Origin of the sequence: Amycolatopsis sp. NPDC047767, from assembly GCF_040704195.1 — a bacterium.
Lineage (GTDB): Bacteria > Actinomycetota > Actinomycetes > Mycobacteriales > Pseudonocardiaceae > Amycolatopsis.
Window position 1 is genome coordinate 1 of the sequence record NZ_JBEYSJ010000051.1, and the last position, 57,671, is coordinate 57,671.

At 70.2% G+C, this 57,671-nt stretch carries 48 protein-coding genes (1 of these 48 running past the window's edge); 38 read left to right on the plus strand and 10 right to left on the minus strand.

The window, feature by feature from the left end:
- Nucleotides 1–161: 161 nt before the first annotated feature.
- The 4 genes from AB0878_RS45970 to AB0878_RS45985 are packed head-to-tail and all read right to left on the minus strand — an operon-like array spanning nucleotide 162 to nucleotide 3,340.
- On the minus strand, nucleotides 162–1,031 hold the full coding sequence (locus AB0878_RS45970) for a 1,4-dihydroxy-2-naphthoate polyprenyltransferase (protein WP_366589122.1): 870 nt from the start codon (nucleotides 1,029–1,031) through the stop codon (nucleotides 162–164).
- A 34-nt stretch (nucleotides 1,032–1,065) separates the two neighbouring features.
- On the minus strand, nucleotides 1,066–1,197 hold the full coding sequence (locus tag AB0878_RS45975) for a hypothetical protein (protein ID WP_366589125.1): 132 nt from the start codon (nucleotides 1,195–1,197) through the stop codon (nucleotides 1,066–1,068).
- A 51-nt stretch (nucleotides 1,198–1,248) separates the two neighbouring features.
- Nucleotides 1,249–2,400, minus strand: coding sequence for an o-succinylbenzoate--CoA ligase (menE, locus tag AB0878_RS45980; RefSeq protein ID WP_366589127.1), 1,152 nt, complete (start codon nucleotides 2,398–2,400; stop codon nucleotides 1,249–1,251).
- 16 nt (nucleotides 2,401–2,416) lie between these two features.
- Nucleotides 2,417–3,340: a 1,4-dihydroxy-2-naphthoyl-CoA synthase gene (locus AB0878_RS45985; RefSeq protein ID WP_220245968.1), complete on the minus strand. Its 924-nt coding sequence runs from the start codon at nucleotides 3,338–3,340 to the stop codon at nucleotides 2,417–2,419.
- A 96-nt stretch (nucleotides 3,341–3,436) separates the two neighbouring features.
- Between AB0878_RS45985 and menD the strand changes: the two genes are divergently transcribed.
- Nucleotides 3,437–5,113, plus strand: a complete 1,677-nt coding sequence (gene menD / locus AB0878_RS45990) for a 2-succinyl-5-enolpyruvyl-6-hydroxy-3-cyclohexene-1-carboxylic-acid synthase (protein ID WP_366589129.1) — start codon at nucleotides 3,437–3,439, stop codon at nucleotides 5,111–5,113.
- Nucleotides 5,114–5,116: 3 nt separating this feature from the next.
- Here menD and AB0878_RS45995 read toward each other — a convergent pair whose 3' ends face one another.
- Entirely contained in the window at nucleotides 5,117–5,842 is a 726-nt protein-coding gene (locus tag AB0878_RS45995; RefSeq protein WP_366589209.1) for a phosphotransferase, read from the minus strand.
- A gap of 139 nt (nucleotides 5,843–5,981) precedes the next feature.
- On the opposite strand from AB0878_RS45995, the gene AB0878_RS46000 reads away from it, so the two are divergent.
- Both AB0878_RS46000 and AB0878_RS46005 read left to right on the plus strand, forming a co-directional pair.
- Nucleotides 5,982–7,499 carry a M1 family metallopeptidase gene (locus tag AB0878_RS46000; protein WP_366589131.1) on the plus strand — a complete coding sequence of 506 codons (1,518 nt, stop codon included), beginning with the start codon at nucleotides 5,982–5,984 and terminating at the stop codon, nucleotides 7,497–7,499.
- A 119-nt stretch (nucleotides 7,500–7,618) separates the two neighbouring features.
- Nucleotides 7,619–8,092, plus strand: coding sequence for a DUF3592 domain-containing protein (locus AB0878_RS46005; RefSeq protein WP_366589133.1), 474 nt, complete (start codon nucleotides 7,619–7,621; stop codon nucleotides 8,090–8,092).
- 165 nt (nucleotides 8,093–8,257) lie between these two features.
- Here the strand turns inward: AB0878_RS46005 and AB0878_RS46010 are convergent, their stop codons facing one another.
- Nucleotides 8,258–9,100 (minus strand): inositol monophosphatase, encoded by an 843-nt coding sequence (locus tag AB0878_RS46010; RefSeq protein WP_220245973.1) that lies wholly within the window; start codon nucleotides 9,098–9,100, stop codon nucleotides 8,258–8,260.
- 176 nt (nucleotides 9,101–9,276) lie between these two features.
- Here AB0878_RS46010 and AB0878_RS46015 point away from each other — a divergent pair, with 176 nt between their 5' ends.
- The 20 genes from AB0878_RS46015 (at nucleotide 9,277) to AB0878_RS46110 (ending at nucleotide 32,852) form a co-directional block, all read left to right on the plus strand.
- Nucleotides 9,277–10,395, plus strand: coding sequence for a glycosyltransferase family 1 protein (locus AB0878_RS46015; RefSeq protein ID WP_366589135.1), 1,119 nt, complete (start codon nucleotides 9,277–9,279; stop codon nucleotides 10,393–10,395).
- A 3-nt stretch (nucleotides 10,396–10,398) separates the two neighbouring features.
- A complete protein-coding gene (locus tag AB0878_RS46020) occupies nucleotides 10,399–11,502 on the plus strand; it encodes a glycosyltransferase family 1 protein (protein WP_366589137.1) in 1,104 nt (367 codons plus the stop codon).
- 1,068 nt (nucleotides 11,503–12,570) lie between these two features.
- Nucleotides 12,571–13,269, plus strand: coding sequence for a demethylmenaquinone methyltransferase (locus tag AB0878_RS46025; protein ID WP_366589139.1), 699 nt, complete (start codon nucleotides 12,571–12,573; stop codon nucleotides 13,267–13,269).
- 1 nt (nucleotide 13,270) lies between these two features.
- Nucleotides 13,271–14,563 (plus strand): geranylgeranyl reductase family protein, encoded by a 1,293-nt coding sequence (locus AB0878_RS46030; protein WP_366589141.1) that lies wholly within the window; start codon nucleotides 13,271–13,273, stop codon nucleotides 14,561–14,563.
- Between the two features lie 493 nt (nucleotides 14,564–15,056).
- A complete protein-coding gene (locus AB0878_RS46035) occupies nucleotides 15,057–15,473 on the plus strand; it encodes an NADH-quinone oxidoreductase subunit A (RefSeq protein WP_360597848.1) in 417 nt (138 codons plus the stop codon).
- Nucleotides 15,474–15,477: 4 nt separating this feature from the next.
- Nucleotides 15,478–16,026: an NADH-quinone oxidoreductase subunit B family protein gene (locus tag AB0878_RS46040; RefSeq protein WP_204091789.1), complete on the plus strand. Its 549-nt coding sequence runs from the start codon at nucleotides 15,478–15,480 to the stop codon at nucleotides 16,024–16,026.
- Nucleotides 16,023–16,808 carry an NADH-quinone oxidoreductase subunit C gene (locus AB0878_RS46045; RefSeq protein ID WP_366589144.1) on the plus strand — a complete coding sequence of 262 codons (786 nt, stop codon included), beginning with the start codon at nucleotides 16,023–16,025 and terminating at the stop codon, nucleotides 16,806–16,808. The genes AB0878_RS46040 and AB0878_RS46045 overlap by 4 nt, the downstream gene beginning before the upstream one ends.
- Before the next feature lie 14 nt (nucleotides 16,809–16,822).
- Nucleotides 16,823–18,160, plus strand: a complete 1,338-nt coding sequence (locus tag AB0878_RS46050; RefSeq protein ID WP_366589211.1) for an NADH-quinone oxidoreductase subunit D — start codon at nucleotides 16,823–16,825, stop codon at nucleotides 18,158–18,160.
- Nucleotides 18,157–19,020 carry an NADH-quinone oxidoreductase subunit NuoE gene (gene nuoE / locus AB0878_RS46055; protein ID WP_366589147.1) on the plus strand — a complete coding sequence of 288 codons (864 nt, stop codon included), beginning with the start codon at nucleotides 18,157–18,159 and terminating at the stop codon, nucleotides 19,018–19,020. The genes AB0878_RS46050 and nuoE overlap by 4 nt, the downstream gene beginning before the upstream one ends.
- Nucleotides 19,020–20,309: an NADH-quinone oxidoreductase subunit NuoF gene (gene nuoF, locus AB0878_RS46060; protein ID WP_366589149.1), complete on the plus strand. Its 1,290-nt coding sequence runs from the start codon at nucleotides 19,020–19,022 to the stop codon at nucleotides 20,307–20,309. Before nuoE ends, nuoF begins: the two co-directional genes overlap by 1 nt.
- Nucleotides 20,306–22,771, plus strand: a complete 2,466-nt coding sequence (locus AB0878_RS46065) for an NADH-quinone oxidoreductase subunit G (RefSeq protein ID WP_366589151.1) — start codon at nucleotides 20,306–20,308, stop codon at nucleotides 22,769–22,771. Before nuoF ends, AB0878_RS46065 begins: the two co-directional genes overlap by 4 nt.
- Nucleotides 22,772–22,782: 11 nt before the next feature.
- On the plus strand, nucleotides 22,783–24,111 hold the full coding sequence (gene nuoH / locus AB0878_RS46070; protein WP_366589213.1) for an NADH-quinone oxidoreductase subunit NuoH: 1,329 nt from the start codon (nucleotides 22,783–22,785) through the stop codon (nucleotides 24,109–24,111).
- Nucleotides 24,098–24,679, plus strand: coding sequence for an NADH-quinone oxidoreductase subunit NuoI (gene nuoI, locus AB0878_RS46075; protein ID WP_366589154.1), 582 nt, complete (start codon nucleotides 24,098–24,100; stop codon nucleotides 24,677–24,679). Before nuoH ends, nuoI begins: the two co-directional genes overlap by 14 nt.
- Complete coding sequence (locus AB0878_RS46080; RefSeq protein ID WP_366589157.1) at nucleotides 24,676–25,551, plus strand: NADH-quinone oxidoreductase subunit J; 876 nt, start codon at nucleotides 24,676–24,678, stop codon at nucleotides 25,549–25,551. The genes nuoI and AB0878_RS46080 overlap by 4 nt, the downstream gene beginning before the upstream one ends.
- The gene (gene nuoK, locus AB0878_RS46085) at nucleotides 25,548–25,847 is read left to right on the plus strand and encodes an NADH-quinone oxidoreductase subunit NuoK (protein ID WP_360597685.1); all 300 of its coding nucleotides are present in this window, start codon (nucleotides 25,548–25,550) and stop codon (nucleotides 25,845–25,847) included. Before AB0878_RS46080 ends, nuoK begins: the two co-directional genes overlap by 4 nt.
- Before the next feature lie 10 nt (nucleotides 25,848–25,857).
- Nucleotides 25,858–27,765 carry an NADH-quinone oxidoreductase subunit L gene (nuoL, locus tag AB0878_RS46090; RefSeq protein ID WP_364045043.1) on the plus strand — a complete coding sequence of 636 codons (1,908 nt, stop codon included), beginning with the start codon at nucleotides 25,858–25,860 and terminating at the stop codon, nucleotides 27,763–27,765.
- 1 nt (nucleotide 27,766) lies between these two features.
- Nucleotides 27,767–29,317 carry an NADH-quinone oxidoreductase subunit M gene (locus AB0878_RS46095; RefSeq protein WP_366589160.1) on the plus strand — a complete coding sequence of 517 codons (1,551 nt, stop codon included), beginning with the start codon at nucleotides 27,767–27,769 and terminating at the stop codon, nucleotides 29,315–29,317.
- 18 nt (nucleotides 29,318–29,335) lie between these two features.
- On the plus strand, nucleotides 29,336–30,910 hold the full coding sequence (gene nuoN, locus AB0878_RS46100; protein WP_366589215.1) for an NADH-quinone oxidoreductase subunit NuoN: 1,575 nt from the start codon (nucleotides 29,336–29,338) through the stop codon (nucleotides 30,908–30,910).
- Nucleotides 30,911–31,065: 155 nt separating this feature from the next.
- A complete protein-coding gene (locus tag AB0878_RS46105; protein WP_366589162.1) occupies nucleotides 31,066–32,145 on the plus strand; it encodes an AAA family ATPase in 1,080 nt (359 codons plus the stop codon).
- A complete protein-coding gene (locus tag AB0878_RS46110) occupies nucleotides 32,142–32,852 on the plus strand; it encodes an HNH endonuclease (protein WP_366589165.1) in 711 nt (236 codons plus the stop codon). The genes AB0878_RS46105 and AB0878_RS46110 overlap by 4 nt, the downstream gene beginning before the upstream one ends.
- Before the next feature lie 21 nt (nucleotides 32,853–32,873).
- Here the strand turns inward: AB0878_RS46110 and AB0878_RS46115 are convergent, their stop codons facing one another.
- Nucleotides 32,874–33,524 carry a hypothetical protein gene (locus AB0878_RS46115; RefSeq protein ID WP_366589167.1) on the minus strand — a complete coding sequence of 217 codons (651 nt, stop codon included), beginning with the start codon at nucleotides 33,522–33,524 and terminating at the stop codon, nucleotides 32,874–32,876.
- Nucleotides 33,525–33,814: 290 nt separating this feature from the next.
- Between AB0878_RS46115 and AB0878_RS46120 the strand changes: the two genes are divergently transcribed.
- Nucleotides 33,815–34,864: a polyprenyl synthetase family protein gene (locus tag AB0878_RS46120; RefSeq protein WP_366589217.1), complete on the plus strand. Its 1,050-nt coding sequence runs from the start codon at nucleotides 33,815–33,817 to the stop codon at nucleotides 34,862–34,864.
- Between the two features lie 14 nt (nucleotides 34,865–34,878).
- Nucleotides 34,879–36,168, plus strand: coding sequence for a hypothetical protein (locus AB0878_RS46125; protein WP_366589169.1), 1,290 nt, complete (start codon nucleotides 34,879–34,881; stop codon nucleotides 36,166–36,168).
- Nucleotides 36,169–36,241: 73 nt separating this feature from the next.
- Here the strand turns inward: AB0878_RS46125 and AB0878_RS46130 are convergent, their stop codons facing one another.
- From AB0878_RS46130 to AB0878_RS46140, 3 genes are all read right to left on the minus strand, one after another.
- Nucleotides 36,242–37,306: a 2-oxoacid:ferredoxin oxidoreductase subunit beta gene (locus AB0878_RS46130; RefSeq protein ID WP_366589171.1), complete on the minus strand. Its 1,065-nt coding sequence runs from the start codon at nucleotides 37,304–37,306 to the stop codon at nucleotides 36,242–36,244.
- Nucleotides 37,303–39,252, minus strand: coding sequence for a 2-oxoacid:acceptor oxidoreductase subunit alpha (locus AB0878_RS46135; RefSeq protein ID WP_366589174.1), 1,950 nt, complete (start codon nucleotides 39,250–39,252; stop codon nucleotides 37,303–37,305). Before AB0878_RS46135 ends, AB0878_RS46130 begins: the two co-directional genes overlap by 4 nt.
- 393 nt (nucleotides 39,253–39,645) lie before the next feature.
- Complete coding sequence (locus tag AB0878_RS46140; RefSeq protein ID WP_220245995.1) at nucleotides 39,646–40,092, minus strand: Lrp/AsnC family transcriptional regulator; 447 nt, start codon at nucleotides 40,090–40,092, stop codon at nucleotides 39,646–39,648.
- A 74-nt stretch (nucleotides 40,093–40,166) separates the two neighbouring features.
- On the opposite strand from AB0878_RS46140, the gene ddaH reads away from it, so the two are divergent.
- From ddaH to AB0878_RS46205, 13 genes are all read left to right on the plus strand, one after another.
- Nucleotides 40,167–41,009 (plus strand): dimethylargininase, encoded by an 843-nt coding sequence (gene ddaH / locus AB0878_RS46145; RefSeq protein ID WP_366589178.1) that lies wholly within the window; start codon nucleotides 40,167–40,169, stop codon nucleotides 41,007–41,009.
- An 87-nt stretch (nucleotides 41,010–41,096) separates the two neighbouring features.
- Complete coding sequence (locus AB0878_RS46150) at nucleotides 41,097–41,744, plus strand: polysaccharide deacetylase family protein (protein ID WP_366589180.1); 648 nt, start codon at nucleotides 41,097–41,099, stop codon at nucleotides 41,742–41,744.
- Between the two features lie 438 nt (nucleotides 41,745–42,182).
- Nucleotides 42,183–42,893 carry a glycoside hydrolase family 75 protein gene (locus AB0878_RS46155; protein WP_366589182.1) on the plus strand — a complete coding sequence of 237 codons (711 nt, stop codon included), beginning with the start codon at nucleotides 42,183–42,185 and terminating at the stop codon, nucleotides 42,891–42,893.
- A gap of 247 nt (nucleotides 42,894–43,140) precedes the next feature.
- Complete coding sequence (locus AB0878_RS46160; RefSeq protein WP_366589185.1) at nucleotides 43,141–44,472, plus strand: nucleotide sugar dehydrogenase; 1,332 nt, start codon at nucleotides 43,141–43,143, stop codon at nucleotides 44,470–44,472.
- Nucleotides 44,462–45,649: a glycosyltransferase family 4 protein gene (locus AB0878_RS46165; protein WP_366589187.1), complete on the plus strand. Its 1,188-nt coding sequence runs from the start codon at nucleotides 44,462–44,464 to the stop codon at nucleotides 45,647–45,649. Before AB0878_RS46160 ends, AB0878_RS46165 begins: the two co-directional genes overlap by 11 nt.
- A 143-nt stretch (nucleotides 45,650–45,792) precedes the next feature.
- Nucleotides 45,793–47,142: an exopolysaccharide biosynthesis protein gene (locus tag AB0878_RS46170; RefSeq protein ID WP_366589189.1), complete on the plus strand. Its 1,350-nt coding sequence runs from the start codon at nucleotides 45,793–45,795 to the stop codon at nucleotides 47,140–47,142.
- Nucleotides 47,139–48,848 (plus strand): Wzz/FepE/Etk N-terminal domain-containing protein, encoded by a 1,710-nt coding sequence (locus AB0878_RS46175; RefSeq protein ID WP_366589192.1) that lies wholly within the window; start codon nucleotides 47,139–47,141, stop codon nucleotides 48,846–48,848. The genes AB0878_RS46170 and AB0878_RS46175 overlap by 4 nt, the downstream gene beginning before the upstream one ends.
- 14 nt (nucleotides 48,849–48,862) lie before the next feature.
- Nucleotides 48,863–50,776: an asparagine synthase (glutamine-hydrolyzing) gene (gene asnB / locus AB0878_RS46180; protein WP_366589194.1), complete on the plus strand. Its 1,914-nt coding sequence runs from the start codon at nucleotides 48,863–48,865 to the stop codon at nucleotides 50,774–50,776.
- A gap of 7 nt (nucleotides 50,777–50,783) precedes the next feature.
- A complete protein-coding gene (locus AB0878_RS46185; RefSeq protein WP_366589197.1) occupies nucleotides 50,784–52,964 on the plus strand; it encodes a bi-domain-containing oxidoreductase in 2,181 nt (726 codons plus the stop codon).
- The gene (locus tag AB0878_RS46190; protein WP_366589199.1) at nucleotides 52,964–54,868 is read left to right on the plus strand and encodes an alginate lyase family protein; all 1,905 of its coding nucleotides are present in this window, start codon (nucleotides 52,964–52,966) and stop codon (nucleotides 54,866–54,868) included. Before AB0878_RS46185 ends, AB0878_RS46190 begins: the two co-directional genes overlap by 1 nt.
- A gap of 176 nt (nucleotides 54,869–55,044) precedes the next feature.
- Nucleotides 55,045–56,418: a right-handed parallel beta-helix repeat-containing protein gene (locus AB0878_RS46195; RefSeq protein ID WP_366589220.1), complete on the plus strand. Its 1,374-nt coding sequence runs from the start codon at nucleotides 55,045–55,047 to the stop codon at nucleotides 56,416–56,418.
- 1 nt (nucleotide 56,419) lies between these two features.
- A complete protein-coding gene (locus tag AB0878_RS46200) occupies nucleotides 56,420–57,664 on the plus strand; it encodes an O-antigen ligase family protein (protein ID WP_366589201.1) in 1,245 nt (414 codons plus the stop codon).
- Nucleotides 57,661–57,671 carry the 5' end (the start) of a glycosyltransferase gene (locus AB0878_RS46205; RefSeq protein WP_366589204.1) on the plus strand. Its footprint extends 1,183 nt past the window's final position, so only the first 11 of its 1,194 coding nucleotides appear in the window; the start codon lies at nucleotides 57,661–57,663; its stop codon lies beyond the right edge, outside the window. Before AB0878_RS46200 ends, AB0878_RS46205 begins: the two co-directional genes overlap by 4 nt.

Here is a 57,671-nt window from a genome sequence, read left to right on the forward strand (position 1 = left end):
GTGAGCCGTTGTCAAGGCGGGAAAGCGTGCCTTGACAACGGCTCACCGGCCGCAAGGAGGCTTCGGATCGGGGTGCCGGGGCGGGGCTGGGGGTGCAGGTTTCGTCGCGTGGTTGGGCGGCGGTTGGGTGGGTGGCGGTGTGTGTCGCCTGGGGTGTGTGGTCAGAGGGCGAGTGCGATTGCGCTCAGGACCGCCCACGCGAGCATGGCCAAGCCCGTGTCGCGCAGTGCCGGGATGAGTTCGCGGCCCACCTTGCCGCCGCCGACGGCGCGGATCGACTTCAGCAGCATGGGGGCGGTGATCAGGGCGATGAGCTGGAGCGGGTGCCAGATGCCGAGGATCACCGTCAGGACGTAGGGCACGGTTACCAGGGCGAGGTAAAGGCGGCGGGTGCCCTTGTCGCCCAGGCGGGTGGCGAGGGTGCGTTTGCCCGATTCGATGTCGGTGGGGATGTCGCGGAGGTTGTTGGCCGTCAGCACGGCCGTGGAGAAGGTGCCGACGGCGACGGCGCAGGCCAGGCCGGCCCAGCTGACGTGGCCGGCCTGGACGTAGACCGTGCCCAGGACGCCGGCGAGGCCGAAGAACACGAAGACGGCGATCTCGCCGAAGCCGTAGTAGCCGTAGGGCTTCTTGCCGCCGGTGTAGAACCAGGCGCCGAGGATGCAGACGCCGCCCATGATCAGCAGCCACCAGAAGCCGGTGAGGGCGACGAGCAGCAGGCCCAGCACGCCGGCGAGGCCGAGGCACACCAGCGCCGCCGTGAGGACGGCTTTCGGGGCGGCCGTGCCGGAGCCGACGAGGCGCAGGGGGCCGACGCGGTTCTCGTCGGTGCCGCGGACGCCGTCGGAGTAGTCGTTGGCGTAGTTCACGCCGATGATCAGAGCGAGCGCGACCAGCAGCGCGAGCACCGAACGCCACCACGAGAACGCGTCCAGCGCGATCGCCGCACCGACGCCCGCGACCACCGGCGCGATCGCGTTGGGCAGCGTCCGCGGGCGGGCGCCTTCGATCCACTCACTCACTGTCGCCATGGTCGTTATTCAACGCCATGCGATCTTCACCCGATCAGGAACCCGTGACCTGCCACGTGAGAGTCCCACTGGTGTTCGGTTCGTCGGCCGACGCGGCGCCCGCGCCGATGAGCAGCCCCACCGCAAGAGTCACGACCGCGACGGCCGCCTTGGTCCACCTCGTCATACCCCGAGGCAACCGCGATCACTGGCACCCTGTCAACGATCCGGCGGGATTTCACGCCATCCGTAGGTCGAAGTGGGCTTTGACGGCTGCCCGGTCGATCTTCCCGGGGCCCCGCAGCGGCAGCTCATCCGCGAACTCGATCTGCTTCGGCGTGGCCGCGGCGCCCAGCTCCTCGCGGGCGACGGCCTTGATCGTCTCGGGCGCGACCGGTCCCTCCGCGACCACCAGCGCGACCACGGTTTCACCCCACTGGGGGTCCGGGATCCCGACCACGCAGACGTCGCGCACACCCTTGATCGCGCCGAGCACCCGCTCCACCGACCCCGCCGACACCTTCACGCCGCCGGTGTTGATCACGTCGTCGGCGCGGCCGAGCACCTCCACGCGGCCGTCGTCGAGCAGCCGGCCGCGGTCGGACGTGCGGAACCAGCCGTCCTGGAACGACTCCGCGGTCAGCTCCGGCGCGAGCCGGTAGCCGTGGGCCAGCACGGGCCCGGAGATCCGCAGCCGCTCGTCCGCGTCCGGCTCCACGCGCACCCCGTCGAGCGGCACCCCGTCGTAGACGCAGCCGCTCGCGGTCTCGCTCATGCCGTACGCGGGAACGATCCGCACGCCGGCCTCCATCGCCCGCGTACGCAGCTTCGCGGACGTCGCCGCCGCGCCCAGCACGATCCCGTCGAACGCCTGCGCTGCGGACAGCCCGGCCCCGCCGTCGTCGAGCAGCCGGACGAGCTGCGTCGGCACCAGCGCCGTGTAGCGCGGCCCGGCCTCGGCCAGCACGGGCGCGGCGGCCGCGGCGAACTCGTCCGGCCGGAAGCCCGTGCCGGTCAGGAACGCGGGTTTCGTTCCGGCCAGCCGAGCGCGGACGAGCACCTGCAAGCCGCCGATGTAGTGCGCCGGCGTGGCGAGCAGCCAGTGGCCGGCGCCGCCGAGCCGGGCGTGCGTGGCGGTGGCCGACGACGTCAGCGCGCCCGGTGACAGCAGCACGCCCTTGGGCGCGCCCGTCGACCCGGACGTGGCGATGATCACTGCCGTGTCCGGTTCGACCGGGCGGTCGGGCGCCATCGCGTCGAGGACGCCGGACGCCGCCGGGTCGGCGCTCGAAAGCGGCAGCACGGCCTCGCCACCGTCGAGCGCGGCCGCCACCGCCGTGTCCAGCGTGGACACCGCTTCGGCGCTCCCGTCGAGCCACACCACACGCACAAGGTCCCCCGGAGGATCAGTAGTAGTACGGGACGTCGGACCAGTCCGGGTCCCGCTTCTGCAGGAACGCGTCGCGGCCTTCCACGGCTTCGTCCTGCATGTAGGCGAGCCGCGTGGTCTCGCCGGCGAAGAGCTGCTGGCCGACGAGGCCGTCGTCGATCGCGTTGAACGCGTACTTCAGCATGCGCTGCGCCGTCGGGGACTTGCCGACGATGGCCCAGCCCCACTCCAGCGCCACCTTCTCCAGGTCGGCGTGGGGGACGACCTCGTTGACCGCGCCCATGTGGTGCATCTGCTCGGCGGTGTAGTCGCGGCCGAGGAAGAAGATCTCGCGGGCGAACTTCTGCCCGACCTGGCGGGCGAGGTAGGCGGAGCCGTAGCCGGCGTCGAACGAGCCGACGTCGGCGTCGGTCTGCTTGAAGCGCGCGTGCTCGGCGGAGGCGAGCGTGAGATCGCACACGACGTGCAGCGAGTGCCCGCCACCCGCGGCCCAGCCCGGGACGACCGCGACCACCGGTTTCGGCATGAAGCGGATCAAGCGCTGGACCTCGAGGATGTGCAGCCGGCCGGCGCGTGCGGGGTCGACCGTGTCGGAGGTCTCCCCGCTCGCGTACTGATACCCGGAGCGTCCGCGAATACGCTGGTCACCGCCGGAACAGAACGCCCAGCCGCCGTCCTTGGGCGACGGCCCGTTGCCGGTGAGCAGGACGCAGCCGACGTCGGAGCTCATCCGGGCGTGGTCGAGGGCGCGGTAGAGCTCGTCGACCGTGTGCGGGCGGAAGGCGTTGCGGACCTCCGGACGGTCGAACGCGACGCGGACCACCCGTTTGCCGGAGCGGCTCTCGGCAGAGCGGTGGTAGGTGATGTCGGTGAAGGCGAAACCTTCGACCTCGGTCCACGCGGCGGGGTCGAACAGCTCGGAAACTCGGGCGTCATCCACGTTTGGGAGAATAGGACCTGTGGACATCTCTGCTGTGCCTGATGCCGCCTCCGCGGGAGGTAGCGCGTCCGTGGGCGACTTACCCGGAGCCTGCCGGTGAACCCCTCCACCGCGCAGGCCAGGGTCATCGTCGACGAACTGGTCCGTAACACCGTGTCCCACGTCGTCCTCTGCCCGGGCTCGCGTAACGCGCCGCTGTCGATCGCGCTCTACGACGCGGCCGCGGCCGGCCGGCTGAAGCTCCACGTCCGCATCGACGAGCGCGGCGCCGCCTTCCTCGCGCTCGGCATCGCCGCCCGCACAGGCCGGCCGTCGGCGGTGGTCTGCACCTCCGGCACGGCGGCCGCGAACTTCCACCCGGCCGTGCTCGAGGCCGACCGCGCGGGCGTGCCGCTGATCGTGCTCACCGCCGACCGGCCGCCCGAGCTGCGGTCCGCCGGCGCCAGCCAGGTGATCGACCAGTACCAGCTCTACGGCGACGCCGTGCGCTACTTCGACGAGCTTGCCGTCGCCGAGCGGCGCGCCGGCCAGAACTCCTACTGGCGCAGCCAGATCTGCCGCGCCTGGAACGCCGCCTACGGCGAGTGGCGCAGCGGCCCGGTGCACCTGAACATCCCGTTCCGCGAGCCGCTCGTCCCGGACCTCGACGACGACGGCGAGTGGTACGAATCCACCGAAGGCCGAGCCGACGGCGAACGCTGGACCGAACTGCCCGACTTCGGCGCCCTGCCGTCGTTCGTGGTGCCCTCGGCCCGCCACGGCCTCGTGATCGCGTGCGACACCGGCGTGCAGGCGGCCAGCGAGTGGGCCGAGCAGCACGGCTGGCCGGTGGTTTCGGAAACCGGTGGTCTGGGCCTGTCCGGCTCCACGGCCATCTCGTCGGGCGCGTGGCTGCTGGGCGTCGAGGAGTTCATCTCGCGGCACAAGCCGGAGCAGGTCCTGTGCCTCGGCCGGCCGACGGTGTTCCGGCAGGTCCAGAAGGTGCTCTCGGACCCCGCGGTCGAGGTCCTGCTCGTCCGCCCGGACTCCGACTGGCCCGCGCCGGCGCACAACGTCCGCCAGGTCGGCCAATGGTTCGCCGAGCCCACGAAGCCTGCCGACCCGGAGTGGCTCGCCGGCTGGCAACGCGCCGACGCGGCCGCCGCGGCGGCCGTTTCGTCGGCTCTCGCCGCGGAACCGTGGCCCAGCGGGTTGAGCGTCGCGTCGGAACTGGTGGACGCCTTGCCTCAGGGCGCTCTTCTGGTGGTGGGCTCCTCGAACCCGACCCGCGATGTCGCCCTGGCCGGGACCCTGCGTCCCGACGTGCTGGTCCACCGCAACCGCGGCGTCGCCGGCATCGACGGCACCGTCTCCACGGCCATTGGTGCGGCCACCGTGCACCGCGCGCCTTCGTACGCGTTGCTGGGCGATCTGACGTTCCTGCACGACGCTTCCGGCCTGCTGACCGGTCCCGCAGAGCAACGTCCGGACCTCACCATCGTCGTCCTGAACGACGACGGGGGCGGGATCTTTTCCTTGCTGGAACAGGGCGCGCCCGAACACGCCGACAGCTTCGAGCGTGTGTTCGGCACTCCCCACGGCGCCGACCTGGGCGCGCTGTGCGCGGGCTACCGGGTGCCGCACGTGGTGGCCACCTCGGTGTCGGAGTTCCGCGCCGCGCTGAAGCCCGCGCCGGGCCTGCGCGTCGTCGAGGTGCGCGTGGACCGCTCCCGCCACCGCGACCTGCACGCGCGCCTGCGCAAGGCCGTGGCCTCGGCCGTCGGCCACGGCTGAGGTTCAATCCAGCGCTGCTCGCCACGCGTCCTGGTGGGCGTCGAGGTAGTCGGCGGTCGCCAGCCAGTACGGGCCGTCCTCACGCCAGATCCGTGACCACGGCCGCGTGCCGGCGTTCGCACGCAGGAAGTCGTGCATCGCCCGGGCGCGGCGGCCGAGCGCGGCCGGGAGTTCAGCACGCCGGCGCTCGTCGAGGCCGTAGCCGTCGGTGAACGCGCGCAGACGGGCGGCGGATTCCGCGACCGGCCGGTCGGCGCGCAGGTCCGCGGCGGTCTGCGCGGTGTGGGCGAGGTCCCACACCGTCGAGGCCGGCGCGGTGCAGTCCCAGTCGATCAGCACCCACCCCCGCTCGGCTCGCACGAGGTTCCACGGCGCGACGTCGTTGTGGCACACGAGTTCCTCACGGTCCGGCGGGATGAGCCGCTGCCAGACCGCGCCCGGCGGCGGCACGAAGCCGGCCAGCGCCAGGTGCAGCTCCGCCAGCGTGCGGCCGAGCTCTCGCAGGTCGCCGGGGGAGTACGGGCCGCCCACCTCACCCGGCACGAACTCCAGCACCTGCCGGCCGCGCTCGTCTCGCCCGAGCGGCCGCGGCGCCGCGCGGAAGCCGGCCGAATGCAGGTACCCGAGCAGCGCGTCGACGGCTTCAGTCCACGGCCCCGCCGGGCGCCGCACCGTGTCGCCGACGCGGACGATGCCGCTCGTCATGTTCCCGACCAGCGGTTCTTCCATCACCCGACTGAGTTTCGCCACCCCGTCAAGTGATTACCTTCCGCGGTCCCAGCGGGTAAGAACCTCCCAACGGACGTACCTCGCAACTCGAACCCTGGCTACGTTCGAGCGCGTTGATCACCGTCTGGGAGGAAACGCCATGCGTGGAAGAGGTCGGGCCGGGCTCGGGTTGGTCGCGGCGGGAGTGGTGTCGGTGCTGGTGGCGGGGGTGGCGTCGGCCGCGCCGCAGCCGGGGGCGCCGGGGGTGGGTGATCCGTATTACCCCAACGCCGGCAACGGCGGCACCGACGTCCTGCACTACGACATCCGCCTGACCTACCAGCCGGACACCGACCGGCTGGCGGGCACGACGACCCTGCTGCTCACCGCGACGCAGGACCTGTCGCGGTTCGACCTCGACTTCGCGCTCAAGGCCAAGAGCGTGCTGGTCGGCAACGAGGCCGCGACGTTCGCCAACCAGAACGGCAACGGCGAGCTCGTCATCACGCCCCAGCACCCGTTGCTGAAGGGCCAGACCACCACCGTCGTCGTGGCCTACGACGACACGCCGTCCACCGAGGCCGTCGACGGGTTGCACGGCTGGAAGCACGGCGCGTTCGGCGCGCTGGGCGTCGACGAGCCGCAGAGCGCGCAGTGGTGGTTCCCGTCCAACGACCACCCGACGGACAAGGCCACCTACGACGTCAGCATCGAGGCGCCCGACGGCAACGCGGCCATCACGAACGGGACGCTCGTGCGCAAGACCCAGTCGCGCGCCGGCTGGACGCGGTGGAACTGGCGCAGCACGAAGCCGCAGGCCACGTACCTGACGTCGTTCGTCGTGGGCAAGTACGAGGTCAACCAGTCGACGACGCCGGACGGCAAGCCGTTCATCACCGCGTACGGCTCCGACCTCGGCGACTCCCTCTACGCGGCCAAGGCGAGCGTCGAGCGGACGCCGGAGATCGACGCGTTCCTGGCCACGCAGTTCGGGCCGTTCCCGTTCGAGGCCGAGGGTGGCGTGGTCACCAGCGGCATCACGTTCTCGCTCGAGAACCAGACCCGCCCCACCTACGGGCTGAAGAACTTCCTCAACGGCTCCAACACCACCCTCATCGCCCACGAGAACGCCCACCAGTGGTTCGGCGACAACGTCTCCCTCGGCAAGTGGAGCGACATCTGGCTCAACGAGGGCTTCGCGTCCTACGCCGAGTACCTGTGGTCCGAGCACGAGGGCGAGGGCACCACGGCCGAGCTCGCGCAGTACGCCTACGACTCCTACGCCGCCGACGACGCGTTCTGGCAGGTCCTGCCCGGCGACCCGGGTGAGGAGAACCAGTTCGACGGCGCCGTCTACGACCGCGGCGCGATGGCCCTGCAGGCGCTGCGCACCACCGTCGGCGACGACGCGTTCTTCGCCATCCTGCAGAAGTGGCAGGCCACGAAGGTCGGCGGCAACGGCGTGATCCCGGAGTTCGAGGCGCTGGCCGAGCAGGTGTCGGGCAAGCCGCTGCAGGCGTTGTTCCAGACGTGGCTGTTCACGAAGGGCAAGCCGGCCGTCGGTCCCAACGGTGCCGCGGCTCGGTCTGCTCGGGCGGCCCACGCTCTGGTCAAGCCGAAGTCCTACGACCAGATCCGGGCCAACCACCGCATGCTCGCTGCCGCGGGCGAACGGTGACGCTCTCCTGTACCGATCGTTACCGATCGGACCACAGTCACGGCCGAATGGCTTCGTAGCAACGGTTACGTGCCGAGCGGGCGTCGGCCTGCTTTCGGCCGGATTGGTAGCCTTGCGACGTGACGGTCAGGCGTGAGCGGGCGAGGCGCATCGGATGGTTCGCCGTCCTCGGTGTCGCCTCGCTCCTCACCGTCATGTGCGTGAGCCTGCTCTTCGCGGCGATCCGCAACGACAACGCCATCGAGTCCCACCTCGGCACGGCCACGGCCACCGTCGAGTCCGTGAACTTCGATCGCACGATCATCCAGTTCCAGAGCCCGGACGGCATCGTCCACAGCCCGGCCAACGGCGTCCTGTACCCGTCCGGCCTCCTGGCGGGCCAGCTCGTGGCCATCGAGTACGACGTCACGAACCCCGACCGCACCGCCCGCGTCGCCGGCCGCACCGCGACGCTCACCCTCCTGCCGCTCGGCACGACGATCCTGATCACCTGGCTGGTCGCGGGCCCGCTGATGTGGTGGCTGCGCCGCCTGATCAAGCGCGACCGGGCCGCCCGGGCGGCGACCGAGGTGCCGGAGGTCCCGGTCGCCTGACGCGGCCGCGCTCGGTGGTCTCTGCCGGCGGCGCCTGACCCTCTTGCTGTGCGCCGCGGCCGTTGTCGCGCGGGTGGCTGTGGGCTTCGTGTTCACCCGCCGGCGGGTTCGCCGCGATCAAGCGTAGCGCTCAGGCGACCGTGCCCCGGCCGCCCGAACGCCGCGTCAGGTCGTGGCGACCGTGGCCGTCTCCTGCCACCAGCTCAGCACCTCGTCGGCGACCCCCGGAGCGGCCACCAAGAGGCCGTCTGTCGGCAGCGTCGTGTCTTCGCCGTGCTTGTCCAGCACCACCGCACCGGCCTCGATGGCCATGGCGACGGAGCCGGCGACGTCCCATTCGTGGTAGCTGTGCAGCACCGCCGCGGCCGCGTGGCCGAGCGCGACCTGCGCGATCGACAGCGCGGCCGAGCCCAGCACCCGCACGCCCGCGTGGGCGGCCGCCGCGCGCTCGATGAAGCCGCCCATCCCCGGCCACGGCCCCTTGCGCGCGAGCTCGGTGCAGACGATGGCGCCGGCCGTCACGCGACGGTCGACGAGCTGGATGGGCTTGCCGTTGGCACGGGCGCCGCGGCCGCGGGCGGCGGCGTAGATCTGGGCGCGGTACGGGTCGGCGACCACCCCCACCACCGGCCCGGACGCGTCGATCAGCGCGAGGCTGTACGCGCACCACGGCACGCCGGCGACGTAGTTGGCGGTGCCGTCGACGGAGTCCACGACCCAGCGGTACTCGGCCACGTCGGCGCCGTGGTCGGCGCCGAACTCGTGACCCACCACGGGGATGCCGGGGAACTCGGCCGTCAGCACCCGGCGGGTGTGGCGCTCGAGGATTCTGTCGGTGTCGGTGACCCAGTCGAACGGGGAGTCCAGGGTCGAGGGGTGGGCTCCGCGGCCCGCCGTCGCGGTGATCACGTCGGTGGCGTCGTTGGCCAGCCGGCCGGCCACCTCGAGAGCCCTCGAGAGCAGCCCCGGCTCCACGGGCTGCGACGGCCTGGAGGACAAGAGGGTCATGCCTGCTTAGTCTGGGCCGTCCTGGTTTCCGGGACACGACCTTGAGGTGACATGTCGTGGCGAATCTGTCGACGGACTGTATTCGGACCCGGACGCTTCGGAGTGTTCGAACACCGTTGGCCCATCGGTCACGAAGGATTGGTCCGGTTCGCGCACGCCGGTGCGACAGTGGCCGGGTGCGAGTCGCCATAGTCACCGAAAGTTTCCTGCCCCAGGTGAACGGCGTGACGAACTCCGTGCTGCGGGTCGTCGAGCACCTGGTCGACCGCGCCCACGACGTGCTCGTGGTGGCGCCGGGACCGGGGCCCGAGTCCTACCGCGGCGCACCGGTCGTCCGCATCCCCGCTCTGGATGTGCCCGGCGTGCACTCCCTGCCGATCGGCCTGCCGACGCGCACGGTGCTCACGGCGCTCAGCGGCTTCCGCCCGGACGTGGTGCACCTGGCCTCGCCGTTCGTGGTGGGCGCTCGCGGCCTGGCCGCCGCGCGGCGCCTGCGGGTGCCGTCGATCGCCGTCTACCAGACCGACATCGCGGGCTTCGCCACGTCGTACGGCTTCGGCATCGGCGCGCGCGCCGCCTGGCGCTGGGTGCGCCGCGTGCACTCGCGCGCCGACCGGACGCTCGCGCCGTCGTCCGACTCCGTCGAGCAGCTCCAGCTGCACGGTGTGCCCCGCGTGCACCGCTGGGCCCGCGGCGTGGACATCGACCGCTTCTCGCCTTCGCACGCCGACCCGGCGCTGCGGGCCGAGCTGGCGCCGAACGGCGAGCTGCTCGTGGGCTTCGTCGGCCGCTTGGCGCCGGAGAAGGAGGTCGACCGGCTCGTGTCGCTGGCCGGCGTGCCCGGCATCCGCGTGGTCGTGGTCGGCGATGGCCCCGAGCTGCCCTCGCTGCGCGAACGTCTCCCCGGCGCCGCCTTCCTCGGCGCGAAGTACGGCGACGAGCTGTCGGTGGCCTACGCGAGCCTCGACGTGTTCGTCCACACCGGACCGCACGAGACGTTCTGCCAGGCCGTCCAGGAAGCCATGGCCTCCGGCCTGCCGGTGCTCGCGCCCGACGCGGGCGGCCCGAAAGACCTCGTCCTGCCCGGCCGCACGGGCTACCTGCTGCCCGCCGACCGCGACGAGTTCGGCCGCGCCCTCGTCGAGCGCATCGACGACCTGCGCGACGCGGCCCTGCGGGCGCGGCTGGGGGAGAAGGCCCGCAAGGTCGTACTGGGCCGCACGTGGCCCGCGGTGTGCCGAGAACTGGTGGGGCACTACGAGGCCGTGCAGGACCGGGCCGCGCGCGCGGCCTGAGCGATGCACATCGTCCAGCTGGCGAACTTCTACGGGCCGCGCTCGGGAGGGCTGCGGACCGCCCTGCACCACCTCGGCGCGGGTTATGTCGCCAGCGGGCACCGCGTGACCCTCGTCGTGCCGGGCACCCGGTACGCGGTGGAGACACTGCCCACGGGCGTGCGCCGGTACTCGCTGCCGGCGCCCCGGATCCCCGGCACGGGCGGCTACCGGGCCGTCGACCCGCACCGCGTGCGGTCCGTGCTGCGGCGGCTCTCGCCGGACCGCCTGGAGGTCTCCGACCGGCTGACGCTGCGCGGCATGGGCACCTGGGCGCGTCGCAACGGGGTGCCCAGCACGGTGATTTCCCACGAGCGCCTCGACCGTCTGCTGGAGCAGTTTCTCCTGCCCCGACCGGTCGCGCGGGGCGTCGCGGACGTCGCCAACCGCCGCATGGCCGCCAGCTACGACACGGTCGTCTGCACCACTGCTTTCGCCCGCGCCGAGTTCGACCGGATCGCGGCACCGAACGTCCGTCGGGTCCCGTTGGGTGTCGACTTGGCGACCTTCGCCCCGTCGATGCGCTCGGACTCGTGGCGCCATTCCCTGGCCGATGGGGCGGATGCCTTGTTGGTCCACTGTGGACGATTGTCTCCCGAGAAACACGTCGAGCGCAGCGTGGACACCGTGGCGGAACTGACGGAGTCCGGCGCCCGCGTGCGCCTGGTGATCGCCGGCGACGGGCCTCGAAGACGCGCGCTGGAACGCCGCGCCCGCGGCCTCCCCGTGACGTTCCTGGGCTTCCTCTCCGGCCGCGACGAAGTCGCCCGCCTGCTGGCCACCGCCGACGTGTCGCTCGCCCCGGGCCCCCACGAGACCTTCGGCCTGGCCGCCCTCGAGGCCCTCGCCTCCGGCACCCCCGTCGTGGTCTCCGCCTCCTCCGCCCTGCGCGAAATCGTCCGCCCCGGCTGCGGCGCCGCCGTCGACGACCACGCCCCCGCCTTCGCCACCGCCGTCACCGGCCTCCTGGACAGCCCCGAAGACCTCCGCCGCGCCGCCGCCCGGGCGCGCGCCGAGGAATTCGCCTGGCCGGAGTCGGTGCGGGGGATGCTCGCTGCGCTTGGGTGAGGTTTCGCTTGGGTCGGTTCGGGTTTGGTCCGTGGGGATCAACCCATCCCGGACCAGCCCACTCGGACTGACCCGGGGTCCCAGCCGAACCGCGACCGGTCCCCTCGCACCGCCCAACGGGCACGAGTGGACCGGTCGCGCCGTGCCCGGGTCGCGAGGGGACGGTTCGTGCCGCCTGCTGGGTGCGAGTGGTCCGATCGCGCCGCGTCGGTGGGGCGAGGTGACCGCTCGTGTCGCGCACTGGGGGTACGAAGGGACGGTTCGGGAGATGCGATGAGCGCGATGGGACCGTTCGCGCCGGCCCGCTGGGTGCGAGTGGTCCGATCGCGAACGGTCCAGTCGCGCCGACCCGGCTGCGCGAGTGGACCTTTCGCGCCGGTGGCCGCGCGCGAGAGGACCGATCGCGCCATCCGAGGGTGCGAGGGGACCGTTCGCGCCATCCGAGGGTGCGAGGGGACCGTTCGCGCAGGTTGCTCGGTGCGACGGGACCTTTAGCGCCGCGCGGCGGGCACGAAGGGGCCGCTCGCGGTGTGCAAGCGGCGCGAGTGGACCGTTCGCGCCGTGCCGCACGTGCGAGGTGACCGCTCGTGTCGCGCACTGGGGCACGAAAGGACCGTTCGCGCCGTGCGCGGGTCGCGAGGGGACGGTTCGTGCCGGCCCGCTGGGTGCGAGTGGTCCGATCGCGAACGGTCCACTCGCGCCGACCCGAGCGGCGCGAGTGGACCTTTCGTGCCGTCGTTGGCGCGCGAGGGGACCGATCGCGCCGCGTTGGTGGGGCGAAGGGACCGTTCGCGCCGGTGGTGGCGTGCGAGTGGACCGTTCGTGCCGTTGGCGGCGCACGGGGAGACCGTTCGTGCCATGGCCGAGGCGCGATAGGGCCCCTCACGCCGCGCCAACCGTCGCGATCGGACCCCCGTGACCGCGACGGAGCCCCGCCGTCGCGGCCCGACCCCGCCGTCGCGGTCCCGGACCGGGCCCGGACCGGACCGGGCCCCGACCCAGCCCTCCTGACCAGCGCCTCAGCCACCCTCAGCGTCCAGTCCGCACGCCAGTGTCTAGATTCGAGGCATGCCCCGCGCCAGTCTGGACAAGGATCCGCACGAAGTCGCCGCGATGTTCGATGGCGTGGCGTCCGGTTATGACCGGGCGAATTCGTTCATGACGTTCGGGTTCGACCGGCGGTGGAGGACCACCACGGCGCGGGTGCTGGACGCCAAGCCGGGGGAGAAGGTGCTGGACCTGGCGGCCGGCACGGGCGTCTCGACGGTCGAGTACGCGCGCAACGGCGCCTACTGCGTCGCGGCCGACTTCTCGCTCGGGATGTTGCGGGCGGGACTGCGGCGGAAGCTGCCGATGGTCGCGGCGGACGCGTTGCACCTGCCGTTCGCGGACGACTCGTTCGACGCCGTCACGATCTCCCTCGCGCTGAGGAACTTCGTCGACACCAAGGCCGCCCTCACGGAAATACTGCGGGTGGTCAAGCCCGGTGGCCGACTGGTCATCTGCGAGGTCTCCACGCCCACCTTCGCGCCCATCCGGTTCTTCTACCGGCGCTTCGTCCTGAAGCTGCTCACCTGGGTCGGCAGCCGCTCGTCGACGAACCCCGAGGCGTACTCCTACCTGGCCGAATCCATGCTCGCGTGGCCCGACCAGCGGGCGCTCGGCGAGATCATCGCGAGCGCGGGCTGGATCGAGGTCGAGTGGCTGAACCTCACATTCGGCGTCGTCGCCATTCACCGCGCGAAGAAGCCCTCCGTAGACTCGTGACATGACGATCTCCCGCCGCAGCCCGGACCACGACGCCGAAGTGATCGTGGTCGGCGCCGGACCGGCCGGTTCCACCGCGGCCACGTACCTCGCGCGCGCGGGGGTCGACGTGCTGTTGCTGGAGAAGACCGAGTTCCCGCGTGAGAAGGTCTGCGGCGACGGCCTCACGCCGCGTGGCGTGAAGCAGCTGATCGACCTGGGCATCGACACGAGCGAGGAGAACGGCTGGGTCCGCAACCGCGGCCTGCGCATCCTCACCGGCGACCTCACGCTGGAGCTCGACTGGCCCGACCTCACCAGCTACCCGCCCTACGGCGTCGCCCGCACGCGCCAGGACTTCGACGACCTGCTGGCCAAGACCGCGGTCAAGGCCGGCGCGCGCCTGTACGAGCGCACCACCGTCACCAACGCCATCACCAGCCCGTCCGGCCGCGTGATCGGCGTCGAGGCGAAGGTCGGCCCCGAGAAGACGCCGGTCAGCTACCGCGCGCCGCTCGTGCTGGCGTGTGACGGGGTGTCCGCGCGGCTCGCGCTGAGCGTCGGCATCGAGAAGAACGAGAAGCGCCCCATGGGCGTCGCCGTGCGCCGGTACTACAAGAGCCCGCGCCACGACGACCCGTTCATCGAGGGCCACCTCGAGCTGTGGGACCGCTCCGACCCGCGCAACCCCAAGCTGCTCCCGGGCTACGGCTGGGCCTTCCCGCTCGGCGACGGCACCGTGAACGTCGGCCTCGGCATGCTCTCCACCTCGGCTTCCTTCCGCAACACCGACTACCGCGCGCTCCTGCGCCAGTGGCTCGACGGCACGCCCGAGGAATGGGGCTACCGCGAGGAGAACGCCATCGGCAAGGTCGGCGGCGCCGGTCTCCCCATGGGCTTCAACCGCACCCCGCACTACCGCGACGGCCTCCTGCTGCTCGGCGACGCCGGCGGCATGGTCAGCCCGTTCAACGGCGAAGGCATCTCCGCCGCGATGGAGTCGGCGCAGCTCGCGTCGGAGGTCGTCGTGCAGGCGCTGGCCCGCCGCGAAGGCCCTTCGCGCGAGCGCGCGCTGCAGGGTTACCCGCGCGCCGTCGGTGAGCTGATGGGCGGCTACTACCGCCTCGGCAACGTCTTCGCGAAGCTCATCGGCAACCCCAAGGTCATGCACGCGTGCACCAAGTACGGCCTGCGGATCAACAAGATCCTTCCGTTGGTGTACAAGGGACTTTCCGGCTGCTACGACGCCAAGGGCGGCGACGGCGTCGACCGCCTCATCTCGGCCCTCGCGCGGGTCACGCCCACTCCTCGCTGACCGAGCCGACTACCCCCAGCGACCGGCCGGAGGACCCCGCTCCGGCTCGCTGCCGTCCCACGAGCCGGTGCGCCGATACCCGGCTGGAGCAATGGTTGCCCGGCCGGTCAGGTGGGATACGTCACAAGATCACGTCCGGATTGTCCCCGGCTCATCCGGTAATCAACCCCTAAATCGCTGGTCCCGCGAGTGCGACCGGCGCCGCACCGTCCTGGCCGGGCGGTCAAGTTAGGTAAGCCTTATACCACGGCCCCTAGAGACGGCCGTGTGAGTCGCGTCCTACACTCCCCCCATGCTTGTGAATCGCTTCACATCCACGACGAGTGGCTTGTGAACTATTTCACAAGCACCCCGTGGCCCGGCCACGGGCCGTAAGGGTGCCCTGACCCTCGGCGGTGTGACCCAGCTCCCTTAGGGTGCCGACGAGGAAGCGGACCACCACCCGAGAAGCAACCCGCAGCGGCGCGGAAAGGATGGCGAAGACCCCGTGCTGATGTTGCCCGTGCTGGCGCAGGCCGACCCCAGTGGAGCTGCGGCCGCGCCTGGCCTGAAGGTGTACCTGCCGCTCGTCCTGTTGTTCGTGCTGGCGCTCGCGTTCGCCACCCTGTCGGTGCTGCTGGGCCCGCTCGTCGGCCCCAGCCGCTACAACAAGGCGAAGCTCTCGGCCTACGAATGCGGGATCGAGCCTTCGCCGCAGCCGCTCGTCGGCGGCGGCCGGATGCCGGTGGCGTACTACATCACGGCGATGCTCTTCATCCTGTTCGACATCGAGATGGTGTTCCTCTACCCGTTCGCCGTGAACGCGAACGCGCTCGGTGTGTTCGGCCTGGTGGAGATCGTGCTGTTCATCGTTACGGTCGGGTTCGCGTACGCCTACGTGTGGCGGCGCGGCGGCCTGGATTGGAACTGAAGCCATGGGCCTCGAAGAGAAACTCCCCAACGGCATCCTGCTGGCCAGCCTCGAGGGCCTGGTCAACTGGGCGCGCAAGAACTCCCTGTGGCCCGCCACCTTCGGGCTCGCGTGCTGCGCGATCGAGATGATGACGGTCGGCGGTTCCCGCTACGACATCGCGCGCTTCGGCATGGAGCGCTTCTCCGCCACCCCGCGCCAGGCCGACCTGATGATCGTGGCCGGCCGCGTGACGCAGAAGATGGCGCCCGTCCTGCGCCAGATCTACGACCAGATGGCCGAGCCGCGCTGGGTGCTCGCGATGGGCGTGTGCGCCTCGTCGGGTGGCATGTTCAACAACTACGCCGTGGTGCAGGGCGTCGACCACGTGGTGCCGGTCGACATGTACCTCCCCGGCTGCCCGCCGCGCCCGGAGATGCTGCTCGACGCGATCCTCAAGCTGCACGCCAAGATCCAGGACGAGCCGATCAACGCCCGCCGCGCCGCGATCCGCGCGGCCAGCGGCGCGCGCACCGAGCTGATCCCCTCGTCGATCAAGTACGCGAAGAAGTGAGCCCGGTGGCCGACAACCCCGAAAACGCAGAAACCCCCGAAACCGGTGGCGAGCAGTCCAGCGCCGAGCGCCCCGAAGCCGGTCTCGAGCCGCAGGGCACCACGCCCGCCGCTCCGGTGGAACCCGTTGTCGCCGGCCGCGCCCGCAAGGGCATGTTCGGCGTCACCGGCAGCGGTGACACCTCCGGCTACGGCGGCGTGCGCCTGCCCGCCTACAGCCCGCCCCCGGCCGAGCGCCCGTACGGCGGCTGGTTCGACGAGTTCGCCGACGAGTTCTACGCGGCCTTGGCGGACAACAAGGTTCCGGCCGCGGCGATCCTGCAGACCACGGTCCACCGCGACGAGATCACCTTCTACGTCGACCGCGAGCACCTGCTGGAGGTCGCCCGCGTGCTGCGCGACGACGCCGGCCTGCGCTTCGAGCTGCTGAGCTCGGTGTCCGGTGTGGACTACGGCGTGGACGTGCCGCAGCGCCTGCACTCCGTGTACCACTTCACGTCGATGACCTACCGGCGCCGCATCCGCGTCGAGGTCACCCTCGACGTGGACGACGCGCACGTGCCCTCGCTCGTCGGGCTCTACCCGACGGCCGACTGGCAGGAGCGCGAGACCTGGGACATGTTCGGCATCGTCTACGACGGCCACCCCGCGCTGACCCGCATCCTCATGCCGGACGACTGGGACGGCCACCCCCAGCGCAAGGACTACCCGCTCGGCGGGATCCCGGTCGAATACAAGGGCGCGGAAATCCCGCCGCCGGACCAGCGGAGGTCGTACTCGTGACTACCAGCGAGAACATGTCCGAGATCATCGACGGCGACGAAGAAGCTTTCGGTTACGCCGACTCGCGCGACACCACCGAAGGCCGCGTCTACACGGTCTCCGGTGGCGACTGGGACGACGTCGTCGCCGACGCGCAGCACGACGAGCGCATGGTCATCAACATGGGCCCGCAGCACCCGTCGACGCACGGCGTGCTCCGGCTCGTGCTGGAGATGGAGGGCGAGACCGTCACGCAGCTGCGGTCGGTCATCGGCTACCTCCACACCGGCATCGAGAAGAACTGCGAGTTCCGCACGTGGACCCAGGGCGTCACGTTCGTGACGCGCATGGACTACCTGGCGCCGCTGTCCACGGAGATGGCCTACTGCCTCGGTGTGGAGAAGCTGCTGGGCATCAAGGCCCCGCCGCGGGCGGAGCTGCTTCGCGTGATGCTGCTGGAGATCAACCGCATCGGCTCGCACCTGGTCTACATCGCCACCGGCGGCATGGAGCTCGGCGCCACCACGGCGATGACGCTCGGCTTCCGCGAGCGCGAAGAGGTGCTGCACCTGCTGGAGCACCTCACCGGCCTGCGCATGAACCACGCGTTCATCCGCCCCGGCGGTCTCGCGCAGGACATGCCGGCCGACTTCCAGGAGAAGGTCTCCGCGTTCGTCAAGGTGATGGACAGCCGTCTTCCCTTGTACGACAAGCTCTTCACCGGCCAGCCGATCTGGCGCAACCGGCTCAAGGGCGTGGGTGTCCTGCCGGTCGACGCGTGCCTCGCGCTCGGCGTCACCGGCCCGATCCTGCGTTCCGCGGGCCTGCCGTGGGACCTGCGCAAGACCGAGCCCTACTCGCGCTACGACGAGATCGAGTTCGACGTCCCGACCTCGACCGACGCCGACTGCTGGGCGCGCTACCTGATCCGCGTCGAGGAGATGCACCAGAGCCTGCGCATCATCAAGCAGGTCCTGAAGATGCTCGAGCCGGGCCCGGTCATGGTGGAGGACAAGAAGATCGCGTGGCCCGCGCAGCTCTCGATCGGCAGCGACGGCATGGGCAACTCACTCGAGCACGTCAAGAAGATCATGGGCCAGTCGATGGAATCGCTGATCCACCACTTCAAGCTCGTGACCGAGGGCTTCCACGTGCCGCCGGGCCAGGTGTACTCGCCGGTCGAGTCGCCGCGCGGTGAGCTCGGGGCGCACCTGGTGTCCGACGGCGGCACCCGGCCGCTGCGCGTGCACGTGCGCGAACCGAGTTTCGTGAACCTGCAGTCGATGCCCGCGATGGCCGAAGGCGGGCTGGTGGCCGACGTGATCGCCGCGGTCGCGTCGATCGACCCGGTGATGGGGGGAGTGGACCGATGACGTACTCGACGGCAGTTCCGGAGCCGGGGCCGCACGACGCCAAGACGACGCACGCCGCGGCGGGCCCCGACACCGACGTGGTCGGCATCGCGCCCGACCCGGCCGCGGCCGAGGGCATCCTGGCCGACAACCCGCCGGTGGACCCGTTCGGCGAGGACACGCACACGCGGGCGAAGGAGATCATCGCCCGCTACCCGGTGGCGCGCTCGGCGCTGCTGCCGATGCTGCACCTCGTGCAGTCGGTGCAGGGGTACGTGAGCCAGGAGGGAATTTCCTTCTGCGCCAAGCACCTCGACCTCTCCGACGCCGAGGTCAGCGCGGTCGCGACGTTCTACACCATGTACAAGCGCCGCCCCTGCGGCGAGCACCTGGTGAGCGTCTGCACCAACACGCTGTGCGCGGCGATGGGCGGCGAGGCGATCTACAAGAAGCTCCAGACGCACCTCGGTTCCGAGGACGCGCCGCTGGGCCAGGAGGAGACGGCGGGCACGCCGAACGAGCCGGGCTCGATCACGCTGGAGCACGCCGAGTGCCTCGCGGCCTGCGACCTCGCCCCGGTCATCCAGGTCAACTACGAGTACTTCGACAACCAGACGCCGGAGAAGGCGGTGGCGCTGGTCGACGCGCTGCAGGCGGGCAAGAAGCCGGCCCCCACGCGCGGCGCGCCGCTGACGAACTTCAAGGGCGCGGAGCTGCAGCTGGCCGGGTTCTTCCCGGAGGACGAGCTCACCTACCGCGGGGACGTCGACGGGCCGTCGCAGGCCGTCGAAACCCTGCGCGGCGCCCAGATCGCGGCCGACCGTGGCTGGACGGCGCCCGCGACGCAGGATGTTCCGCTCCCTGAAGTGGAGAAGAAGTAATGCCCGACCCGATTACCCCGGTCCTCACGAAGCGCTGGCTGTCGCCGAACTCCTGGCGCATCGAAACCTACGAGCAGCTCGAGGGCTACACCGCGGCGCGCAAGGCGCTCGCCGGCACGCCTGAGCAGCTGGTGCAGGTCGTCAAGGACTCCGGTCTGCGCGGCCGCGGCGGCGCGGGGTTCCCGGCCGGCGTGAAGTGGTCGTTCATGCCGCCGAACTTCGACAAGCCGCACTACCTGGTGATCAACGCCGACGAGGGCGAGCCGGGCACGTGCAAGGACATCCCGCTCATGATGGCCGACCCGCACTCGCTCATCGAGGGCTGCATCATCGCCTCGTACGCGATGCGGTCGAACCACTGCTTCATCTACGTGCGCGGTGAGGCCCTGCACTGCATCCGCCGGCTCAACGCGGCCGCGCGCGAGGCGTACGCCAAGGGCTACCTCGGCAAGAACATCTTCGGCACCGGCTACGACCTCGAGCTGACCGTGCACGCCGGCGCCGGCGCGTACATCTGCGGCGAGGAGACGGCGCTGCTCGACTCGCTCGAGGGCCGCCGCGGCCAGCCGCGCCTCAAGCCGCCGTTCCCCGCGGCCGCCGGCCTCTACGCCGCGCCGACCACGGTGAACAACGTCGAGACCATCGCGAGCGCGCCGTTCATCATCAACGCGGGTTCCGACTGGTTCCGCGAGATGGGCCGCGAGAAGTCGCCGGGCCCGAAGATCTACTCGATCTCCGGCCACGTCGAGAAGCCCGGCCAGTACGAGTGCCCGCTCGGCACCACCCTGCGCGAGCTGCTGGAGCTCGCGGGCGGCATGAAGGACGGCATCCCGCTGAAGTTCTGGACGCCGGGTGGTTCGTCCACGCCGATGTTCACCGCGGAGCACCTCGACGTGCCGCTCGACTTCGAGGGCGCGGCGGAGGCCGGCTCGATGCTCGGCACCACCGCGGTGCAGGTCTTCAACGAGACCGTGTCCGTGCCGTGGGCCGTGATGAAGTGGACCGAGTTCTACGAGCACGAGTCCTGCGGCAAGTGCACGCCGTGCCGCGAAGGCACGTACTGGCTCGCGCAGATCCTGGAGCGCATGGTCGAGGGCCACGGCACCGCCGAGGACATCGACACGCTGCTGGACGTCTGCGACAACATCCTCGGCCGCTCGTTCTGCGCCCTGGGTGACGGCGCGGTGTCGCCGATCCAGAGCGGGATCAAGTACTTCCGCCAGGAGTTCCTCGACCTGTGCGAGAAGAACAAGGCCGCCCAGCCCGAATTGGTGGGAGCTCAGGCATGACGATCGCCCCTGACAAGCCCGCGACCACGGAGACCCCGGTCCCCGAGGGTTACGTCAAGCTGACCATCGACGGTGAAGAGGTCATCGCGCCCAAGGGCGAGCTGCTGATCCGCACGGCGGAGCGCCTCGGCACGGTCATCCCGCGCTTCTGCGACCACCCGCTGCTCGACCCGGCCGGCGCCTGCCGCCAGTGCCTCGTCGAGGTGGAGATGGGCGGCCGGCCGATGCCGAAGCCGCAGGCCTCCTGCACGATGACGGTCGCCGACGGCATGGTCGTGAAGACGCAGCTCACCTCGCCGGTCGCCGACAAGGCGCAGCAGGGCGTGATGGAGCTGCTGCTCATCAACCACCCGCTCGACTGCCCGATCTGCGACAAGGGCGGTGAGTGCCCGCTGCAGAACCAGGCGCTGGCGCACGGCCGCACGGAGTCGCGGTTCGTGGACACCAAGCGCACGTTCCCGAAGCCGCTGCCGATCTCCACGCAGGTACTGCTGGACCGCGAGCGCTGCGTGCTCTGCCAGCGCTGCACGCGGTTCTCCGCGCAGGTGGCGGGCGACCCGTTCATCGAGCTGCTCGAACGCGGCGCCCACCAGCAGATCGGCACCGCCGAGACGGCCGACGTGCTGGACCTGGCCTCGCGCACCACGAGCGGCCAGCCGTTCCAGAGCTACTTCTCCGGCAACGTCATCCAGATCTGCCCGGTCGGCGCGCTCACCAGCGCCGCGTACCGGTTCCGGTCGCGCCCGTTCGACCTGGTGTCCTCGCCGAGCGTGTGCGAGCACTGCTCGTCGGGCTGCGCGGAGCGCACCGACTTCCGCCGCGGCAAGGTGCAGCGCAAGCTCGCCGGCGACGACCCCGAGGTCAACGAAGAGTGGCTGTGCGACAAGGGCCGCTTCGGGTTCCGCTACGTGCAGGCCGACGACCGCATCCGCCGCCCGCTCGTCCGCAACGAGGCCGGCGTGCTGGAGGAGTCCTCCTGGACCGACGCGCTGCGCATCGCGGCCGCCGGCCTGGCGAAGGCGCGTGACGGCAAGGGCGTCGGGGTGCTCACCGGGGGCCGGCTGACCGTCGAGGACGCCTACGCGTACTCGAAGTTCGCGCGGCTCGCCTTGCGCACCAACGACATCGACTTCCGCGCCCGCGCGCACTCGGCCGAGGAGCTGGCGTTCCTCACCTCGTCGGTCATGGCCACCACGCCGGAGACCGGCGTGACCTTCGGCGAGATCGAGCGGGCGCGCACGGTCCTGTGCGTGGCGTTCGAGCCGGAGGACGAGGCGCCGATCGTGTTCCTGCGGCTGCGCAAGGCGGCTCGCAAGAACCGCACCCGCGTCGTCCACTTGGGACAGTGGACCACCTCGTCGGTGCGCAAGACCTTCGGTGAACTGCTCGCCTGCGTGCCGGGTGGCGAAGCCGCCGCGGTCGACGGGATCGCGCAGCACGCGCCGGACCTCGACTCCGCGCTGAGCGGCGGTAACGCGGTGATCCTCGTCGGCGAGCGCGCCGCCGAGGTTCCCGGCCTGTTCTCGTCGCTGCGGGCGCTGGTCGAGCGCACGGGCGCGCGGCTCGCGTGGATCCCGCGCCGAGCCGGTGAGCGCGGTGCGCTGGCCACCGGCTGTGTGCCGACGCTGCTGCCGGGTGGCCGTTCGGTCACCGACGCGGCGGCTCGCGCCGAGGTCGAAAAGCACTGGGGCGCCGAGCTTCCCGCTGCCGACGGCCGCGACACGACGGGCATCCTGGAAGCCGCTTCCGGTGGTGACCTCGACGGCTTGGTCGTCGGCGGACTCGACCCCAACGACCTGCCCGACCCGGACCTGGCCCGCCGCGCGCTCGACAACGCGGGCTTCGTGGTCAGCCTGGAGCTGCGGGCGAGCGAGGTCACCGAGCGGGCCGACGTGGTCCTGCCGATCGCGCCCTCGGTCGAGAAGGCGGGCAGCTACCTCAACTGGGAGGGCCGCCGCCGCGACTTCGACATCACGGTGGAAGGCACCGGCGCCCTGTCCGACGGCCGGGTGCTCGACACCCTCGCCGTCGAGATGGACGTGGACCTGTTCACGCAGACGCCGGCCGCCGCGGCGGGCGACTTCGCCAAGCTCGGCCAGGGCACCACGAAGTTCGGCTACATCGCCACCGGCGCGCAGGCCGCACCGGCGCCGGGCGAGGGCCAGGCCGTGCTCGCCACCTGGCGGCAGCTGATCGACAACGGCTCGCTGCAGGACGACGAACCGCACCTCAAGGGCACGCAGCGCAAGCCCGTGGCCCGGCTCTCGGCGAAGACCGCCGAAGGCCTGGGCGCCACGGTCAGCGTGTCGAACGAGCGCGGCTCGATCACGCTGCCCGTCGAGGTCGCCGACCTGCCCGACGGGGTCGTGTGGCTCCCGGGCAACTCCGACGGCTCCGCCGTCCGCGCCGCACTGGCCGCGGGTCACGGCGCGCTGGTGCAGATCTCCGGAGGTGAACAGTGAGCCCGCAGCTCATGCCGTTCCTGGCGCAGATGCCGGACGCGGCAGAACGCGCTCGCCTGCTCGCGGACGACCCGTGGTGGCTGGTCCTCATCAAGGCCGTGGTCATCCTGCTCATCGGCCCGATCCTTACGATCTTCCTGATCGTGTGGGAGCGCAAGGCGGTCGGCCGGATGCAGAACCGGCCCGGTCCCAACCGCGTGGGCCCCGGCGGGTACCTGCAGTCGCTGGCCGATGCGATCAAGCTCCCGTTCAAGGAGCAGATCATCCCGGACACGGCCGACCGCAAGGTGTACTTCCTCGCACCGGTGCTCGCCGCGGTCCCGGCGCTGATCGCGCTCTCGGCCATCCCGTTCGGCCCGGTCGTGTCGATCTTCGGCCAGACGACCACGCTGCAGCTGGTCGACCTGCCCGTCGGCGTGCTGGTGATCCTGGCGTGCTCGTCGATCGGCGTGTACGGCATCGTGCTCGCCGGCTGGTCCTCGGGCTCGCCGTACCCGCTGCTCGGCGGTCTCCGCTCGGCGGCGCAGGTGATCTCCTACGAGATCGCGATGGGTCTCTCGATCGTCGCGGTGATCCTCTACTCCGGGTCGCTGCAGACGTCGGAGATCGTGGAGCAGCAAGCCCACGGCTGGTACTTCTACATGCTCATCCCGAGCTTCGTGATCTACGTGATCTCGATGGTCGGCGAGACGAACCGCGCGCCGTTCGACCTCCCCGAGGCCGAGTCGGAGCTCGTCGGCGGCTTCCACACCGAGTACAGCTCGATGAAGTTCGCGATGTTCTTCCTCGCCGAGTACGTGAACATGGTGATCGTCTCGGCGTTCTGCACCACGCTGTTCCTGGGCGGCTGGCGGTTCCCGTTCGTCGGCGACGACTCGCCGCTGAACCAGAACTGGTGGCCGATGCTCTGGTTCTTCGCGAAGACGTTCATCCTGCTGTTCGGCTTCATCTGGCTGCGCGGCACGCTGCCGCGGCTGCGCTACGACCAGTTCATGCGCCTGGGCTGGAAGGTCCTGGTGCCGATCAACCTGGTCTGGATCCTCGTGGTCGTCGCGATCAAGACCATCCAGTGGAGCTGGCCGCAGATCCTCGTCGGCGTGGGCATCGTGCTGGTGGTGCTCGTGCTGATCAGCCTGGCGGTGCCGAACAAGAAGCTGCCGGAAGGCGACTACGTCGACCTCACGGGCGGCGGGTTCCCCGTGCCGCCGCTGGACCTGAAGGTCCCCGAGAGCACTCCGCGCCAGAAGGCGCTGGCCAAGGCGGAGGCGAGGGCGGCCCGGCGCAAGCCGGCGGCCGTCGGCACCGCAGCACAGGAAGGGGCAGAAGATGGCGGCAACTGACTTCCTGAATCCCATCAAGGGTTTCGGCGTCACCTTCGCGATGATGTTCAAGAAGGTCGCCACCGAGGAGTACCCGGAGGCCGGCGCCCCGGCCGCGCCGCGGTACCACGGCCGCCACCAGCTCAACCGCCACCCGGACGGGCTCGAGAAGTGCGTCGGCTGCGAGCTGTGCGCCTGGGCCTGCCCGGCCGACGCGATCTTCGTCGAGGGCGGCAACAACACCGAGGAAGCGCGTTTCTCCCCGGGTGAGCGGTACGGCGCGGACTACCAGATCAACTACCTGCGCTGCATCGGCTGCGGGTTGTGCATCGAGGCCTGCCCCACGCGGTCCCTGACGATGATCAACTTCTACGAGCTCGCCGACGACGACCGCCAGCGGCTCATCTACACCAAGGAAGACCTGCTCGCCCCGCTGCTGCCCGGCATGGAGCAGCCGCCGCACCCGATGCGCCTCGGCGACAACGAGCAGGACTACTACGTCAACGGCCCCGAGCTCGAAGCACGCTTCTCAGCTGAGAGCTCATCAGGCACAGCGGCCAAGGCGCAGCAGCAGGAGGCCCAGCAATGATCACGGCCCTTCTGGCGCAGGCGCCGCCCCCCGCGTCGACCTCGGTGTCGGTGGGCGAGGCGATCGCGTTCTGGATCCTCGGCCCGCTGTCGCTGCTCGGCGCGCTCGGGATGATCTTCTCGCGCAACGCCGTGCACTCGGCCCTGTGGCTGGTGCTCACGATGCTGAGCCTGGGCGCGCTCTACATGACGCAGTCGGCGCCGTTCCTCGGGTTCACGCAGATCATCGTCTACACCGGCGCGATCATGATGCTGTTCCTGTTCGTGCTGATGCTGGTCGGCCGCGAGAGCTCCGACTCCGTGGTCGAGGTCCTGCGCGGACAGCGGTTCGCCGCGACGATCCTCGGCATCGGGCTCGCCGCGCTGATCGCCGCCGGCGTCTTCCGCTCGATGGTGAACGTGATCCCGGCGCCGTCGCTCGACCCGTACGCCGCCAACGGCGGTGGCGCGGGCGGCCTCGGGCGGATCATCTTCACGCAGTACCTCTTCCCGTTCGAGCTCACGTCGGCGCTGCTCATCACCGCCGCGCTCGGCGCGATGGTGCTGGCGTTCACCGACCGCCACAAGAAGGGCGGCAAGCTCCCGCAGCGCGAGCTCGTGAAGCTGCGCTTCCGCGGCGAGCACGACCGCCCGTCGCCGCTGCCCGGCCCGGGCGTGTTCGCCACGGCCAACTCGGTCGCGGTACCGGCCCTGCTGCCCGACGGCTCGATCGCGCCGGAGTCGCTCTCGGCGATCATCGAGTCCACCTCGGCGCTGCAGCTCATGCGCGAGCGCAAGCTCATCGCCGACGAGGGCCCCAAGCCCGACGCCCACGCGCTGGTCGGCGGCGACAGCGTTACCGCGGGCACCGACGAAGAAGGGGAAGGAAAGTGACCCCGAGCTACTACCTGCTGTTGTCGGCGTTGCTGTTTTCCATCGGCGCCGTGGGCGTCCTGGTCCGCCGCAACGCGATCGTCGTGTTCATGTGCGTCGAGCTGATGCTCAATGCGGTGAACCTCAGCCTGGTCACGTTCGCCCGCATCAACGGCGGGCTCGACGGTCAGGTGATGGCGTTCTTCGTGATGGTGGTGGCCGCAGCCGAAGTCGTGGTCGGCCTGGCGATCATCATGTCGATCTTCCGCACCCGGCGCTCGGCCTCGGTCGACGACACCAACCTGCTGAAGTACTGAGAGGGCTAGTGTGACCGCATCATCGTGGCTGCTGGTGGCCCTTCCGGCCCTCGGAGCCCTGATCCTCCTGCTCGCCGGGAAACGGGCGAAGGCCTGGGGGCACCTGCTCGGCACCGCCACCGTCGTCCTGGCTTTCGTCTACGCCGTGATCCTGTTCTTCTCGACGGCGGGCAACGCGACCGAGAACGTCAACCTGTACTCGTGGATCCCCGCGGGTCAGCTGCAGGTGGACTTCGGGCTGCGCATCGACGCGCTGTCGCTGACGTTCGTCCTGCTGATCACCGGCGTCGGCATGTTGATCCACTTCTACTCGATCGGCTACATGGCCGACGACGAGGGCCGGTACCGCTTCTTCGCGTACCTGAACCTCTTCGTCGCCTCGATGCTGATCCTGGTGCTGGGCAACAGCTTCGTGACGCTGTACCTCGGCTGGGAAGGCGTGGGTCTCGCGTCCTACCTGCTCATCGGCTGGTACCAGAACCGCCCGTCCGCGGCCACGGCCGCGAAGAAGGCGTTCCTGATGAACCGCGTCGGTGACGTCGGGCTCGCGCTGGCGATCTTCCTGATGTTCAAGTACACGGGTTCCACCGGCTACACCCAGGTCTTCGACGGCCTGACCAACGGCCAGATCCCGCCGGCCGCGATCACCGCGATCGCGATCCTGCTGCTGCTGGGCGCCTGCGGTAAGTCGGGCCAGTTCCCGCTGCAGGCCTGGTTGCCCGACGCGATGGAGGGCCCGACCCCGGTCTCGGCCCTGATCCACGCGGCAACGATGGTCACCGCCGGCGTCTACCTGGTCGCCCGCTCCAACGTGATCTTCTCCGCGACGCCGGACGGCCGGCTGGTGGTCACGCTCGTCGGCGCGGTCACGCTGCTGATCGGGTGCATCGTCGGCTGTGCCTACGACGACATCAAGAAGGTGCTCGCCTACTCCACCGTCAGCCAGATCGGCTACATGATGCTGGCGGTCGGCCTCGGGCCGGGCATCTACGCGCTGGGCATCATGCACCTCGTGGCCCACGGCTTCTTCAAGGCCGGGCTGTTCCTCGGGGCCGGTTCGGTCATGCACGGCATGAACGACGAGGTCGACATGCGCAAGTTCGGCGGCCTGGCCAAGAAGATGCCGATCACCTTCGTCACCTTCGGCCTCGGTTACCTCGCGCTGATCGGGTTCCCGTTCCTCGCGGGCTACTACACGAAGGACGCGATCATCGAGGCGGCGTTCGGCCAGGAAGGCTGGCGCGGCTGGGTCTTCGGCCTCGCGGGCATCATCGGCGCCGGGCTCACCGCGTTCTACATGACGCGCCTGATGATGATGACCTTCTTCGGCAAGTCGCGCTGGAAGGAGATCAAGAGCTCCGACGGCCGCGACTTCCACCCGCACGAGTCCAAGCCGATCATGTGGATCCCGATGGCGATCCTGGCAATCGGCTCGGTCGGCTCCGGTGCGTTCTTCGCCATCGGCGACCGGTTCGAAAACTGGCTGGCCCCGACCGTCGGCGCGTACCACGAAGCCGAGCACGCCCCGATCTCCGCCGCCGCGATCCCGTGGCTGACCCTCGCGCTCGCCCTGATCGGCGCACTGCTCGCGGTCTGGATCTTCCGCCCCGGCCGGGACATCCCGGTCGAGCGCCCGCAGCGCGTCTCCTGGGTCGTCCGGGCGGCTCGCAACGACCTGTACGGCAACGCCCTCAACGAGACGCTGGTCGCCCGTCCGGGCACCTGGCTCGCGCGGGCGCTGGTGTACGTCGACAACCGCGGGGTCGACGGGGCGGTCAACGGCCTCGCCGCGGCCCTCGGCGGCGGGTCCGGCCGGCTCAGGCGGCTGCAGACCGGTTTCGTCCGGTCGTACGCGCTGTCCATGCTCGGCGGCACGTTCCTGCTTCTGGCGGCCCTTCTGCTGGTGAGGTTCTCCTGACATGACTTGGCTCCTGGCGCTCATCCTGCTGCCGCTGGTCGGCTCGCTGGTGCTGGCGTTCCTCAAGGGGAACGACCGGGCCGCGATCGCGACCGCGCTCGTCGTGTCCATTGTGGAGTTCCTGCTGATCATCCCGTTCTGGGCGAGCTACTCGCCTTCGGGAGCGAGGATCCAGCAGGCCACCTCGATGGACTGGATCCCCACCTTCGGCATCCACATCTCGTTCGGCACCGACGGCATCTCGCTGATCATGATCGCGGTGATCGCGCTGCTGGTGCCGATCGTCGTGGGCGCGCTCGGGCTCACCGACAAGCTCCCGGCCGGCCGCAGCGCCGGCGGGTTCCTGTCGCTGATCCTGCTGCAGGAGGCGATCACGATCGGCGTCTTCGCGGCGACCGACGTGTTCCTCTTCTACGTGCTGTTCGAGATCATGCTGATCCCGATGTACTTCCTGATCGGCGGCTACGGCGGCGCGAACCGGCAGTACGCGGCCGTGAAGTTCTTCCTGTACTCGTTCCTCGGCGGCCTGATCATGCTGGCCTCGGCGATCGGCGCGTACTCGCTGGCGGCCGACAAGCTGGGCCACGGCACGTTCGACTGGGCCACGCTGGTCACGGTCGTGCGCGACGCGCCGACGGGCACGCAGATCTGGCTGTTCCTCGGCTTCTTCCTCGCCTTCGCGATCAAGGCGCCACTGGTGCCGTTCCACACCTGGCTCCCGGACGCCGCGGGCCAGGCCCCGATCGGCGTCGCGGTGCTGCTGGTGGGTGTGCTGGACAAGGTCGGCACGTTCGGCTTCCTGCGCTACTGCCTGCCGATGTTCCCCGAGGCGAGCAAGGCGCTGGCGCCACTGGTGCTGGTGCTCTCGGTGATCGGCGTGATCTACGGCTCGATCCTCGCGGCCGGGCAGAGCGACATGAAGCGGTTCATCGCCTACGTCTCGATCGCCCACTTCGGCTTCATCTCGCTGGGCATCTTCGCCTTCAACGAGCAGGCGATGATCGGCTCGGTCTCGTACATGCTGAACCACAGCCTGTCGACCGGGATGCTCATCGTGGTGGTCGGCCTGATCGTGATGCGCGGCGGGTCCACGCGGATCTCCGACTACGGCGGCATGGCGAAGGTGACCCCGCTGCTCGGCGGGATGCTGCTGATCGCCGGCCTTTCGGCGCTGTCGCTGCCGGGCACCAACTCGTTCGTGAGCGAGTTCCTGGTGCTCATCGGCTCGTTCGTGACCCAGCCGGTGTACACGATCATCGCGACGGTCGGCATGGTGCTCGCCGCGGCCTACGTGCTGTGGCTCTACCAGCGGATCATGCAGGGCCCGGTGCGCGGTGACGCGCTCATCGGCGTGGGCGGCGGCCCGGGCACGGCGATCGCGCCGGAGCTCGGGGCCAAGAAGGCCATCAAGGACCTCGGCGGGCGGGAGATCGCGATCCTGGCCCCGATGGTCATCCTGATCATCGGCCTGGGTTTCTACCCCAAGCCGGTGCTCGACACGATCACCCCGTCGGTGCAGGCGACGCTGTCTGCCGTGCAGGGAGGCAAGTAAACCGTGCTCGACAGTCTCATTGAGCCTGTTCTCTCCCAGGCTCCGTCGACCCAGGTGGCGACACCTTCGGTCGACTACGCGGCCGTGCTGCCGTTGCTGATCATCTTCGGCGTCGCGTGCGTCAGCGTGCTGGTGGAGGCGTTCGCGCCGAAGGCCTCTCGCTGGTACGCGCAGGTCTTCGTGACCGTGATCGCGATCCTCGCGTCCGGGGTCTCGCTGATCATGTACGCCACCAAGACGGCGCCGAAGGCGGGCGTGACCACGTTCGCCGGCGCGATCTCGGTGGACCGCCCGTCGCTGTTCCTGTGGGGCACGCTGCTCCTGCTGGGGCTCGGCGCGGTGTTCCTCATCGCCGACCGCAAGGTGGAGCCCGGCGGCGCGTTCGTGGCGCAGGCCGCGATCAGCCCCGGCACCGTGCAGGACCGGGCGCAGGCGGTCGGGACGGTGACGTCGCAGACCGAGGTCTTCCCGCTCACGCTCTTCGCACTCGGCGGCATGATGGCCTTCACCGCGGCCAACGACCTGCTGACGATGTTCATCGCGCTCGAGGTGCTGAGCCTCCCGCTGTACCTCATGTGCGGCCTGGCCCGCCGGCGCCGGCTCATCTCGCAGGAGTCGGCGGTCAAGTACTTCCTGCTCGGCGCGTTCTCCTCGGCGTTTTTCCTCTACGGCCTCGCGCTGCTCTACGGCTACGCGAACTCCGTGAAGCTCGCCGACATCGCCAACGCCGCGGCCGGCTCGGACCGCTCCGACACGCTGCTGTTCGCGGGCCTCGGCCTGCTCGTGGTGGGTCTGCTGTTCAAGGGCTCGGTCGGCCCGTTCCACACCTGGACGCCGGACGTCTACCAGGGCGCGCCGACTCCGGTCACGGCCTTCATGGCGGCGTGCACGAAGGTCGCCGCGTTCGGCGCCATCCTGCGCGTGCTGTCGGTGGCGTTCTCTTCCACGAGCTGGGAGTGGCGCGGGGTGCTGTGGGCCGTGGCGATCATCTCGATGGCGATCGGCGCGATCCTCGGTCTCACGCAGACCGACGTGAAGCGCATGATCGCGTACTCCTCGATCGCCCACGCGGGCTTCCTGCTCGTCGGCGCCATCGCGATGACCGAGGACGGCCTGTCGAGCACGCTGTTCTACCTGCTCGCCTACGGCTTCACCACGCTCGCCGCGTTCGGCGTGATCAGCCTGGTCCGCGACGCCAGTGGTGAGGCGACGCACCTGTCCGCCTGGGCGGGGCTGGCGAAACGCTCGCCGGTGCTGGCCGGGGTGTTCACGTTCCTGCTGCTGGCGTTGGCCGGTATCCCGTTGACCAGTGGGTTCGTGGGCAAGTTCGTGGTGTTCTCCGCGGCCCTGTCCGACGGCATGGCCCCGCTGGTGGTGATCGCGCTGGTGTTCAGCGCGGTGGCCGCGTTCTTCTACCTGCGGGTGATCGTGCTGATGTACTTCTCCGAGCCGGCGGCCGACGGGCCGACCGTCGCCATCCCGGGCGGCTTCACCACGGCGGCCATCACGCTCGGTGTGGTGGTGACGCTGGTGCTGGGCCTGGTGCCCTCGTTCGCCCTCTCGTGGGCCAGTTCGGGCGGATTCGCTTCGTAGGGTTTCTGAACCACTGGGCGAGATCGCGCCGGTTTCTTCGCTCCTGATGTGGTCGGCCCCCGGGCCGACCACATCAGGAGGGAAGGAGCCGGCTCAAAGGCGATCTCGCACGCGTCGGCGGAGCCGACGCCAAAAACACAGATAAGCTTTTCACCATGCACATCGAGCGGGTGCGGATCACGGACGTCCTGGGGTTCCGTGGTGCCCGCACGGTGGACCTGAAGCTGCCGGGGCCGGGCTGGACCGTGCTGGCCGGGCGCAACGGGTCGGGCAAGACGACGTTCCTGCGGGCGCTGGCGCAGGCCCTCGTGCAGCCGCCGTTCGCCGAGAGCCTGGTCGCCGAGGGCAGCTCCATCGACGTCGAGGTGGTGGGCGAGGGGCCCGCGTTCTGTGCCGGCTACGGCCCGTTCCGGCGGCTGGCCGGGGGCGCGCCCGAGGCGCAGTCGCTGATGCGCGGCGAGTTCGCGCGGGTGGCGAGCCTGTTCAGCGAGGACGCTTCGCTGGCCGAGGGCGTGGCGTGGCTGATCAACCAGCACCTGCGGGCGCTGGAAGGCAAAGCGGGTGCGCGGGAGCTGAAGGACTCGGTGCTGACGCTGCTGGGCGACGGCCTGCTGCCTGACGGCTACCGCGTGCGCGACGTCGACTCCGACGGCCTGTGGGTGTCCTACCGCGGCGAACGCTTCGCACTGCGCGAGATGAGCGACGGGTACCGCACGGTCACGGCGCTGGTCGTGGACCTGGTGCGGCAGCTGGCGGACGCGGGCCTGGGGGTCGACGCGTCGGGCGTGGTGCTGATCGACGAGGTCGACGCGCACCTGCACGTGTCGTGGCAGAAGCGCATCGGGCCGTGGCTGAAGGCGCATTTCCCGGGGATCCAGTTCGTGGTGAGCACGCACAGCCCGTATGTCTGCCAGGCCGCCGATCCCGGTGGCCTGATCCGCCTGCCGGGGCCGGACGAGCAGGAGCCGCCGCGAGTGGTGTCGGACGAGCTGTACCAGCGTGTGGTCTACGGCAGCGGTGATGACGCGGTGCTGTCGGATCTGTTCGGGCTCGATACCCCGTACTCGCCGCGGGCCGTGGAGTTGCGGGAGCACCTCGCCGAGCTGGAGATGCTCGTGGCGAGCGGCCAGGCGGACGCCGACGGCGTGCGCGAGTGGGAGCAGCTGCGCGACCGGCTCAGCAGCTCACCGCCCAGCCGCGTCGACGACGTCACGCGCCACTTCGACGAACGGTGATCGCGCTGCGCCGGGTGGCGCTGCCCGCCGTGGTTGCTCTCGAGCTCGCGCGGCTCACCTCGCGGATTCCTTCTGGCGACAGCAAAACCGCGCGTCGCTTGTGGACTTCCGCCCGCGGCGCCCGCCGCTCGATCCGCACGCACCTCGCCGCGATGGCCTCGGGCCGCGGCTACTGCATGTACTGCGGCGACGGTCTCGGGTCCACTGTGGACCACTTCGAACCGGTGGCGCGGGCGCCACGGCGGGCGTTCGACTGGCTCAACCACCTGCTGGCGTGCGAGTACTGCAACAGCCACCACAAACGCGACCGGTTCCCGGTGGACGACGTCGGCCGGCCGCTGCTCATCGACCCGACCGCCGAGGACCCGCTCGACCACCTGTTCCTGGTGCTGTCCATCGGCACCTATCGCGCTCTGACGGACAAGGGCCGCGCGACGATCGAGGTGTGCGGCCTGAACCGGCCCCTCCTGGAACGCGGCCGCGCCGCCGCCGTGGACCAGGTGGCGGCCCTGGTGTTCCACTGGTGGAACGGCGACGCCGACACCCGCCGCCGCGCCATCTGGACCCTGCGCGACCAGCCCCACGCCGACGTCCTCCACGCCATGCTCCGCCAGGCCCTGCTGCCGGGCGCGCCACGGATCTTCTCGGACGCGTCCCTGCTCGACCTGCTCCGCGACGCCGACCTGCGCGCTGAACTGCTGGCTTAGCGCCGCGGAGCCGGGGCCAAATTACGGCGTGGGGGAGCAGGCCGTGCGGCCCACGGTCACGCTGCCGGAGATGCCCGAAGCGGGCAGGAAGTCGATGCGCAGCATGGTCAAGCTGATGCTGCCGTCGCCAGGAAGGGTCTGGGTGTTGAACACCGCGTTGGCGAGCACGGTGCCGTTCGACTTCGTGATCGGCTTCGTGTAGCCCGACGGCACGGGCGAGGGCAGGCCGGTGATGCCGGCCAGGCCGCTGAACGTCCAGTTGGCGCTGGTCTGGCGCTGCACGGCGTCGCACGTGACGGTGTAGCTCGACAGCCGGATGCGCGGGCCGCCGGCGCTGACCAGGGCCGAGAGCTCGAAGTTCTTGCCGGTGGCCGTCGACTTGGTGCTGGTGGTGTCGTTGTCGGGGTCGACCACCGTCGTCGTGCAGGACGAAGTGCCGCCGCCCCAGCTCAGGCCCGTCTTGCTCAGCGAGCCCGCCGACGCGCTCGTCGGCCCCTCCACCGCGCACGGCGCCAGCGTCGGCACCGTCACTGTCGTCGAGCCCTTGGTGAAGCTCCCTTCACCGAGATCGGCCACGCCCGCGGGGGTCTCCGCGTGGGCGACGCCTCCGGCCACCACGCTCCCCGCCATCACCACCGCCGCGACGAGCCCCGTCTTCACGTTCTTCAGCATGTCCTGACCTCCCTGCACTCAAGCCGCACGGACCGCGCCGGCGAACTCCCACTGAGTGAATATCCGCGCGCCCGTTTCGCCCGTTGCGCTGCCGGGCGTTGATCACTCGTCCGTGCCGGGGGATCAACCCGTTCGGGGCTCGGCCTTGACTTCTGGGACGGGGTTGCCCTCCGGTGTCATGTTCGTCACCGTTTCCCCTGGACAGCGGGTAAACGGCGTACCAGGGGTAGCCACTACTCTGAAAGCCGGATAACCCGACCGGCGCATGAGAGAGCGGAGCCGACGTGTCTGTGTCTTCACCACCCCCGGGGGCGGGAGCCGCCGCTGCACGGGATGGCGCTGTCGAGGACCTGCGCGCGACCGTCGGGCTGCAGATCGAGGACGAGAAGCTGCTGAGGGCGATCGCCGGCGGGCTGGCGGACGTCGAGGCGATGCTGCGGGACGTCGTGAAGAGCGATGTGCAGGCGGTGCACGACGCGGCGTTGCACCTGGTCGAGGCGGGGGGCAAACGTTTTCGTCCCCTGTTCACGCTGCTGTCGGCGCAGTTCGGGCCGCGCCAGGGTGACCACGTGCTCATCGCGGCCGCCGCGGTGGAGCTGGTGCACCTGGCGACGCTGTACCACGACGACGTGATGGACGAAGCGACCATGCGGCGCGGCGCGGAGAGCGTGAACGCGCGCTGGGACAACACCGTCGCGATCCTGACCGGCGACTTCCTCTTCGCCCACGCCTCGCGCCTGGTGGCCGACCTCGGCACGGACGCGGCGCGGATCATCGCCGAGACGTTCGGCGAGCTCGTGACCGGCCAGATGCGCGAGACGGTCGGCCCCGGCCCCGGCGACGACCCCGTGGAGCACTACCTCACCGTCATCGCGCAGAAGACCGGCTCGCTGATCGCGACGTCGGGGCGCTTCGGTGGCATGATGTCCGGCGCCCCCGAGGAGTACATCCAGGCGCTGCGCCGGTTCGGCGACATCATCGGCACGGCGTTCCAGATCTCCGACGACATCATCGACATCGCGTCGCCGTCCGACGAGCTCGGCAAGGCGCAGGGCACGGACCTGCGCGAAGGCGTGCGCACGCTGCCCATGCTCTACGCGCTGGCCGACCCGGACACCGACCCGCGGCTCGTGGAGCTGCTGGCCGGCCCGATCGCCGAGGACGAGGTGGTCGCCGAGGCCCTCGAGCTGCTGCGCCGCTCGAGTGGACTCGAACGCGCGCGCGTCACCCTTTCCGACTACGCTTCCCGGGCACGTGCCGAGCTCGCAGCGCTGCCCGCTTCCCCTGCGCGAGACGCTTGCGAATCGGTGGCCGACTACCTGGTCGCGCGGACGCATTAAAAGGGGCAGAGAAGATGTCCATTTTCGGACAAGTCTGGCTGTGGAGCCTGCTGGCGTTCTTCGTCGGCGCGCTCGTGGCCTGGTTGGTCCTCGTGTTGCCGGCGCGCAAGCGCATTCGTGAGCTGGAAGACGCGCTGGCGTCGGCGCACGCCGAGAACGCGCGCACCCCGGCCAATGCGGCCGCGCTGGCCGCCGCGTCGGGCCGGACGTCGGTGCTGCCGCCGGTCGACGCGCCCGTGGCTTCGGAACCGCTGGGGTTCACGTCCGATCTCGCGGAGCCGGACAGTGAGCCGGCGTGGACGCGCGACGAGCGCGAGCACGCGCCGACCGAGCTGATCGCCGCGGCGCCGCCCGCCGGGTTCGACCCGGAGGAGGAGTACGACGCCGAATACCGCACCGCGCCGGAGCCGGGCGCTTCGCCCGAAGCGGACGAGCCGGCCCTGGCGTCCTCCGTGGACAGTGGCGACGTTTACCGCGCGGCCGCGACGGAGTACCTCAGCCCGGTCTCGCGCGAGCCGGACAGCGGGTACCACCACGCGGTAGAACTCGAGGACGAGGACCACGGCAGCGGCTACCACCGCGCGGTGGAACCGTTCGAGAGCAAGCTCGAACCGTTCGAGACCACGTCGTCGTTCGAGAGCCGGCTGGACCCGCCCGTCGTGCCCGACGAGCCGGTGTCGCTGTTCCAGCCCGCGCCCGCGGCGGATCAGTCCGAATCGGACTGGTTCTCGAAGGAACTGCCGGAGCGCTCGCCGTTCGAGGACGCACCGGGCGGCGACTACCTCGACGAGCCGGAGTCCACTGAGCACCTGACGCCGGCCATGGCGCAGCCCGCGGCCGCAGTCGACGAGCCCGAAGAGTCCACAGAGGAACCCCTGGAGTCCGGCGGCCTGCCCAAGCGCCAGCCCCGCGAATCCCCGCGCGGCGGCTTCGACCCGCCGCGGCCGATCCAGCCGTCGATGCGCCCGGTCGAACGCCGCGAGCCGGACCTCACGGGCGCGCACAGCGGTTCGCTGTTCGAGCCGTCGGTGCAGCCCAACCAGGTCGCCGCCATGGCCGCCCCGGAACCACCCCCGGCCCGCGACACCGGCGAGGACTCCGTGCCGCCCGGCCCCTTCGGCCCCGGCTCCGCCATGCCCCGCCCCGGCGGCGGCCGCCCGTCGGACGCCTTCACGGTCAAAGCCAGCGTCACGGCGTTGCGGTACTGCACCGAGGAATCGCCGCAGTTCCCGCGCATGGTCGCCGAAGTGTGGTTCAGGACTTCCGCTGACGCCGAGCGCGTCGGCTTCAGGCCCTTGAGCTAATCCGTTGTAGACAGACCAAAAAGGCCGCTGCCCCCGTTGTGGGCAGCGGCCTTTTTGGTCAAACTCGAAGACTTTAAACCACCGTCCAGGTGTCTTTGCCGCGCAGGAGGCCCTGCAGGTCGGGCTTGCGGGCCGCGCGGGCCTCTTCCACCTGGGCCCGGGCGCCGTCGTCGTAGGTGGGGCGTTCGACCTGGCGCAGGATGCCCGTGGGGACGTGCGTCAGGTTCTGGTCGCCCAGGCGGGTCAGCGCGAAGGCGTACGACGTGTCGGCGATGGTCGGGTCGTGGACGACCACGTTGTCCTCGCCGATGTCGCTCACCTTGGCGATGTCCAGGCCACCCCACTCGCCGCGGCGGACGCCGAACTCGCCCTCGGCGCCGAAGCGCATCGGCTCGCCCGCCTTCAGCGGGATGAGCCGGGAGGCGGCCTCGTCCTTGTCCTTCAGGACGTCGAAGGCGCCGTCGTTGAAGATGGGGCAGTTCTGGTAGATCTCGACGATCGCCGAGCCGCGGTGGCGGGCCGCCGCCTCCAGGACCTCGGTGAGGCCCTTGCGGTCGGAGTCCAGCGCGCGGCCCACGAACGACGCCTCGGCGCCGATCGCCAGCGACAACGGGTTGAACGGCGTGTCCACCGAACCCATCGGGGTCGACTTGGTGACCATGCCCTGGCCCGACGTCGGCGAGTACTGGCCCTTGGTCAGGCCGTAGATCCGGTTGTTGAACAGCAGGATCTTGATGTTCACGTTGCGGCGCAGCGCGTGGATCAGGTGGTTGCCGCCGATGGACAGCGCGTCGCCGTCGCCGGTGACGACCCACACCGACAGGTCCGGGCGCGTGGTGGCCAGGCCGGTCGCGATCGACGGCGCGCGGCCGTGGATCGAGTGCATGCCGTAGGTGTTGAGGTAGTACGGGAAGCGCGACGAGCAGCCGATGCCCGAGATGAACACGATGTTCTCGCGCTTGAGGCCCAGCGTCGGCAGGAACGACTGCACGGCGTTGAGCACCACGTAGTCACCACAGCCGGGGCACCAGCGCACTTCCTGGTCCGACTTGTAGTCCTTGGCCTTCTGCGGTTCGTCGGTGGTGGGGACGAGGTCCAGACCACCGAGCTGCGGCAGTCCGAGGTCGATGGCGGTCACTTGACGCCCTCCGGAACGGTGCTGGTGATGATGTCGGCGAACACGTTCTGCAGCTCTTCGGCCTTGAACGGCAGCCCCGCCACCTTGGTGTACGAGTGCACGTCGACCAGGAACTTCCCGCGCAGCAGCAGCGCGAGCTGGCCCAGGTTCATCTCCGGCACCACGACCTTGTCGTAGGCCCGGAGCACGTCGCCCAGGTTCGCGGGCAGCGGGTTGAGGTGACGCAGGTGCGCCTGCGCGATCGGCATGCCCAGCTTGCGCACGCGCCGGCAGGCCGCGCCGATCGGGCCGTAGGACGAGCCCCAGCCGAGCGCGAGCACGCGCGCCTTGCCGCCCGACGGGTCGTCGACCACCAGGTCGGGCACGTCGATGCCGTCGATCTTGGCCTGGCGCAGCCGCACCATCTTGTCGTGGTTGTCGGGTTCGTAGGAGATGTGCCCGGTCCGGTCGGCCTTCTCGAGGCCGCCGATGCGGTGCTGCAGCCCCGGCGTGCCCGGCACGGCCCACTCGCGCGCGAGCGTCTCCGGGTCGCGCACGTAGGGCCAGAACTCGCCGGAGTCGTTGTCGGAGTTGGGTTCCGTGGCGAACTCGACGCGAAGGTCGGGCAGGTCCTCGACGTCGGGGACGAGCCAGGGCTCGGAGCCGTTGGCGATCGCGCCGTCGGACAGCAGCAGCACCGGCGTGCGGTACTTCAGCGCGATCCGCGTGGCCTCCAGCGCCGCGTCGAAGCAGTCGGCGGGCGACAGTGGCGCGATGATCGGCACGGGCGACTCGCCGTTGCGGCCGAACATCGCCTGCAGCAGGTCGGCCTGCTCGGTCTTCGTCGGCAGGCCGGTGGACGGACCACCGCGCTGCACGTCGATGACCACGAGCGGCAGCTCCGTCATCACGCCGAGCCCGATGGTCTCCGACTTCAGCGCGATGCCCGGGCCGGACGTCGAGGTCACGCCCAGCGCACCGCCGTACGAGGCGCCCAGCGCCGCGCCGATGCCGGCGATCTCGTCCTCGGCCTGGAAGGTGATGATGCCGAAGTTCTTGTGCTTGGACAGCTCGTGGAGGATGTCCGACGCCGGGGTGATCGGGTAGGTGCCCAGCAGGATCTGCAGCCCGGACTGCTGCCCGGCCGCCACGATCCCGTACGCGAGCGCCGTGTTGCCGGTGATCTGCCGGTAGGTGCCCTGGTCGAGCTTCGCCGGCGCCACCTCGAACGTCGTCGCGAACGACTCGGTGGTCTCGCCGTAGTTCCAGCCCGCGCGGAAGGCCAGGATGTTGGCCTCGGCGATGTCCGGCTTCTTGGAGAACTTCTCGCGCAGGAACCGCTCCGTGCCCTCGGTCGGCCGGTGGTACATCCACGACAACAGCCCGAGCGCGAACATGTTCTTGCACCGCTCGGCGTCCTTCTTGCCGAGGCCGGTGTCGGCGAGCGCGCCTTGGGTCAGGGTCGACATGGCGACCCGGTGGACCTGGAAGGCCGACAGCGTCTCGTCGTCGAGCGGGTCGTTGTCGTACCCGACCTTCACGAGGTTGCGCTTGGAGAACTCGTCGGTGTTGAGGATGATCGTGCCGCCCTGCGGGACGTCACGCAGGTTCGCCTTCAGCGCCGCGGGGTTCATGGCCACCAGCACGTCGGGCCGGTCGCCGGGCGTGAGGATGTCGTAGTCGGCGAAGTGCACCTGGAACGACGAGACACCCGGGATCGTGCCTTGTGGTGCGCGGATCTCGGCGGGGAAGTTCGGCATCGTCGACAGGTCGTTGCCGAAGGCCGCGGCCTCGGACGTGAACCGGTCGCCCGTCAGCTGCATGCCGTCGCCCGAGTCACCGGCGAACCGGATGACCACCCGGTCCAGCTTGCTGACTTCGGTCGACCTCGAGCTGGTCAGGGAAGCGCTGCTGTGACCGTTGCCGGCCGCCGTGCTTCCCGGACCGCCGTTCGCACTCGTGCTCATGGGTCAGGGAATCCCTCTCTCCCGACGTGCTGCGACCCCGGGTCGGCCCCCGGGGAAACGCCCGCCCGGCGATGTCGGCTGGATCACCAGGCCTCCCCCGAGGTTACTCGTCGAGGACTCGGGAGTTCCCGAAGTGTGGGGTACCCGGAGTGGAGGCCTTCATCCCGTCACCGGCGGCGGGCGCCCTTTGTTACCTGTAACCGATGGTAACGGGATTTCCGGGGGAACCGCAGTGACGCACGTCTCCCACCGATGGGCCACACAAACCGGATTTCCCGGTCTGTGGCATGGACGATGCCACCGAATGGACTGGTCCCGCATCCGTGTCCCGGCATGTGGATAAGTTCATTCGAGTTCCCGATGAAGCCCGGGCCGGTTGTCCGGTCCAACCGGTCAGCTCTGCGGGTTCGGCGGCCGTTCCAGCAGCCGCGACAGGACGACGGTCGAAACGGTGCGGTCGATGATCTCCAGCCCGCGCAGCCGTTCGAGCGCCGTCTCGAGGTGGTGGATGTCGGCGGCGCGCAGGTGCACGATCGCGTCGGCCGCGCCCGAGACGGTGTAGGCGGCCACGACCTCCGGCAGTGGTTCGAGCCGCGCGCGGATGCGGGCGGGCGTGACGTTGCCCTGGCAGTGCACCTCCACGAAGGCCTCGGTGCCCCAGCCGAGCGCCTCCGGGTCGACGACCGCCGTGAAGCCGCGCAGCACGCCCGTCTCCAGTAGCCGGTCGACGCGGCGCTTGACCGCCGGGGCGGACAGCCCGACGACTTTGCCGATCTCGGCGTAGCTGGACCGCGCGTTGGCCACCAGGCAGGAAACGATTCGCTGGTCGATGGTGTTCACACGCAATGTTTAGCAGGTATGTGCGCAGCGAACAGCGATTGATTGCGCGGTTAGGTCGACCTTACCCTTCAATCATGCAGGCAGAGTCTGTGCAGCGAGTGCCCACCACCCGCCGTTACCTGATGTGCCCGCCGCGGTTCTTCGCGGTGGACTACGTGATCAACCCGTGGATGGACCCGACGCAGCCGGTCAGCGCCGACGTCGCGGTGGCGCAGTGGACCGAGCTGCGCGACACCTACCGCCGTCTCGGCCACACGGTCGAGGAGATCGAGCCGCAGCCCGGCCTGCCCGACATGGTGTTCGCCGCGAACTCGGGCACCGTCGTGGACGGGCGAGTGCTCGGCTCGCGCTTCCGGGCGCCGCAGCGCGCGGCCGAGGCCGAGCACTTCCGCCGCTGGTTCGTGGAGCACGGCTACCGCGACCTGACCATGCCCGAGCGGATCAACGAAGCCGAGGGCGACTTCGCCTGGACGGGCAAGCTGCTGCTCGCCGGCACCGGCTTCCGCACCGACCCGGCCGCGCACGCGGAGGCGCAGGAGGTGCTCGGCGTGCCCGTGGTGTCGCTGAGCCTCGTCGACCCGCGTTACTACCACCTCGACACGGCGCTGTTCGTCCTCACCGAAGCGACGGACACGACGGCTGCGCAGATCGCCTACTACCCGGAGGCCTTCTCGCCCGGCTCGCAGCGCGTGCTGCGGCGCCTGTTCCCCGACGCCGTAATAGCCACGGCGGCCGACGCCGAGTGCTTCGGCCTCAACGGCGTCTCCGACGGGCGCAACGTCGTGCTGCCCCTGGAGGCCGTCGGACTGGGCGCGCAGCTGGCCGAGCGGGGCTACGAGCCCGTCTACCTGGACATTTCCGAACTGCGGAAGGCGGGCGGCGGGCCGAAGTGCTGCACTTTGGAGATTCGCAAATAACTTTGTGTAGATAGTGTAACTACTCCATTTGCCAAGTCGATTAATCGAGAACAGGAGGTCCGACGCTCCGAACCGGGACGAGGTGCGATGGTCAACTTCACCGTGCACGGCATCGGCAGGCCCCAGCGCGCGCTCGATCCGGGCGAAGACGAGCGCTGGATCACGGTGGAGCAGTTCGAGACCTTGCTGGACGTCGTCGCGAAGTGCCCTGAATCACGGTTGACCTTCGACGACGGGAACGTCTCGGATGTCGAGGTCGCGTTGCCGCGGTTGGTGGAGCGTGGGTTGCGCGGGGAATTCTTCCCGCTCGCCGGCCGGGTCGGGTCGCGGGGGTTCGTGGACCGGGCCGGGTTGCGTTCGCTGGTTGCCGCCGGGATGGACGTCGGCTCGCACGGCTGGGATCGGTTCGGTGCGCGGCGCTTCGAGGAACGCGTGCTGCGGCGGGAGCTCGATGCGGCGCCGCGGTTGCTGGGGGAGCTGAGTGGGCGGGCGGTGTGCCGGTACTCGCTGTCCGGGCGCCGGGTGGATCGGCGGGTGCTGGGGCGGTTGCGAGCTGCTGGGGCGACGCGGGTGTATGCCGGGTCGGGGCCTGGGGGTTCGGGGGTTCGGGGTGGGGAGTGGTTGCAGCATCGGGTTGAGGTGCGCCATGACCTTGATCGGAAGTGGGCTGAGGGTGTGTTGGTGGGGCGGTATGGGCGGTGGCCTGGTCGGCTGACGGGGTTGCTGGACTTCTGAGGTTTCGGTCCTCGCAGGGCGGCTTGCGTTGGGGAGCACCCCGAAGCTGGATTGTGCCGCAGGGAGGCTTCGGATCGGGGTGCCGGGCGGGGGCTGGGTGCTGGGGTGCGTTGCGTTGTCGGCTTCCGTTGGTGGGTGGGGGTCCGCTGCGGCGGGTGCGTGGCGTTCGCTGCGGTGGGGGCTGCTGCGTTGTCGGCGTGCGAGGCGGGCGGGGTCTGCTGCGGTGGGTGTGTGCCGGTGTTCGGGACTTCGGTTTTCGGGGTTCGTGAACGGTTTCGTGGTTGTACCAGCGGTTTCGTCAAATGTCCGCAACCGGTGGGAAAACCACTGACGGGCGAAGTCTTGTCACCGTGTGCGTCCGGGGGCATCCTGTGCGCTACGCCGCAATCAGTAAGGAAACTTTCCTAACTAACGTCTCTTGACTGACAGGGAGCCTCGATGAGGAAGCTGATCCTGTTCGCAGCCATGGCGGTCGCCGCCGCGGTGATGCCGGCGGCGGTGGCGTCGGCGTCGGCCGGGCCGGCGGGGCCGGACCACGCGCAGGTCGCCGCGGCGCCGGCGGCCGGGCCGACGGCGGCGCAGTTGCTGGCGAAGACCAACAGCTGCAACCAGATCTCGAACGGCAAGTACAAGACCGACGAGGACGCCGGGTCCAAGACCGTCGCCGTGTGCGACGCGAACGGGGCCGTGTTCTGGAAGGCCGACATGGACATCGACTGCGACGGGCAGCGCACTTCGCAGTGCAACGAGAACACCGACTGCTGTTTCCAGGGCGACACGGCGTTCCACCAGAGCGACGGAAAGCCGCTGAACGCCGCGACGCTGCCTTACATCGTCGTGCCGAGTTCGAGCGGCATGTGGAACTACAGCTCTTCCGGGCTCAAGGGTGGCGGCAGTTGCGCGGTGATCTACAACGGAAAAGTCGAATACACCGTCATCGGTGACACCGGGCCGACCGGGATCATCGGCGAGGCTTCGTACGCGACGGCCAAGGACCTCGGCATCAACCCCGACCCGTCCAACGGTGGTACCGACTCCGGCGTGACCTACATCTGCTTCAAGAACTCGAAGGTCTCGCCGATCGAGAACCACGGCACGGCCACGAGCACGGGTCAGGGTCTCGCGAGCACGTTCGTGAACAACAACTGAACTGACGGCACAACGGGCGCCGGGGAAGCTTTGTCGAGCTTCCTCGGCGCTTCGTCGCTTCTTGGCCGAAATGGCGCTACGACAACGGGAAATGTTGTCGAGACCACTACGCCGAGCTGAAACACTGCCGAAACAGCGCAAAATCGATACGCAAATCCGGTTGCCATTTCTCCACTGGCCTGAACGGGTAACGAACTGCGTCCGCGCGCCGACCAAGGGATCAGCGAATGCGGGCGGAGGTTCAAGCGTGAGGATCAGTGTCTTCGGGCTGGGGTACGTGGGGTGTGTGTCCGCGGCCTGTCTGGCGGGGAACGGGCACGAGGTCGTCGGGGTCGACGTGAACCCGGTGAAGGTCGACCTGGTGACGCGCGGCAAGGCGCCGGTGGTCGAGGAACGCATCGGTGAGCTGACGGCCGAGGTGGTGGCGTCGGGGGCGCTGCGCGCGACCACCGACGTGGCCGAGGCGGTGGCGGCGACCGACGTGTCGCTGGTCTGCGTGGGCACGCCTTCGGCGCCCAACGGCAGCCTCTCCACCGAGTACCTCGAACGCGTGGCCGACGAGATCGGCGAAGCGTTGGCGCACAAGGCTGTGACATCCAAAGAGCGCCGGCACACGGTCGTCTTCCGCAGCACGATGCTGCCGGGCACCTGCCTCGACCTGCTCGTGCCGATCCTGGAGAAGTCCAGCGGCCGCACCGCGGGCGTCGACTTCGGTGTGGCGGTGAACCCGGAGTTCCTGCGCGAGGGCACCAGCGTGCGCGACTTCTTCGACCCGCCCAAGACCGTGATCGGCGAGCTCGACGGCGCCAGCGGCGACATCGTGGCCGAGCTGTACACGGGCCTGCCCGGCGACGTCTTCCGCGTGCCGATCCCGGTCGCGGAGATGACCAAGTACGCCGACAACGCCTTCCACGGCTTGAAGATCGGCTTCGCCAACGAGCTCGGCGCCGTGTGCCGCGCCCTCGGGCTCGACTCGCACAAGGTGATGGACGTCTTCCTCGCCGACCGCAAGCTCAACGTGAGCCCCGCGTACCTGCGCCCGGGCTTCGCGTTCGGTGGTTCTTGCCTGCCGAAGGACCTGCGCGGACTGGTCTACGCCGCGCGCCGCGCCGACGTGTCGGTGCCGATCCTCGAGCACGTGCTGCCGTCGAACGAAGATCACCTGCAGCGGGCGTTCGACCTCGTCGCGCGCACCGGCAAGCGCAAGGTGGGCCTGTTCGGCCTGTCGTTCAAACCGGGCACGGACGACCTGCGCGAGAGCCCGCTCGTCGAGCTGGCCGAGCGGCTGCTGGGCAAGGGCTTCGACCTCAAGATCTACGACGCCAACGTGAGCCTGTCGCGCCTGATGGGCGCCAACCGCGAGTACATCGAGAGCCGGCTGCCGCACCTGGGACAGCTGCTTGCGGGCTCGGTCGAAGAGGTGCTGGAGCACGCCGAGGTGTGCCTCGTCGGCACCGCCGACCCGGCCGTGCTGGCCGCTCTTCCCCACGGCGGCGAGCAGACGCTCGTCGACCTCGTCCGCCTCCCCGACGCCGAGGTGCGCCGGGCCGAAGAGGGATACGTCGGCCTTGCCTGGTGACAAGAAAAAAGCCCTGATCCTGGTCGAGAACCTCTCGGTCCCGTTCGACCGCCGCGTGTGGCAGGAGTGCCAGACACTGCGCGACGCCGGCTGGGAGGTGCACGTGATCTGCCCGCAGGGCACGAAACGCGACACCGAACCCGAAGCCGTCATCGACGACGTGCACATCCACCGCTACCCGCTCAAGGCCGCGACCGGCGGCCCCGCGGGCTACGTGCAGGAGTACGGCTCCGCCGTCTGGCACACGTTCCGGCTGGCCCGCAAGGTCGGCCCGGTCGACGTGGTCCACGCCTGCAACCCGCCGGACCTGCTGTTCCTCGTGGCGCGGATGCTCAAGCGCCAGGGCGCGAAGTTCATCTTCGACCAGCACGACCTCGTGCCGGAGCTGTACCTCTCGCGCTTCGACCGCGGCCAGGACCTGCTCTACCGCGGCGTCTGCGCGCTCGAACGCTCCACGTACCGCGCGGCCGACGTCGTGATCGCCACCAACGAGAGCTACCGCCAGGTCGCCCTCATCCGCGGCGGCAAGCGGCCCGAGGACGTGTTCGTGGTCCGCAGCGCGCCCGTGGTCGAACGCTTCCACGAGGTGCCGGCGGAGCCGGAGCTCAAACGCGGCAAACCGCACCTGCTCTGCTACCTCGGCGTGATGGGGCCGCAGGACGGCGTGGACTACGCGTTGCGCGCGCTGGCTTCCCTGCGCGACGAGATCGGCCGCGACGACTGGCACGCCGTGTTCGTGGGTGCCGGCGACGCGTTCGACGACGTGGTGGCGCTGTCGAAGGAACTGGGCCTGGAAAATCAGGTCGAGTTCACCGGCCGGGTCTCCGACGCCGACCTGCTGCGCTACCTGTCCGCGGCCGACGTGTGCCTTTCGCCCGACCCGCTGAATCCGCTCAATGACGTGTCGACCATGAACAAGATCATGGAGTACATGGCGATGAGCAAGCCCATCGTCTCGTTCGAGCTGCGCGAGGCCCGCGTGTCCGCGGGGGAAGCCGCGCTCTACGCGCCGGCCAACGACGTGACCGAGTTCGCGAAGCTCGTCGCCGTGCTGCTCGACGACCCGCAGATGCGCGTCCGGATGGGCGAACTCGGCAAGGCGCGGGTCAGTGGGCCGCTGGCCTGGGAGAACTCGCAGAAAGCGCTGCTCGCGGCGTATGAGCGGGCTGTGCGCTGAGCTCCTGTGCTTGATCGCGGTTTGAACAAGGTTCGTGCGTTCGGTGTAACCAACGCCTCCAGCACGACGACGGGGTCAGTGACCGGTACGCCACTTTCGGAGGGGAGACCCCGGTTTTGAGTGACGACACGGTACGACTTTCGATGGTGGGGCAGGTTCTGCGCAGACGCTGGAGGGCGCTGCTGATCCTGGTGGTCGTGGGGGCGGGCGTCGGTGCGGGGGCTTCAGTCGTGCTTTCGCCCGGGTACGAGACCACGGCGAGCGTGCTGCTGCAGGGCCCGCGCCAGGCCGACGAGCTGCTGACGCAGGCCCAGGTGGCCACCAGCTCGGTGGTCCTGGACCGCGCGGCCGCGGCGCTCGGCATGCGGGACAGCGGTCCGGACCTCCAGAAGAAGGTCACGGCCTCGGTGGCGCAAGGCAACGTCGTGGCGATCACCGCGAGCAGCGACACCCCGGCGCACGCGCAGCAGCTGGCCGATCAGGTGGCGCAGGAGTTCGTGAAGTACTCCACGCAGCTGCTGTCCAACTCGGCCGGCTCGTCGGCGCAGCTCGCGCAGGAGCAGCGGGAGGCGCTGCGCCAGCAGGTGGCGCAGACCAACCAGCGCATCCTCGACCTGTCCCGTTCGGTGTCCGACGGCCAGACGGTGGAGGGCGTGCAGGTCCGCACGGAGCTGCAGGGCCTGCGCACCTCGCTGGAGCAGGCGATGAACAACCTCGACGCGGCCGACGCGGCCACGGGCGCCGGGAACATGGTCGTGATGGGGCCGTCGGAGAAGCCGACCTCCGCCGCTGCGCCCACTTTGCCGCAGCTCGCCGGCGGCGGCGCGATCCTGTTCTTCCTCATCGGCCTGCTCAGCTACCTCTTCGGCGCGCGCAGCGACCGCCGTCCGCGCAGCGAGACGGAGATCGGCTCGGCGCTGGGCGCGCCGGTGCTGGCGAGCGTCGACGTGCCGGAGACCGGTGAGCGCGAGAGCGTCGGCGGGTTCCGGGGTGTGCTGCGCCGGATCACGGGCAGCGACAAGCCGTGGAACCTGCCGGAGGTGCCGGCTTCGGCCGACGCGGCCAGCCGCGAGGTGCGCTACCGCCGGGTGTTCGCCCGGCTGGGCACCGACCGCGACGGCGTGCTGCGGCTGCTCGTGCTCATCGCCGCCGGCGACAGCGCGGCCCGGCGCGCCGCGGCGCAGTTCGCGAAGGTCGCCGAAACCGAGCGCGTGCGGGTGGAGCTGACGATCACGGAGGTCACCGTGGGCTCCGGCGCGCAGCCGACCGTGCCCGACGGCACCGCAGGCGTGCTGGTGGTGCTTTCGGTCGGCAGCCGCAGCGCGTGGGAGCTCGTGACGATCGCCGAGGCGTGCGCCGACGCGGGCCACGAGGTGCTCGGCGCCGTGCTCACGCGTCAGGTCCGCGTCACCGGGAAACCACGCAGAGACCCCGCCTCGGCGGATCCACCCCAGGTCCCGGTGGACCGTGACGTGATGGCAGGTTCGTCGTGACCGGTTCGCAGAATTCCTCGCCGCCGCTGATCGACTTCCAGCGGCTCGTCGTCGCCGTGCGGCGGCACCGCCGGCTGTGGGTCACCTTCGCGTTGCTGGGCCTCGTGCTCGGCGGTGCGGTGGCCGTGCTGCTGCCGGCCCCGCCGACCGCGGTCACCAAGATCATCGTGATCCACCCGGACGACTCGCCGACCGACAGCGGCACGCTGATGCGCACCGACGTCGCCGTCCTGGAGACCGCGAAGATCGCGTCGGCCGCGCTGCAGAAGGTGCACAGCACCGAGACGACCGAAGACTTCCTGAAGGACTACACCGGCCTCGGCCTGACCAACAACGTCATGCAGGTGACGGTGACGGCCAAGACCAAGGACGACGCCGTCGCCAAGGCCAAGGCGCTGGCCGACGCCTTCATCGCCGACCACGTGCAACGCAACCAGGCCGCGGCGACCGCGCAGGCCAAGGCGCTGACCGATCAGCGCACCCAGGCACAGCAGCAGCTGGCGCAGATCGACGCGCAGGCCGCCGCCGAGGCGGACAAGGGCAACCGGGCCAACGCGGGCACGCTGGAGCAGCTGTACACGCAGCGCGCGGACCTCGTGTCGAAGATCGCCGACCTGCAGAACCAGGCGCAACAGGCGGGCATCGGCACTCCGCAGGTGGCCGCAGGCACGCAGATCGTGGACGCGCCGGCGATCCAGAAGGTGTCGTTCCTCAAGACGGCCGCCACCAACGGCGCCATCGGCTTCGCACTGGGGCTCGCCCTCGGGCTGGCCCTGGCGATGGTCACCGCGCTCGTGCGCGACCGGCCGGTGCTGCGGCGCGAGGTCTCCGAGCACCTCGGTGCGTCGGTGATCGCGCAGCTGCCGTCGAAGCTGCGCGGCCCGAAGCGGCTGTGGGCCAAGTCGAAGCCGGTGGTCGAACGCAAGCGCGTGGCCGTGACGCTCGTGCGGGCGGCCCGGGCCGAACGTGGGCCGCTGTCGTTGCTGGAGCTCGGGGCGCCCGGCGTGGCCGCGGGGCTCGCGGTGGACATGGCGGCGGAGCTGGCCGAGGACGGGCCGGTCGTGGTGATCGACGACCTGCCGCGCCACGACGCGAAACGGCTGACCGTGGCCGGCGACGTGAAGGTGGTCGAGGTCGGGGACCCGTCGATCAAGCGCGCGGTCTACCGGCTCGGTGTCGGCACGGTCGCGCCGGGCACGGCGTGGACGGACCTGGAATATCTCGGCACGGAGACGGTGCTGGTCGTGCGCTCGGGCCACGCGAACACACTGTGGCTGCACACGGTGGCCCGGCAGCTCGCCGACTGCGGCATCCCGATCCTGGGCGTGGTGCTCGTCGATCCGGACCCGAAGGACCAGACCGACGGGACGTTGTGGGACGGGCTGCACACCGCGTTGCGCGGGCGTGCGTCCGTCGTCGCGGCCAAGCAGATCGAGCAGCCGCCGCGGAAGTTCGTCGAGCAGGAGCCGGAGAAGCCGATCGACTGGCCGGTGGAGCATGACAGCGAGACGACTGTCGAGGCTTCGGTCGTCAATCCGGTCATGCCGGCCGAGAAGAAGGACCACCTCGAAGCGCCGACGCGTCGGCTGAGCCCCGTGCCGCGCAAGCCCGAAGAGCGCGCGCCGGAACAGCGCAAGTCCGAGCCCGGCAACTCCGAGATGCCGACCAAGAAGTTCGCGCCCGTCCAGTCCGGTCCGGAAAGCTAGAGAGGGTCACGCACATGTGCGGCATCGCAGGTGCCTACCACTGGCCGGACGGCGGCCCGCTCACCGATCGGCTCACGAAGTGCCTCGCGCACCGCGGGCCCGACGGTTCGGGTCGCTACGACCACCGGGCCGGCGCCGGGGAAGTCCACTTCGGACACCGCAGGCTGTCGATCGTGGACCTGTCCGAGACGGGCGCGCAGCCGATGGTGGCCGAGGGGCTCGCGCTGACGTACAACGGCGAGCTCTACAACGCGCCCGAGCTGCGCGCGGAGCTGGAGGGCAAGGGAGTGCGGTTCCGCGGCACGTCCGACACCGAGGTGCTGCTGCGGGCGTGGCGCGAGTGGGGCGTCGACTGCCTGCCGCGGCTGCGTGGGATGTTCGCGTTCGGCGTCTTCGACGAACGCACCGGTGAGCTCACGCTGGTGCGCGACCAGCTGGGCATCAAGCCGCTGTTCTTCGTGCAGCGCAACGGTGGCGTCGCGTTCTCCTCGGAGCTCAAGGCGCTGGCCACCGAGCTCGGCGGCACGCTGGAAGTCGACAAAGCGGCACTCATCGCGTCGCTGCTGTACTACTGGGTGCCCGACAGCCGGTGCGCGTACCGCGAGGTCGAGAAGCTTCAGCCCGGCACGTGGGTGCGCTTCCGTCCCGACGGCACGAGCGAGCGCGGCGCGTACTGGTCGCTGCGTCAGGTCGCCGAGGAAGGCGAGGCCTATCGCGGCGACGTCGACCTGCACCAGGTGATCGCCGACTCCACGAGCAAGCACCTGCTCTCCGACGTCCCGGTCGCCACCTTCCTCTCCGGCGGCCTGGACTCCAGTTACCTCACTGCGCTCGCCGCGCGCCGGCAGCCCGGGATCTCGGCTTACACCATCGGTTTCCGCGCCGAGGACGCCAAGTTCGAGGCGATGCCGGACGACCTGAAGTACGCCCGGATCGTCGCCAAGCAGTTCGGCGTGGACCTGCACGAGATCGAGATCGCGCCGCAGGTGCTCGACCTGTTGCCGCGCATGACCTACCACCTGGACGAGCCCATCGGCGACCCCGCGGCCATCAACTCGTTCCTCATCTGCTCGGCCGCGCGCGAGGCCGGCGTGAAGGTGATGCTGTCCGGCATGGGCGCCGACGAGATGTTCGCCGGCTACCGCAAGCACTACGCGAACCAGCTCGCCCTGCGCTACCAACGCGTTCCGGGCCTGGTGCGCAAGCCCATCGAGACCGTCGTGGACCGCCTGCCGGTCGCGTCCGCCAGCCGCGGCTACCGCACGGTGCGCTTCGCCAAGCGGTTCCTGTCGTTCGCGGAGCTGCCGGAGGAGACGGCGTTCCGTCGCAGCTACACGATGTACGACCGCGGCGAGCTGCTCGACCTCGTGAACCCGGACCTGGCCGCCGACGTCGACGACGTGCTCACCGAGCACGCCGACACCTACCACGACCAGCACCTGCGTGACTACGTCAACCGCATGTGCCTGGCCGACACGCGGATGTTCCTGCCCGGCCTGAACCTCACCTACACCGACCGCTCGACGATGGCCGCCTCCACCGAGGTGCGCACACCGTTCGTCGACGTCGAGGTGGTCAAGGCGGCGTTCCGGGTGCCCGGCAACAAGAAGATCGTCGGCCGCCAGGGCAAGGCGGCGCTCAAGGAAGCCGCGCTGGCGATCCTGCCGAAGGAGATCGTCTACCGCCCGAAGGGGCTCTTCAGCGCCCCGCTGCGGGCCTGGATGAGCCGCGACCTGGCCCCGCTGGTGCGGGAGGTCGTGAACGAGGGCGTGCTCGTCGAATCCGGGTTCCTGCAACGCGAAGCGCTGCAGAAGCTCGTGGCCGAGGACGCCGCCGGGCAGCAGGACCGCGCGAAGCACCTCTGGCACGTGCTGACCCTCGAGTACTGGTACCGCGCCGCTTCTTCCACCGCGATTTCGAGCAGCTAGGAGTGCTGTGAAGCAGGTAGTGCAGAACTACAAGAGCGGGGAGCTGGCCCTCCTCGACGTCCCCGTGCCGGCGTGCAAGCCGGGCGGCGTGCTCGTGCGCACGGTGTACTCGCTGATCTCGACCGGCACCGAGATGATGAAGGTGTCCGAGGCGAGCATGTCGATGATCGGCAAGGCGCGGTCGCGGCCGGACCAGGTCGCCAAGGTGATGCAGAGCGTCGCCACCAACGGCCTCGCCGCCACCTACCGCAAGGTCACCAGCAAGCTCGACTCCTACACGCCGCTGGGCTACTCGCTGGCCGGTGTGGTCGTGGAGGTCGGCGCGGGGATCGACGACGTCGCGGTGGGCGACGTCGTGGCGTGCGCGGGCAACGAGCACGCGCTGCACTCCGAGCTCAACTGGGTGCCCAAGAACCTCTACGCGCGGGTGCCGGCCGGGCTCGAACCCCGGCACGCGGCGTTCGGCACGGTCGGCTCGATCGCGATGCAGGGCGTGCGCCGCGGTGAGCCGCAGCTCGGCGACCTGGCTCTGGTGATCGGCCTCGGCCTGATCGGGCAGCTCGTGGTGCAGCTGCTGGTCGCCTCCGGGGTGCGCGTGGTCGGCGTCGACCCGGACCCGTCGCGGTGCGAGCTGGCCGAGCAGCTCGGCGCGCTGGCCTGCGCGCACCCGGCGTCGGACACGATCGAGAGCGCGGTCGCGGAGCTGTCCGGCGGCCACGGCGTGGACCAGGTCTACCTGGCCGCGGGCGGCGCCTCCAACGACCCGGTGGAGCTGGCCGCGCGGCTCGCGCGCGACCGCGGCCGCGTGGTCGACATCGGCAAGATCTCGCTCAACCTGCCGTGGAACGCCTACTACGAGAAGGAGCTCGACGTCCGCTTTTCGCGTTCGTACGGGCCGGGCCGCTACGACTCCGAATACGAGCTCGAGGGTCGCGACTACCCGATCGGCTACGTGCGCTGGACCGAGCGCCGCAACATCGAGTGCTTCCTCGACCTGGCCGCGCGCGACAAGCTCGACGTCGAGCCGCTGATCACGCACACCGCGGACTTCTCGACGGCCGTGGAGACGTACAAGTCGCTGCAGGACGGTGAGCTCAAGGCCGTCGCGGTGCTCTTCCAGTACCCGGCCGGCCCGGAGGGCGAAGCCGAACCGGTGGTGTCGTCGGTCGCGCCGCCCGCCGCGGTGACCACGCGGGCGACTCCACGCGGACGCCTGCGCGTCGGGTTCGTGGGCGCGGGTAACTACGCGTCGTCGATGCTGCTGCCGCACCTGGTGGAGCAGGACCGTGTGGCACTGTCCGAAGTGGTCACCACGTCGGCGCTCTCGGGCGCGAATGCCAAGCGCAAGTTCGGCTTCGCGAAGGCCACCACCGACCTCGACGCGCTGCTCGCCGACGAGTCCGTGGACACCCTGTTCGTGGTGACGCGCCACAGCTCGCACGCCGAGCTCACGCGGCGCGCGCTGCTCGCGGGCAAGGCCGTGTTCGTGGAGAAGCCGCTGGCGCTGTCGGAGAAGGAGCTGCGCGGGATCGTCGAGGCCATCGAGGAGTCGGGCAACAACCGGCTGCAGGTGGGCTTCAACCGCCGGTTCGCGCCGCTGCTCAACGAGGCCAAGATCCAGTTCGGTCCCCGGTTGGGCCCGGCGTCGGTGCGTTACCTCGTGAATGCGGGCCGCCTGGAGTCCAACAGCTGGTACAACCAGGCCGACTCCGAGGGCTCCCGGTTCGTCGGCGAGGGCGGCCACTTCATCGACACAGTGAGCTGGTTCCTCGGCAGCGACCCGATCTCCGTCTACGCCACCGCGACACCGGGCAACGACGACCTGCAGGTGCTGCTGCGCTACGCCGACGGCTCCACCGCCGCCATCAGCTACGTGACCAGCGGCTCCACGTCGTTCCAGAAGGAGACGCTGGAGGTGCTGGCCGACGGCAAGGTGCTGAAGTTCGACGACTTCGCCCGCGCGTCGGTGTACGGCAAGAAGCGCTGGGCCAGCTCACGCATCCCGAAGGGCCGCGACAAGGGCCAGAAGGCCCAGATCGACGCGTTCGTCACGGCGCTGACCACCGGCGTCGCGATGCCGATCGGCGTCGAGTCGCTGGTGAACACCACGCTGGCCACGCTCGCCGTGAACCGCAGCCTCGAAACCGGCGCGCCGGTGCGGCTGGAGCCGAAAGAGGTGCTCGGCTGATGGATCCCGCCTGGTACCTGCGAAGACTTTCGGCCATGAGCCCGGCCGAGGTCGCCGGGCGCGCCACGGACGCGCTGCGCAAGCAGCAGTGGCGCGGGGTCGCGAAGCAGAAGGCCACGTGGCTGCCGCACCGCGCGTTCGCCGGGCCGGCGAGCGTCGACGGGGTGTCGGCCGAGGCGCGCGCGGAGCTGCTGGCCACGGCCGAGCGGCTGATGGACGGCCACGCCGAGTACTTCGGCGTGGAGCGCGCTGACCTCGTGACACCGGACTGGTCGTTCGACCCGAAGACCGGACGTCACGCGCCGGCCGACGCGTACTCCTTCGACATCGCCTACCGCAGCGAAGACACGGTCGGCGACATCAAGCAGATCTGGGAGCCCTCGCGCCACCAGCACCTGACCGTGCTGGCCGCCGCGTACGCGCTCACCGGCGAAGACCGCTACGCCCACCGCGTGGCCGATCACCTGAAGTCCTGGTGGGCGGCCAATCCGCCGATGCGCGGCGTGCACTGGGTGAGCGGCATCGAACTGGGCATCCGGCTGCTGTCGTGGGTCTGGGTGCGCCGCCTGCTCGACGGCTGGTCCGGCGCGTCCGGTCTGTTCGAGGACAACCCCGAGGCGCTGCACCAGATCTGGCACCACCAGCGCTGGCTGGCGGCGTTCCCGAGCCGCGGTTCGTCGGCCAACAACCACGTGATCGCCGAGGACGCCGGACAGCTGGCGGCCGCCTGCGCATTCGACTGGTTCCCCGAGTCGCCCGCCTGGCGCGACGCGGCCGTGAAGTCCCTGGACACGCAGCTGCAGGCCAACACGTTCGCGTCCGGGCTCAACCGCGAGCTGGCCACGGAGTACCACGGCCTGGTGCTGGAGCTGGGCCTCGCGGCCGCGCTGGAAGCCGGGCCGCTGGTGCCGACGTCGACCTGGCTCGTGCTCCGGCGGATGTGCGATGCACTGGCGTCCATTGTGGACTCCAGCCTGCGGCCGCCTCGCCAGGGCGACGCCGACGACGGCTACGGCCTGATCGTCGACGGCACCGGCACCAGCCGCTGGGCCTCGCTGCTCGCCACCGGCGACGCGTTGTTCGGCCGGCAGGAGTGGTGGCCGAAGGTGCCGGGCAGCTTGAACAACACGGTGCTTGCGGTCGTTTTCTCTTCGCTCGGCACGGTTCCCGAGCTCGCCGACCCGCGACCCCCTCGGCGGATCGACGACCTCTTCGACGCCGGCATGACGATCCTCCGCACCCCGGCCGGCGAACCCGAGGAGATCTGGGTCCGCTGCGATGGCGGTCCCCACGGTTTCCTCGCCATCGCCGCCCACGCCCACGCGGACGCGCTGGCGCTCGAGGTCCGCCACGACGGCGTCGACATCCTCGCCGACCCGGGCACCTACTGCTACCACGGCGAACCCGAGTGGCGCTCCTACTTCCGCTCGACGCTCGGCCACAACACGCTGCAGCTCGGCGACACCGACCAGTCGACCTCGGGCGGGCCGTTCCTGTGGACCCGGCACGCGCGGACCCGCACGCTCGCCGTCGGCCCGGTGCGCTGGCGCGCCGAGCACGACGGGTACGCGCCGGCCGTGCACCGCCGGTGCGTGGAGCTGGAAGACCGGACGCTGACGATCCTCGACGAGGTCGACGGCGACCTGACGCTGCCGGCCAAGCTGGCCTTCCACCTCGGCCCGCTCGTCGAGGTCACGCTCGACGGCAGCACGGCGCGGCTGAGCTGGCCCGGCCACACGGCGACGCTGGCGCTGCCGCCGGCGTTGACCTGGACCGCGCACCGCGGCGAGACGAGCCCGCCGCTCGGCTGGTACTCCGCCGGGTTCGGCCGGCGCGAACCGTCGACCACGTTGATCGGCGTTGGCACGGCCGCGAAACCCTTGACCACCACGTTGAGTTTTTAAAGATCGAGAGGATCCACCCGGTGCGATCGACCAGCAGGCTTTTGCTGTTCCTGGGTCTGCTGTGCCCGCTCGTGCTCGCCGGGTGCTCGAGCGCGCCCGACGACGATGCCGCTTCGAGCCAGGCCGCGGCGACGTCGGCGGCGCCGACCGGGCCGGTGGCGGCGGTGTGCGACAAGATGCCGCCCGGTCCCGCCACCGCCCCCGCGGGCGCGGTGAGCGTGGACCCGGCGGTGCCGGACGACCTCGCCGCCAAGACGCGCACCGCCCCGGCCGGCACCACGTTCTGGCTCGCGCCGGGCAGCCACCACCTCGGTGACGACCGGTTCGACCAGGTCCAGCCGAAGGACGGCGACGTCTTCATCGGCGGCCCGGGCGCGGTGCTCGACGGGCGCAAGGTCAACCAGTACGCGTTCACCGGTCACGCCAAGAACGTGAAGATCACCAACCTCACCGTGCAGAACTTCGTCGCGCCGCGCGACGAGGGTGTGGTGAACCACGACTCCGGCGACGGCTGGACGATCCAGCACACCACGCTGCAGGACAACGACGGCGCGGCCCTGATGGCGGGCAACAAGCAGCAGGTGCTCGACAACTGCCTGCGCCGCAACGGCCAGTACGGCATGAACGCCTTCTCCGCCGGCGACGACATCACCGGGCTGGTGGTGCGCGGCAACGAGATCACCGGCAACAACACCGGTGACTGGGAGAAGAAGGTCGACGGCTGCGGCTGCACCGGCGGCATCAAGTTCTGGGCCGTCAACGGTGCCGACGTGATCGGCAACTGGGTGCACGACAACCGCGGCACCGGCCTGTGGGCCGACACGAACAACAACGACTTCCTGATCGAGGGCAACCTCATCGAGAACAACGACAGCTCGGCGATCACCTACGAGACCAGCTACAACGCCGTGATCCGCAACAACACCATCCGGCGCAACAACCTCGTCGACGGCCGTGACTACGCCGACCGCGGCGACTCGTTCCCGACCGCGACCATCTACATCTCCGAGTCCGGCGGCGAGCCGCGTGTGAAGGCGCGTTCGTCGAAGCTCGAGATCTACGGCAACGTGTTCGAGAACAACTGGAACGGCATCACCCTGTGGGAGAACGCCGACCGCTTCTGCAACAGCCCGGCCAACACCTCCAGCGGCGTCTGCACGAAGCTCGTCCCCGACACCGCGAAGTGCGCGGCGCCGGCGATCGCGCAGAAGCCGCTGTACGACGACTGCCGCTGGAAGACCCAGCGCGTGGACATCCACAACAACCGGTTCTCGCTGGTGCCCTCGGCGATCGGCTGCGAGGAGACGTGCGGGCGCATGGGCCTGCTGTCGAACTTCGGCACCTACCCGGACTGGTCGCCGTACAAGGGTGACGTGGTGCAGAACGCGATCACCTTCAAACAGGGCAACAGCTGGCACGACAACGCGTACGTGGGGCCGTGGACGTTCATCGCCACCGACATGAGCCACGTCCTCGGCATCGGCGAGTGGGAGGGCGCGCCGTACAACCAGGACGCGCGCACGACGTACGAGCGTGGCGGGGGAGGCTGATATGGCCCTACTGACCAGCATCCGGCAACCGACGGCGGCGGAGACGGGTGAGCCGACGCCGAAGCTCGTCGGCGCCGCGTGGGCGTTGCTGATCCTCAACACCCTCGGCTCGACCGGCGCGGAGACCGTGATCCCGCTGCCGCGCGCGGTGAGCCAGCTCGTGACCATGGGCGCGCTGATGACCGCGTTCGTGATCGCGCTGGCGCTGAACCCGCGGCTGAAGATCCGGCCGAGCGCGTACCTGCTGCTGCTCACGTTGCTGCTGGTCACGAGCACCGTCGCGAGCCTGCACCTGGAAGCCGGGTTCGGGTCGCTGTTCCGGTGCTTCCGGTTCGGGGTGTTCCTCGCGACGCTGTGGCTGCTCACGCGCTGGTGGAACGGCGGGTTCACGTTCGTGCGCCACCACATCAAGATGTTCAGCGCCGTGCTGGTGTCCGTGGCGATCGGGCTCGTCATCGCACCGGGCAAGGCCATGCCGGAGAGCTACGGCGGCCGGCTCGCGGGTGCGGTGTGGCCGCTGACGCCGCCGCAGGTCGGGCAGTACGCGGCCGTGATCGCGGGCCTGGCGGCGCTGCTGTGGCTGGGCAAGCGCACGACGATGACAAGCGCGTTGATCGTGATCGTGCCCTCGCTCGGGCTGCTCCTGCTCTCGCACACGCGCACGGCGACGCTCGGTCTCGTGGCCGGTCTCGTGGTCGCGCTGCTGTCGCTGACCATGACGAACGCCCGCGCGCGCAAGGTGTTCACCACGTTCGTGCTGGTGGCGGGCTTCGCCGTGGTGGTGCTCGGCGGGCTGCTGCAGGCGTGGTTCCTGCGCGGGCAGAGCGAGGAGAACTTCTCCAGCCTCACCGGCCGCGCGAAGGTGTGGGACGCGCTGCTGGCGGCGCCGCGCACGGTCAACGAGTACATCTTCGGCGTCGGGCTCACCGACAAGTCCTACGACGGCCTGCCGATCGACAACAGCTGGCTCGCGGTCTACCACGAGCAGGGGTTCACGGGCATCGCGATCGTCGCGGCGTTCCTGCTGGTGCTGGTCGCCGTGGCCGTGCTGCGGCCCCCGTCGCTGGCGCGCGCGTGTGCGATCTTCCTGATCACGTACTGCATTTCCGCCTCCTACACCGAGGCTGGGCTCGGTGACGCGTCGCCGTACCTGCTGCACCTGGCGCTGGCCGCGTCGCTGCTGGCCCAGGGCACCGTGCGGACCGCTTCCGACGAAGAGTTCATTCCGAAGGGGCAGCCCGCATGAAGGTGCT

Bases quoted from the DNA above. Each gene is read 5' to 3' on its own strand.
- AB0878_RS45970 (WP_366589122.1), bottom strand. From the start codon at position 1,031: ATGGCGACAGTGAGTGAGTGGATCGAAGGCGCCCGCCCGCGGACGCTG.
- AB0878_RS45975 (WP_366589125.1), bottom strand. From the start codon at position 1,197: ATGACGAGGTGGACCAAGGCGGCCGTCGCGGTCGTGACTCTTGCGGTG.
- AB0878_RS45995 (WP_366589209.1), bottom strand. From the start codon at position 5,842: ATGGAAGAACCGCTGGTCGGGAACATGACGAGCGGCATCGTCCGCGTC.
- AB0878_RS46000 (WP_366589131.1), top strand. From the start codon at position 5,982: ATGCGTGGAAGAGGTCGGGCCGGGCTCGGGTTGGTCGCGGCGGGAGTG.
- AB0878_RS46010 (WP_220245973.1), bottom strand. From the start codon at position 9,100: ATGACCCTCTTGTCCTCCAGGCCGTCGCAGCCCGTGGAGCCGGGGCTG.
- AB0878_RS46020 (WP_366589137.1), top strand. From the start codon at position 10,399: ATGCACATCGTCCAGCTGGCGAACTTCTACGGGCCGCGCTCGGGAGGG.
- AB0878_RS46025 (WP_366589139.1), top strand. From the start codon at position 12,571: ATGCCCCGCGCCAGTCTGGACAAGGATCCGCACGAAGTCGCCGCGATG.
- AB0878_RS46030 (WP_366589141.1), top strand. From the start codon at position 13,271: ATGACGATCTCCCGCCGCAGCCCGGACCACGACGCCGAAGTGATCGTG.
- AB0878_RS46035 (WP_360597848.1), top strand. From the start codon at position 15,057: ATGTTGCCCGTGCTGGCGCAGGCCGACCCCAGTGGAGCTGCGGCCGCG.
- AB0878_RS46040 (WP_204091789.1), top strand. From the start codon at position 15,478: ATGGGCCTCGAAGAGAAACTCCCCAACGGCATCCTGCTGGCCAGCCTC.
- AB0878_RS46050 (WP_366589211.1), top strand. From the start codon at position 16,823: ATGTCCGAGATCATCGACGGCGACGAAGAAGCTTTCGGTTACGCCGAC.
- nuoE (WP_366589147.1), top strand. From the start codon at position 18,157: ATGACGTACTCGACGGCAGTTCCGGAGCCGGGGCCGCACGACGCCAAG.
- nuoF (WP_366589149.1), top strand. From the start codon at position 19,020: ATGCCCGACCCGATTACCCCGGTCCTCACGAAGCGCTGGCTGTCGCCG.
- AB0878_RS46065 (WP_366589151.1), top strand. From the start codon at position 20,306: ATGACGATCGCCCCTGACAAGCCCGCGACCACGGAGACCCCGGTCCCC.
- nuoH (WP_366589213.1), top strand. From the start codon at position 22,783: ATGCCGTTCCTGGCGCAGATGCCGGACGCGGCAGAACGCGCTCGCCTG.
- nuoI (WP_366589154.1), top strand. From the start codon at position 24,098: ATGGCGGCAACTGACTTCCTGAATCCCATCAAGGGTTTCGGCGTCACC.
- AB0878_RS46080 (WP_366589157.1), top strand. From the start codon at position 24,676: ATGATCACGGCCCTTCTGGCGCAGGCGCCGCCCCCCGCGTCGACCTCG.
- AB0878_RS46095 (WP_366589160.1), top strand. From the start codon at position 27,767: ATGACTTGGCTCCTGGCGCTCATCCTGCTGCCGCTGGTCGGCTCGCTG.
- AB0878_RS46105 (WP_366589162.1), top strand. From the start codon at position 31,066: ATGCACATCGAGCGGGTGCGGATCACGGACGTCCTGGGGTTCCGTGGT.
- AB0878_RS46115 (WP_366589167.1), bottom strand. From the start codon at position 33,524: ATGCTGAAGAACGTGAAGACGGGGCTCGTCGCGGCGGTGGTGATGGCG.
- AB0878_RS46125 (WP_366589169.1), top strand. From the start codon at position 34,879: ATGTCCATTTTCGGACAAGTCTGGCTGTGGAGCCTGCTGGCGTTCTTC.
- AB0878_RS46135 (WP_366589174.1), bottom strand. From the start codon at position 39,252: ATGAGCACGAGTGCGAACGGCGGTCCGGGAAGCACGGCGGCCGGCAAC.
- ddaH (WP_366589178.1), top strand. From the start codon at position 40,167: ATGCAGGCAGAGTCTGTGCAGCGAGTGCCCACCACCCGCCGTTACCTG.
- AB0878_RS46150 (WP_366589180.1), top strand. From the start codon at position 41,097: ATGGTCAACTTCACCGTGCACGGCATCGGCAGGCCCCAGCGCGCGCTC.
- AB0878_RS46155 (WP_366589182.1), top strand. From the start codon at position 42,183: ATGAGGAAGCTGATCCTGTTCGCAGCCATGGCGGTCGCCGCCGCGGTG.
- AB0878_RS46170 (WP_366589189.1), top strand. From the start codon at position 45,793: ATGGTGGGGCAGGTTCTGCGCAGACGCTGGAGGGCGCTGCTGATCCTG.
- asnB (WP_366589194.1), top strand. From the start codon at position 48,863: ATGTGCGGCATCGCAGGTGCCTACCACTGGCCGGACGGCGGCCCGCTC.
- AB0878_RS46190 (WP_366589199.1), top strand. From the start codon at position 52,964: ATGGATCCCGCCTGGTACCTGCGAAGACTTTCGGCCATGAGCCCGGCC.
- AB0878_RS46195 (WP_366589220.1), top strand. From the start codon at position 55,045: ATGCCGCCCGGTCCCGCCACCGCCCCCGCGGGCGCGGTGAGCGTGGAC.
- AB0878_RS46200 (WP_366589201.1), top strand. From the start codon at position 56,420: ATGGCCCTACTGACCAGCATCCGGCAACCGACGGCGGCGGAGACGGGT.